This is a genomic window from Methanosarcina sp. (genome assembly GCF_035390745.1).
Classification (GTDB): Archaea; Halobacteriota; Methanosarcinia; order Methanosarcinales; family Methanosarcinaceae; genus Methanosarcina.
Window position 1 is genome coordinate 1 of record NZ_DAOOUJ010000014.1, and the last position, 52,790, is coordinate 52,790.

Sequence of the window (52,790 nt, forward strand, 5' to 3'; positions counted from 1 at the left end):
ACTGGTTTAGTTTCTCCACATACTGGTTTAGTTTCTCCACATACTGGTTTAGTTTCTCCACATGTTTCTTTATCGTCTTCGCTTACTTCATTATCTTCATCATCTACTTCATTATCGTTATCATTTACTCCATTATCTTCTTCGCTTACTTCTTTCACATATATATAGTCGTATTTTGTTAGTGTACTATTTTCCATCTCATTCGTTACCGTCAAAGTAACATTATATTTTCCTGCTGTAGAGTAAGTATGAATCGGGTTCTCCTCTGTAGAATTATCTCCGTCTCCAAAGTCCCAGCTCCATGAGATTGCATTTTCTGACAGATCTGTAAATTGAACTGATAGTGGAGCAAAACCTTCTGTGGGATCAGCAGTGAAATTTGCCACTGGAAGTATTGAAACGGTTTTTTCTGAAACATTTATTGTGGCAAGCTTTGAATTCATGCCGTTTTCATTGCTTACTGTCAGGTTAACTGTATAGATGCCTGCAGCGGAGTAAGTATGAATCGGGTTCTTCTCTGTTGATTTAGCTCCATCTCCGAAGTCCCAGCTCCAAGAGGCTGCATTTTCAGACAAATCTGTGAATTGAACTGAGAGAGGAACAAATCCTTCTGTGGGGTCGGCAGTGAAATTTGCCACCGGGAGTTTTATCTCAGGAACGGACTCCTTCTCTGTTATCGCAGTCTGATTAACCCATGTTTTATTCATATTTCCATTGGTGTCCACAGTGCGTGTGCCGATGGTGTAGCTTGTTTCAGGCTGGAGGCCTGTGGCGTTGAAGTATTCGGCAGAGGTACTGGTCTGGTAGGCTCCATTCAAATAGATTTCAGTGTGGTCAAAATCAGTATCTTTGGGGTTCTGCCATGTCCATTTGATCCAGGTAGTACCTTTGGTAGACTGGAGGTTGTTTATTGAAGAAGGAGGTAAATTATCGGACGTTAGAGCGGTATATGAAGCAGAATTATCCAGGGCAACATTGCCGGCTTTATCCGCAGCAGATACACTTACAGAATGAGTGCCTTCAAGTGCAACAATATTTCCTTCCCAGATATTCCCACCTTTGTTAGCAAGAGAAACACCAGAAGCAGTAACTGAACTAACTCCAACGTTATCAGTTACATCAACAGTTACCGTTATCGAGTCGCCGGTTTCAGGTGTAGTGTCGCTTAAAGTTACTGAATTAATGACAGGAGCTGTCTTGTCCAGAGTTGTTGCAGTGTAACTTGCAGACTCATCAACTATACTGTTCCCCGAAGCGTCCGAAGCAGTAACAGACACTTTGTGAGTTCCTTCCACTGCAACAATACTTCCTTCCCATATGTTTCCGCCCTTATTTGCAAGAGAAACACCAGAAGCTGTAACTGAACTAACTCCAACGTTATCAGTTACATCAACAGTTACGACAATAGAATCTCCAGTTTCAGGTGTAACATCGCTTAAGCTTACCGAGTTAATGACAGGATCTTCGCTATCTGCAGGATCTTCGTTATCTAATACACGTACAGTACCTGTGTTCACAACAGGAGTTATTAAGCTGCCACCGTCAGCACTTATCTTTGTTGTTGGTATGCCCAGGGTTGTACTACCCGCCTTTTTTCCGGTAATAGTAATGGTTCCCAGTAAAACGTTAGTGTCACCAGGTCCAACTTGACTGCCAAGATCAGAAACTTTTATCCAGACCGAACTTGAAGGAAGTGTAGAACTTCTTGGTAACTGTCCCCAATCCGGGAATGAAACCGCAGCGATTTCCGCAATTTCAGGGTCTAAAATAGAAAGTGTAATATTGAAACCTGAAAGCCCATCAGGAACCTGATCCATTATAATCTGAACATCTTGTGAAGAAGCCGGATTCACCTCGATTGTTTGAGGGTCAAATGAAATGACATTTGCTGCCGATGCACATGACATCCCGAGTCCGAAAAAGGCTACGAGAAGGATTAAAATTCTATACAAATTGGTCATGTTTTCCATGTCTCCTTAAAATACACCATAAAATTTTTACAACATCATCATTTACCATTCCGCTATGATATTCTATGAAACCAAATTTCCTTTCCGACAAATCTTTGTATCTCACTTTTGCGAATCATAAAAACAGTATACATATAAAAAACATGTATATATTTAATAAAATATTTATCACAGTTTAGTGAAAACTACAATACATAAATCTTCCGATTTTTTATCATAATATTATAAAAAATCGGAATTTAATTATAAAAGATGAAATAGAGTAGTTATGATTTTCAAAGGAAAGATATGGTAATAGACTACCTTGAGAATTATCATCAAACAATGAAAATAATTAAACTGCATCTAATATTTGAAAACAAATCCGGACCAAAAGACATAAAATCAATCGGCAGGCACCTCCAGAAGAATATGCCCTTCCTAAAAAAGATATTGTGATGTTGAAACCTAAAACTTCGTCAGGAATTTCATCATCACAATCTGGATATACCTAAACTGTTTGCAGACCTGAATTTTCTACATCCTTTTTTAAAGCATGTCATAAAGCTTTACAACGTCATCAAAATCAATTAATCCATTTTTATTGTAATCAAAGAACTCCGCCTGCACGTTTTCTTCTATCCACTCCATATTATCATAGTATGCGACCACATCATCGAAGTCCAGCATTCCGTTTCCATTGATATCTTCATAGAGGCCGTCCTGGTTGAGATCTGAAGGTGGATTGGTATAACCAGGGAAAGCAGAAATTACTGGCTGCGCTGAAGGGGTCACAAGAGGCAGGTAGTCAGAGTGCATACTGTTTGTTATGTTGGTGTATGGGGAATCGGAAATCCCATCGCCATCCTTATCTACTGCTGTATCTGAAAATCCCGTACCATCAGGTTTTCCCCAGTAGTTCCCGCCGATATAAGGACCGCCAACAATATTTGTTCCTGCGGTTTTTGTAATATTATAAGAATTTCCGGGCCCGCTTTTTATGGTTAAATTGGTATTATTGAAGTAGTTGTTATACACTGTATTATGGTCACACAGGCTGCATTCGAAGAATCCTATAATACTGTTAAGAGTAACGCTATTACCTGAAATTGTATTATAATCAGAAGAACCCAGATAGATACCACGACTACTGTTATAAGCTGTATTCCCGGAAATGGTGTTTTTGCTGGAACTCCCAAAACAAATCCCGTATACTTCGTTATCTGTAACTGTGTTTTTCGAGACTTTGCACTTACTGGAACTTGTGAGACGAATTCCATATCCGTTATTCATTACTTTGTTGTTTTCAATTACACAGTTACTGCACTGGTACAGATAGATTCCCGAGTAACTGGATCCGCTTCCTGTGGCTTTGATCCCGCGAATTGTAACATTGTATGCCTGTATTTTGAGTACATCTTTTGTTGATTTAGCTTTAATTATTGTATCATCAGGGTTTCCTGATTGTGATCTTATAGTAAGGTTACCTTTGGTTATGTTGAGATTTTCGGTATATGTACCGGCTTTTAAGGTTATCGTGTCGCCTGAACTTGCATTGTTTACGGCAGTCTGTATTGAATTTCCTGGCTGGACAATTATCTCAGCCGCCGATCCGTTACCTGAAATTAATATTAAAATAAGAAAAATTCCCAGCAGGATGACCAGTTTATTTTTAATTTCTAATCCCTCCATCTATTCAAGAAATTTAGGAGTGAAAACCATGTCAGGGGTTAAAATTGTATTATTAGTAATTCCAGAAAATAACACTCGCATCTGATAGATGTATAGATGTAAAGCTGTGTATTACTCTGAATTTGCCTTATACTCAGAGTAAAATACCTGAATCAATCGCTTCACTTGAACTGAAATGTATATAACTAAATATAAATATAGTGATTTAATCTATTTCTTCAATAATAATAAAAAACAGCATATAGATCAGTGAAGCAATAATTAAGGAGTAGGGCAATAATAAGTTTTTAAATTTATAAGACACTCATCCTTATTACATCAATATCTTTTTTACATGCCGTCATTTTTCAAAAAAATGAAATGTTTTTTAAAGGGCTTCCTGGATAAGTCACTGGACCCTGTTTTCTTATCTCTGGTGTCTGAGGTAAGCCTCAGCAACTACCTTCAGACACCTTTTGTAGAGGAATGTATCTTTTCCCTATCTTTTTTGTATTTTTTTGTATACTCCTTCTTAAAGCATATCATATAGCTTTACAACATCATCAAAATCAATTAATCCGTTGTTGTTATAATCAAAGAGATCTATTGACACATTTTCTTCTATCCAGTCCACGTTATCATAGTATGCCACCACATCATCGAAATCCAGCATTCCATTTCCATTGATATCTTCATATAAGCCGTCGTGGTCAAGATCTGTCGGTGGATTAGTGTAACCCGGGAATACAGGTATACTTTCTGAATCGGTAAAGGCCTTAATACATACATTCGTGTTTTGGAAATACACATTTATGTCTTCCCAGGTGCTTCCGTCTTCACTGACAAAACTCTCTCCTGGATTTGCCGTTGCTTTGCTGCTAAAGCCTTCTAAAGGCATTTCTATAGCAAGCGGGTAACTGCAGTTAGGTGTCGTAAGCTTCAGGACTACGGAGAATTTTTGGCCGGCTTCAAGCTGAACTTCGGAACCTAAGGGGATGGTATGGTAACTCGCAGTTCCAATAGTCCCATTCTTTGAAAAAACCGGACCTTCTTCCCTTACAGGACTGGATTCAGGATCAATATAAATATATATTTCATAATTACAGTTTGAGTCTGCTGCATAGAAACTGACAGCTTTGAGAGTTTCATCAGTTTTTGCAGTAAAGATGTTTGCACACCAGGCAGTGGGGTTATCGTATCCAGCGCTCAGGGTCCATCCCAGGGGGTCGTATTGATAGATATTTTTATAGTTCTCAGTGGTTTCAGCCGTAAAGACTGCGTTATTCGTTCCTATGTTTGAGTCATAATAGGAAACATAGAAATATCCATTGTCTCCCCAGCCAGTACCCCAGCTATTTTTTACTATAAATGCCCCGTCCCCTGGAGGGATGCTGGAAAAGTTGTATCTGGAGAATTTGTCATCCCAGCCCACAATAGACACAGCATGATCGGATATAGAAGAACCGTTATAATAATGGCTGTATCTGGCAGGAGAGTAACAGGTGTCATCAAAGTATATTGAAGTGAATAAAGCCCCATACTGCAGGATCGCAGATTTTATCTCGTTATTATCGAGAGAACTTTTTCTATCCGGTATAAAAAGTACATCCTGAACATGCTTCTGTACTGGTAAGTCCTGAGGAGACTCCAAACTATATATGGAGTAAGGATCATCCGCTTCGTCCACAGGTCCGCTCCAGCGGGCGAGGTACGCAGTTGACATTAGCGGATTTCCTCCCTCATCGGGCTCGTAGTCAAACCCTTCAGGATATGCGGAAGAAAGAAGGTTTTTCATATTGTTTTCAGAAAAGTCACTTTTTTCTTCAGGCATCAAATACGATTCTAAAGACGCAAAGGTTGCAAATACCCAGCAAACCCCTTCTTCACCCTGGTCTTTCACGGAACTTACTTTGTTCAGGGTCCGCAGGTCATAGTAAGCTGGAGCAGATATCTCGGTTGTGGAAATCTCACTGAGATAATCAAGGTCCACAGGTGCAGGTATAAAGCCACTTTTGTGTTTCTTCACGGAAGCTGCAGATTGAGCGTAAATTTTATCCTCATGGTATTCGACAAAATCAGGATTTTCTGGCGAAAGTACAGGTCCTGTTGCTTTTTTTGTTTCTGAAGATCCTGCAGCTACCATTATTATTGATGAGCCCAAAATAAGAAATAGAACCAGGAGCTCAATAAAGATAACAGCATTCCTCTCCATGTATACATTATTGTTTGTGTTGATTTTTTTCTTCATGCCGGTCTCCTTTTCTGTTTTCTTTTACAGTTCCATTGCCCCCCTCCTCTTTATTTACCAACCCTGTACACTTATAAAAATGCACGAATAAATATCTAAAATGTTGACTATCGTTAAAAGTATAATTTGCAAATAAACGTTTTTATTTGAATATGAGAGAATTTCAGATTAAATTAAATGGATGTGCTCCTTATATGGACAACAGGAAAAAATTCAAAAATAAATTAATAGATATAATTAGTAAACTGAATTCGATTAAAAATAGAAAATAAAGCCGCAAAATGCAGCTTTACTCAGTATTTGACATATATGTGCCTTGATCCTTCTAATATACTCTCTTTTGTGTCTTATTCCAATCTCATTAAAGCATATCATAAAGCTTTACAACATCATCAAAATCAATTAACCCGTTTTTGTTATAATCAAAGAGCTCTATTGGCACATTTTCTTCTATCCAGTCCATGTTATCATAATATGCCACCACATCATCGAAGTCCAGGATTCCGTTTCCATTGATATCTTCATAGAGACCATTCTGGTTCAGGTCTGTAGGTGGATTGGTGTAACCGGGGAAAACAGCAACAAGAGGATTTGACGAACTGAGAGTAGCCATGTAAATATCGGAATTCCCATTGACACTATCCTGCCAAACTATTCTATCTTTGTAAATAGCAGGATTGGATGCTGATCCACTTGTGGTAATTTGAGTTTCTGTGTTAGTGGAGAGATCGTACATGTAGATATTGTATTTGTCTGCGTAGGGATCGAAGTCCCGTGAATCCTTCCACACTATCGTATCCTCATAGATAGCAGGATAAGAGGCTGATCCACTGGTGGTGATCCGTGTTTCTTTCTGAGTGGATAGATCGTACATGTAGATATCGGAATAATAATCTCCATCCTGACCGTAACGCCCATCGCTCCAGACTATCTTATCTCCATAGATACGAGGATTATTTGCTGATCCGCTGGTGGTAATTTGGGTTTCCTTTTTAGTGGAGAGATCGTACATGTAGATATCATAGTTTCTGTAGCTACGCGTATCGTCATACACTACCCTATCGCCGTAGATATGAGGATAAGATACTGATTGGCTGGTGGTAATTTGAGTTTCTGTGTTAGTAGAGAGATCATACATAAAGATACCAGTATCCTTCCAAACTATTCTATTCCCATATATATCAGGACACATGTAATCATTCGTCCATCCCCAAGACCAGGTTACATTCTTAGTGGACAGATCATACATCTCGATGAAATAATCTGGTTCAGTATCGGATCCCCATATATATACTATCTTGTTACCATAAATAACGGGTTTATAAGTATATTCATCACCAGCGGTGATCTGAGTTTCCTTTTTAGTGGATAGATCATACAGGTAGATCACACTATTTCCGTTACGCGCATCCTCCCACACTATCTTATCCCCATAGATAGAAGGATTAAATGCTGACCCGCTAGTAGTGATCTGGGTTATATTAACTTCAGCAGGGTCTGTAGCGGTATCGATTGTAGATACCGTGTTGCTGTCCTGGTTCGTAATATGTGCATATGGCGCCGCGCCTGCGATACTCACGAGCATTAAAAGCGCCAGCGTCGCAATCCCTGAAACTTTCATGAAGGCGTTATTTCTGTGAGTTTTAGCATATAGCATTTCTTTCATTAAAACCCTCCAGTTTTATTCTTAATTCCTCTTTCTGCAGAGTTTCACAAAAATGCCAGTTCTTTTCCTAATGCGGCGATCACTTAAAAAACATTTATTGCCTTTGACGTATAATAGTGGACAAATCAATAGTTGATACATTGGAAAAAATTCTACATTTATGTGCATCTGCGAAATTTGGGATTGATATATAAAAAAGACCACAGTAGCTGTCCATACTATCTAAACTACTACTTACAAAATCCCCGTTTTAACAAAGATAGTTTTTAGTTTTAATGTATATAATAATGTTCAGATGTTAAAATGTTTGTATGTTAAAATATTTGCATATTTCGTGTTAGTAAAAAAGAGGGTTTATTTTCTTCAAATGATAATATTCCAAAAATTAAAAATAGAGAAGCAGTTGAAACGTCCGGAGAATAAAATACGGATAAATTATTCCCCTACTTTTTTCATTTTGGTAAGAGCCGCCAGACTATCTGGCTGGAAAAATTTTATCATTTTTAATTGAATCTCCCATTCTGGATTTAAGATCTCCATATATTCACAGTTCACCTTTTTGAAAGCCCAAAGTAAAGGTTTGCAGTATAAAAAACGCAAAGGTTATAGGGCTAAAAGTTTTTTCTACCTCTTCATCTTTATTCCTGTACTTTTATAATCTCTCGATGACCTTCGATCTCTTAAAATTAAATGGATAAAAAACATGACCGAACTTGAAAAAACAGTTACTCTTGGGCGCGGCGTGGTTCTGGCAATTCTTATGGTTATAGGCTCGGGACTTCTTGGTCTGCCCGGATTGGTAGCAGATTCAGGGACCGTGCAGGAAGTGGTTTTTGGCTGGCTCCTGATTATCCTGGCTGTAATGCCTTTAATTCAGATCTGTGCAGGGCTTGGAAAAAAATTCCCCTGCTCAGGAGGACTTTTCCATTACGCCCGCGAAGCTGTGGGAGAGTGGGGAGGGTATGCAGTAACTGCCCTTGTCTGCGGTTCCTTTATCCTTGGGGAACCAGCTGTTGCCCTAATCGGAGGAGAGTACCTTCAGCATCTTTTTAACCTGCCTGATTTCGGGGTTTATTTGCTGGCTTTTCTTATCATAACAGCCATGACTCTCATCACGGTTGCAGGTGTCAGGCTTGTCTCTTTTTTCAACTACGCAGCCGTAGCCATACTTCTTTTCCTGATTGCTGCTCTCACATTTTATAATTTCAATTTCTTTTCTTCAGGGCTCGTTTTTTCATTACAGGCTCTCTTTGAAGGAATATCCGGGATTTCAAGCTCGAATCCGGGACTTTTTGATCATGGAAGTTCCAATCTTTATCCTGACCCATATAATGTCTGGAAAATTTCTGCCCTTCTCTTCTGGGCTTTTTTGGGATGGGAAAATATGTCCTTTGGTCTGGGAGAACTCCAGAATCCTGAAAAAAACGTCAAAAGGGTTTTCTGGCTAAGTTTCGGGCTTACAATCTTCATTTACCTTATGCTGGCGGTCACAAGCATCGGAGCGGATGCTGATGGAATTCCCCTCAGCGGAGCATCTGGACTGGTGGAACTGGTCAAGTTTACGCCTACTGGAAATTTGCTCATCTGGCTGATGGGAGTAGTTATTGTTGCCAATGTAACCTGCTGGAATTTTGCCTCAAGCCGCCTTGTCTATGCATCTGGAAAGGAAGAAGTACTTCCGGCTTATCTGGGTAAAATTTCAAAACGAGGGCAGCCCATGGCAAGTATCTTGAGCATGTATGTTGCTTTTATGCTGGTGCTTCTGGGTACTTATGTTTTTAAAGTGCCTGTTTCTTCCCTGCTCCTGCTCGTGAACCAGAATTTTCTTTTCCTTTACGGCTTTATCCTGCTTTCTTACTGGAAAACTGAAACAGGCTGGAGGCGCTGGGCATATTCAGGGCTTTCTTTCCTTTCCCTTTCCTTTCTGGTTTCGGGCTTCACATGGAAAATTCTCTATTCTGTTGCCCTTGCTGGAACAGGGTATTATGTATTTGTCAGGAAGGCTGCAAAGCAGAAAAAAAGTGAGGAAAAAGCTGCTTATACGATTTATTCAGACCTGTAAACCCTAATCATTAAATAATTCCGATATGCACCCTTCCTGGCCTGAAATTTCTACAGGGATTCTGGAGGGGCTATAATATTTTGGAACATTTATATTATTGGAACACTGGAAAAAATTTACAAAAACCTTTCTATAGAAATCCTCTGACAGAAAATTATAAATGAGTTGCCTTCTGAAAATAATGCAATAGTTTCCAGGCAATTTTCAATACTTGAGGGGTCTGATCAAATGTCATTGATAAGTGTTAAAGACGCACCAGGAAAAGGCAGAGGCGTATTTGCACAGAGAAATTTTAAAAAAGGTGAATTAATAGAAACCTGCCCGGTTATCGTCCTTCCCCCGGAAGAAGTGGATAACCTTGAACTTACCCAGCTCTACAATTACTATTTCGCATGGGGGGCAGATTCAAGGGCAGCAGCGATTGCTTTGGGGTATGGATCTCTTTATAATCACTCATATGAACCAAATGCAAAATACCTGAAAGACTTCAATAACAAACTATTAAAATATGTCTGTATTAAAGATATCGAGAAAGGTGAGGAAATTACAATAAACTATAATTGTGACCCGGAAGACAAGACCCCGGTCTGGTTTGATGTTGCAAGCCGGAACTGATTTTGTAGTTCCGTGTAACGATATGGTTACAGTTTTTTCAATTACATTTTTAATTTATTTCATACCTGCAGCTATTTTAAGAATCTTTTCCTGGTTTTTCTCAAAATGAATATGGAAATGATTTATAGCCTTAACTCTGCTTATTTAGGGAATAACTTCAAGTTTAACTTTTTTCTATTTCGCCAATCTTCTTAGGAACTTCTGTAAGAGTCATTTGGCCATCTAAATCCATCATGTAAACTTTACGAAATTGCTCTATAAGGTCTCTCGGAGAATACTTACTTGTCAGATCAGCTTTTCTTATACAGTTTTGAATTTTTACGTAGCCATAAAGGGACAAAAATGAGATGAAAATATGACCAAAAAGTGACACATTATCCTGCAGGTAAAGTTTGTCTGCTTCGAGTATACTCTTTTAAGTGGGCAGTGTGCCTAATTTTCTGTAAATTTGAAGTCAAGTTTTTGTGTAGTATGGGAAAAATTGATCTCTCGATATGGAATTTTCTACCAAATAACTTCTTGAGGCTACACAACTTGCCAGGAAAATAAATCAGGATAATGAGATGAGAGTTAGGGCAAGACTAAGCAGGTTAAAAGGATCATAAGATTTGGGATTTTGATTAAAAATGGATTATTAAAAGACGAATAGCTGTACTATAAAAAAGATACTGACGTACTAAAAATTGTAATACGCTTTACATAGAGTGACACAGAGGATCTTATTCGAAAATAGTAACCCTGAAACCAAGGAAAAAATCAAATTCCCTTTTATCCTTCCTCATCTTTCAGGGCCTCTTCACGATTACTCTTTTGCAGGTTCACACTCCCTGCATACTTCCTGTCTTTGCACCATTTTCAGGCCTCTTTTCAAACCCTTTTTTACAACGCCATCTTCTTCGGGGCTTCTTTTCAGGCATGAAATAAAGTGTATGATAAGTTGTTCCGCTGTTTTGAGCCAGGGCCATTTTTTCTACAACGTCCTCTGCCGGGCCGGCCAAAATGCTGGATTGTCACTCCATGACCTTTCTGGAAAACCATAAAATAAGGGCTTCGCGAGGTTCATGGGAACTTCATATCACTGATGGAATCAAAGAAAAGCCCGATTCCATATCAAACAAATCCCTTCTATTGCTGCGCTTCACGAAAAGTCAGGAACCTGTCTCATGAGATAGCCTGCAATTTCCTTATCAAATTGCTGCACTCTCCTGAATTCCTTACACCTGAAAGGTAAAGTTCAGACCTGTAAGCCGATCAGCGCTAACAAAATAATGAGCACAACAAATGTACTGATCATTATTTTGTTCATCATTTTGTTTTGCTCTACCAAGTCATTGTGGTTCATACAAAACCTTCCCGGCTGAATTATCCGATAATTATTTCCTTCGGTGGTCTACAGACCGGAATCCACTATCCTATTTATGTGATTTTAAAATAAAGACTTTTCTATTCGTATCCAGCGGAGGGTTCTTTAATCTCGCATTTGAAGCTTTTATTTATTGCACAGGAAAATTTATAACTTATTCAAGTTATTAATTAACTCGTGGCTCAAGTGATTTATTTCAATGCCACATTATATAAACTGAAGGAGCCTATTTTTCATAAAAGGGAATCCAGAGTGGGAACGCGATGGCTAAAAGGTTAAAAGTTGCAAACCCGGCCCGCTGTATAGGCTGCTATTCCTGCATGATGGCCTGCGCAAGAACATGGTACGATACTATCTCTCTAAAAAACAGCAGAATTGATATCCAGACAAAGGGTGGAATAGAAACTCCTTATGCTCAAATTGTCTGCCACGCCTGTATCGACCCACCGTGCATGAGAGCATGCCCTCTTGGAGCACTGACCAAACGTAAAGGGGGAGGGGTCAACCTTAACAAAGAAATTTGCGATGGCTGCGGGAATTGTATGGAAGCCTGCCTGGTAGGGGCTATTCATCTGGATGCGGAAAAAAAAGCAGTAATCTGCAAACACTGCGGCGTCTGCACGAAATTCTGCCCTCATGATGTTCTGGAAATGATTGAGGTTGAAGACAGTGGAGAAATAAAGCTTACTGACACAGGCCCGGTCGAAGAGACAGGTCCGGTTAGCCCTGCAGCATCTCATAAGGAACTTTACGGAAAAGAGGAGTCCGGGGAGAAAATATGACAACAGAACATTATGCAATTCCGGGCCTTACGAATGTGCTTTACATTGACCTGACCAGCCAGAGTTATCATATTGAAAACCGCAGGGATCTTTACGAAAAGTACCTGGGAGGCATTGGAGTTGCAACAAAGCTCATGCTTGAAGAGTATAGAGAGGGGACTGGCCCTCTGGATCCTGAAATGCCAGTCATCCTCAGCACAGGCCCACTCTCAGGTGTATATCCGACCTGCACCAAAACTGTTGCATTATTCCGCTCTCCTCATAATGGAGAACTGGGGGAATCATATGCTGGCGGTCATCTTGCTATGTCCATGCGTTATTCGGGATACGAAACAATTGTTATCAAAGGTGCTTCGCAGTACCCCGTTTATGTGGCTGTCCATGATGACAGGGTTACTTTCAGGGATGCATCTTCAATATGGCACCTGTCTTCGGCAATTGATGTGGGGAAAATACTCCGTGGAGTAGAGTCCGGTGCTGGCAGGCGCAGTATTGTCCGGATAGGGTCTGCAGGAGAAAGAGGAATCACGTATGCAAGTGTCAATGTTGATACCTACCGCCATTTTGGCCGCCTGGGGCTCGGAACTGTTTTTGGAGCAAAAAAACTTAAATCTCTGCTTATTTCCGGAAATCGGGAAATAAAAAGCCCTGATCACAATGCCTACAGAAAGGTCTTCAGCATGCTTTACGACACAATTGTGAAAACAGGACTCACAGAGAAGTACCATAACCTGGGTACAAGCGAAAACATCCTGGTCCTGAACGAGCTTAAAGGTCTTCCAACGCGAAATCTGCAGGCAACATCTATTGAAGGTGTGGAAAACATCTCTGGAGAAAACTTTGCCGAAAAATACCTTATCCGCAGGGTCTCATGCGCAGGCTGTCCAATAGGCTGCGTCCATGTGGCAATGCTCAAACGTCCTTTCTCAAAAGCACATGAGTATGAAACCCTCAACATATCATACGACTTTGAACTGATATATGCACTTGGCTCAAACCTTGGAGTTACGGACCCTGAAGCCGTGCTTGAACTGATTGATGCCTGCGAAAAAGCTGGGGTCGATATAATCAGCATGGGAGTTGTACTTGCCTGGGCCACCGAGATGCTACAAAGGGGAAAAATCTCCATCATAGAGACTATGGGACTTAAACTATCATGGGGAGATAAAGCCTCTTATTTGCGGGCAATAGAGCTTGTTATCCAGGCTCCCAACGAATTTTATGCAGCTCTTGGAAAAGGTGTGGAATATGCCTCAAAAATTTACGGAGGCGAAGAATTCGCAATCCGGACAGGCGGACTGGAGATTCCGGGCTATCATACGGGTCTTGGGAATACACTCGGGCTTACTGTAGGTTCCCGCCATTCTCACCTTGACAGTGCAGGCTACTCAGCTGACCAGAAAGCATTCAACCAGCCAATTTCGGACGAGAAGATTGTTGATTACATTATTGATGAAGAGAACCGCCGCAATGCTCTGAACTGCATGGTTGCCTGCCTCTTTGCACGTAATGTGTATACATACGAAAACATGGTTCTGGCTCTCAAAGGCATTGGAATAAACAGGACAGAAGAAGAACTGGAGAATCTGGGGGAGGATATCTTCAGGAAGAAGTATGAACTGAAGAAAAAATTCGGGTTCAGGTATGAAGACATTACCCTTCCAAAAAGGTTCTTTGAAACCGTCACAACTACAGGAAAGCTTGAAGAAGAAAGGGTCAGAAAAGCGATTGAAATGTACAGGGAGAAGAGGGGTGTTTAAGATCTTACTGAGGATTAAACATTTGAGCTTTTAGAAGCTGTAATATCCGTATTTGCTTTAACTTTATCATCATTTTTCTCTTCAGGGACTTTAGTTTCAATTTTTACTGTCTCATTGACCTCTTCTTTGCTCCCTCCTCCAACCCAGCGGTCCATAACCTTGCAGGTTACCAGGTCCCCTGCAACGTTTACTGTTGTCCTGCTCATATCAAGAATTCTGTCCACTCCCATTATGAGAGCTATCCCGCTTGTAGGGATTCCTACACTATTAAGGATCATGGCAAGGACAACAATTCCCACTCCAGGTATTGAAGGCGTTCCTATTGAGGCTGCAACAGCCATGACCATTACGGCAAGGAGCTGGGAAGGCCCGAGATCTATCCCGAAAACATCAGCCAGGAATATTGTTGCCACACCCTGATAAAGTGCAGTCCCGTTCATGTTTGCCGTGGCTCCCAGAGGGATTACAAACTCAGAAATCGAAGGTTTTACCCCCAATTTTTCTTCTGCTGTTTTGATAGATACAGGCATAACTGCAGCCGAACTGGAAGTAGAAAAAGCAAGGAGCATAACATCGCGGATAGCCTTCAGGAATTTAAATGGGTTATACCTTGCAATAAATGAAACAATAACAAGGTTCAGGCACATAAGGAGCAGCAGGCTTGCAAGGACTGTGCCCACATATACAGTCATTCCCAGAAGGGCTTCAATGCCCAATTTCATAGTAAACTTTGTAAGAAGTCCGAAAACTGCAATTGGAGCAAGAGCCATGCTCCATTTGACCACTGTCATGCAGACAGCCTGCACTGAGGTCAGAAAGCTGACCATTGGAGTTGATTGTTCCTTATTCATGGATATAAGGGCAACACCTATAATTACTGCAATAATCACAACCTGTAGCATTTCTCCACTAACGAGAGCTCCAAATGGATTAGAAGGCAGCAGACCTCCTATCAGCAGCGAGGGGATAGTCAGAGCCGAGGGGTTGAAACTCAGGTCGGGTCCTGCCTGAACCTGAGTACCTAAAGAGCTTTCAACAAGTTCGCCGCTTATATACTGTCCTGGATGGATATAGAGAGCCACTCCAATACCAATAGCAGTTGCAATTGCAGTGGTTGTTACAAAATAAGCAGCTGTTAAAAGTCCTGTTTTTTTAAGGGTATTCATGCTCTGACTGGCTACCCCAAGAATTATGGAGGCAAAAACGAGCGGGACTACGATCATCTTCAAAAGCCCCAGAAAAATATAACCTGGGAGGGCAATCCATTCCCCTATTATTTCCGCAGAAATAGGATCAAGGTAGTCTCCAGAAGCCCCAAGAAGAAGACCCATAATGACTCCAAGTCCCATGCTTAGCAGAATCTTTAGCCAGAGCTTCTTTTCAAGTAAATCATGAAGCTGATTACTCAGGTTTTTAAGGGACTGGTTGCGCCTGAAATCAAATGGGTAATAAATATGCGTAATTCCATTGGTGATTTCCCGTCGAAGAAGCCTGGTCTCCTCCGCGATTTCCTGAGCGAATTCCCTCGGGTTCGGGATATAATGGTTTTCCTTATCTTTCATGGGGTATCACAACAAAAATCTTTGGGGGGTTCAAAAGTTTCCTTCCTGGCATGAAAGTGCTCTCAAGTACTTTCATTTCTTTCTGCCTGTTATTCGAAGAATTTCATATGCGTTTTCTGGGTATGTTACTCGGAGAATGTCATGTGTGCTTGTCAGGAATTTGGTTCAATTAATTTTCAGGTTCAATTGCACATTTAATTTATTGTATGTTACATTCACATGAAATTATATAAAAGCTTAGAAAAATACGTAGTAACTTATCAAGTAGCGATAATTCTCCAATATGTATTTTCTTCTAAAATCAGTTAGTGGTGATTATAAACTGGTCTAAGGATAGGGAAACAAAACCGGCACGAAACGTCTGTTTTAAAAGATATTTCGATAATGTTAATGATGACGTTAATATTTCACTTTGAAACTATTTTCTTACACACTCCCTTTAATTCTGTCTATTTTTTTCTTTTTCGTGGGTTTCAGGATTTGCTTACCCTGTGCTTCTGAGTTCTGATCCGGATAATTATGTTCTCCAGGCTTTACTTCCCAGGTTTCGATTAGTTCATGCGAGACTTCAGACAAAGCCAGGGAAAATTTGCCCATAATCTGTAGGAATGGAACATTTATGAGAAGTAACAGAATTGGAGTGTGTGCCTTTGAAATATGGGACCTTAAGACAATTTTGAAGAAAAGAGGAAGAGAAGTAAAGATGAAAAGGTTAGTTGCTCACGAGCAAACGGTTAGAAACGGACAGGAAGAAGGGATGAAACCTATCCTTCTAGAGTAATCGTTTCGATTCTCGTGTGTGTGTGTGAAATGAGGCTTTGATTTACTCGTAAGCAACCGGTATCTTACTACCGTATATTTCTATTTATAGATTTTGGTACAGGAAAATTTTCACATTCTGGCATGAATTTGATAAAACCAGCGGGATGAAGCAATATATTCATTCATCAAAGAGAAAAAGTAGAATTCGTCAGTACATTTTTTATCTTTTTTATGAAAAAGCTAATAACCTCACATCTCTATACTTAATTAATAGAGAATCTGGGGGCATGAAGGATTCTACCGCTTGATGAAGACGAGGCCTTAGAGATAGGGCTGGCTTCGGTAGACGAGAAAGATGAAGCCGGTATAATCGAGATCCTTTACTACCTGTCAGGACTTGCAGTGAGATATGCAAATGAAGGATTGGAAAGTGATACCAGAAGGATAATCGAATACATAAAAAAGATTGGAATAGCATCGGTTCTCACCGGGCAAGAAATGCTTGTTACAAATGCGATTCTACTTTTTTCCCCTGTTGCAAAAGAGGCTTGCAGGCAAGGAATGGAAAACGCTCTTGTCAGCATCGCACTTGCTCTGGGGGAAATCGGAAAAGCGGCAGCAGGGCAGAAAATGGAAGTTCCAGCAAAAACTGCAGCTTCATGTCTGGGAGAAATGGGAAACACTATAACCTTTACAAAAACCAGAAAACAAATAATTGCGGTCATTTTTGCCCTTGGGGAGATTGGAAAAAGCGTAACAAAGCAGAGTTTGGGAGATGTCGCAAACAGTACAGTAGCTTTACTTGGGGAAACCGGGAAAGTTGCAGCAAGCCAGAAATTTGAAGATGCAGCATTAAATGTCGAACTTCTGTTACAGGAAATAGGAACTGGAGCAATCGAAAAAAATCTGCAAGAAACTGCTAATATCAGTGCCCGTTTACTTGGGGATATTGGGAGAGCTGCTGACAGGCAGGGGCTTGAAAGGGCATTACTTCAGGCAGTTCATTCCCTTGAGACAATAAAGTTTGATGCAGATGATCGCTATCTTATGAGTGCGTCCATCATAGCTGAAGTAGCTCTCATGCGTTTTGAGAGTATGGATCTCGATAAACTGGAAGAAAAATTGAATCAAAGTTTAAAAGGGAAGAGAAAGTTCACTTATATGGGTTGATAAGTTTTTCGAGTCCTGGTGAAGCAGTCCAGGCAAAAACTCATATGCGTGCCTGAACTACACAAACCATAAAAGAAGAGGATTGAGTCGATAAGGCGATCTCACATCGAGATTACCTTTCTGGGAATCTAAAATCCAAATGGGGTGTTCTGAATGTCTATTTTAAATGAAGCCGGGGCAATCGACCTGGGCTTGAGCTCTGTAAAGGATAACAATGAAATGGGTGTATTGAGGTCTATAGATTATTTAACAGAGCAGGGGACGAAGTATATAAATAAGGGGCTTGAGCCTGATGCAAAAAGAACCATTATCAGCATAAGAGACATTGGACATGCTGCTGTCCTTCAAAAAATGGAGCTTGGGGTTCTGATCTCTCTGGTTTCTCTGGGAAGGATGGCTGAGGTTGCCAGAGTACAAAAAATGTTTGACACCGGTTTAAGCATCATTTACTCTCTATGTGCCGTTGGAAAGTCTGCAGTCGGACAGGAGATGGAAGCAGCAGTAAGAATTGCAGTTGCATACCTGGGAGAGATCGCAAATTCTGCATCCCTTCATAATCTGGAAAGGGAATCTCTCGTGTCTTCTCTTGCCATAGGAGTTATAGGAAAGGAGACATCCAGGCAGCAGACTATCAGGGTTCCTGAGAACGGTGGGCTCTTTTCTCATGGATCAGGTGTTCTCCTGTCTATGGGACCGTCTTTTTTTTCAGAAGAACTGAAGGATACTCTGATTCACCTTATGGAGCACAGGGGAGAGATTCATACTTTCCGGCATATGAATGTTTTTTCCGAACAACATTTCTCGGATACTGGATTTGGAAACTTTGAAAATATAATTATGAAAGCTTCCAATGCTCTTGGAACCATAATGCTTGAACCTAAAGAAAAGTTTCTTGTAAGTTATATGCTTGTGACAAAACTCTCCATTGAAACTTTTAATGGTTCTGAGTATATTCATGAAGCCGAGTCCTTCGAATAAGTAAAATGCTTGAAAAGGAAGGCACTTAACCCTTAATTTCGATTTTCCCTTAACTTCAATTGTCACGCTTTTTTTACCGGAATTCTTCTTCAGGAGCTATAAAAACAGCTATTTGTCTTTATGAGAGATTTTTTTCAGGCTCATCACAGCCTGAACTCTCAAAATTTCATAAATGGAGAATCTTCATTACAAAATAGCAACAATAATAATCTCCTGATTTCATACAGTAAGCCAGGCAAAATCCCTGCAACAGGTTTATGCAGTTCAATAGTTTTATGCTGTAATAAAAGCTTAAAGCTGATATTAACGGCATAAAAAATATACATAATGATTTTGAAAATATGCAGGAAAACAGGCTTTTATCTTTAAATGATATATACTGACAAAAGGGGCAAAAAGAATGATCACATTAAACGAAGCAGAGGCTGTAGATGCAGGTTTATCCTCAGTTAAAGAGAGAAATGAGAACAGAGTTTTCCAGGCCCTTGATTCCCTTACAGGAATTGCAGAAGATTTCCTTTCTGAAAACGAAGAGGCAGATGCTGAGAGGGTTATTCTCTCGATTTCGGATATTGCGCAGGCAGCTACACAGGAAAGTATGGAATTTGTTACAATCAACTCAGTCATTGCCCTTGGAAAACTGGCAAAAATAGCCGCAAAAAAAGGATACGGGTCAGCTCTGAACAGAGCAACAATAGCAGCAGGAAAACTGGGAATAACAGCAGCTTCCAATTCGCTTGAAGCAGGCTCAAAAGTAGCTTCTACAACCCTTATGGAAATCTGGAACCTTTCCTCACCTGAAAAGAAAGACCGTGAAGAAATGGTTGCTTTTTCCCTGCTCTTAAAAGATATCGGGTCTGCTGCGGCTTCACAGGGTATGGAAGAAGCTTTGCTTAACTCAGCTACATGTCTTGGAGAAATCGGAAAAAAGGAGGCATCAGAAAGCCTTGAAATCGAAACTATCAATACCCTTATACTGCTTGAAGAAATAGGTGGAATTGCAGCAGAAAAATACTTTGATGAAGCGCTGAGTTCAATAGCTCTTTCCATTGAAGACACAGGAAAGCTTTCTCTAAAGAAAGGGCTTTTTGAGGCTGCACTCCAGAGTCAGTGGGCTCTTGAAACCTTAAAAGTAAAGGCTGAAGAAAATTCCCTGACCAATTCTCCTATTGTCATGGAAATGGCTCTTGACAGCTTTAAACTCACAGGTGTTACAGAAACGGATGAAATCATACAGAGACTTCAGGAAATAAAGGAGCTTCAGAAAAAAGTTTATTCAAGCCTTTAAGGAAGAACCAATTAAAGGCTATTTTTCTATTCTTCTCTCTTTTTAGTTTCTGTCCAGCTGTCATTCTCTAAATAAAATCAAAAAAATTTATGTTGGAGGGGAAAGGTAAGGAGTAGAACCCTTTCCCCTTCCACGGAGGTTGTGTTGCTGGTACTCATACGGGTAAATATGCCAGAAACCCGAATAAGTTGCTATTCATATAATATATATTATATATGTAATGTATTTAACTTTTTCGTTATAATAATAATGTTAGTCTGTTTTGATTAATAACTTCTATAGTTTTCAGCCAGCAGAGAACGTAAAAGATGTATAGAAACCTGTGTGTGTATAAACTCCTTATTATAAATAATTAGACAAGGTTTCATATTGAAAAAAAGTTAATTTTATAATGAATACCCTGGTGTTGTTCAAGGCATCCATAATTGTTTTTATTTGTTTCTTTTTTCTTGAGTAAATCTATCCCACTTCCCGACTGCGTAAATCTTAAGCACTTTAAAAGTTACATGCTTTAGCTAAAAAAATATATAGTGCTAGCAGTGTTGAGCCAGAAATTATCTGGCATTTCTTCAGCAAATCGATTTATTGCCTTCCAGCCGGTGCAGCACTATATCAAACAATTCAATATTTGCAATTCTTCGATTGTCTGTCCAGCAGTTCATTAGATATGTGACTATAGTCTTATACTTTCCTTGCTGCTATTGCTACCCAGTCTCCTCCTTCCCTGTAGGGCTCTCCAGTCAGGTTATTCCATGCCTGTTTTGTGGATACATCAAAGATGAAAATTCCACTGTCTTTAAGTGATCTGTGGATAAGGCTCAGGAGATAATCCCTCCTTTCATCAGAAAAAGTACAGATTTCTCCATAGACCTGAAGTACAGCATCAAAAATTCCTTCATACTCTATATCGAAAAAGTCTGCACAAATATATTCAATATCCAGCCCTTCTTTTTCAGCCTGAATCCCGGCATAATCTATAGACTTTTGGGATAAATCGATACCAGTTACCTTAATACCTTCAACGCATAATCTACTACTGTACAGGCCCGGCCCGCAGCCAAGGTCAAGAATTCGGTCTCCTGTTTTCAGTAAGCCTGAAGCTATAAGATGATGAACTGTTTTTTCGACCTCGGTGCTTCTCCGGCTTGCACCGTCATGGGTCTGCTCAGGGTGGGCTTCAAGCATGCTTTTTGATATATGAGGATCGTCCCAGAAGCGGGGTTCACCAGGCTCAAAAAGTGGAGGTTTTGATATTTGAGAAAAAATATACGGAAAATTGCTGGACATTAAGATATTTATTTAAGGTTTTTACATATAAAAATAATAAAGTTTCAGAATTCTCATTCTTATAAATATTAGCAGGATCAGGTTAAAATAAGAGAACGGAGTTTGAAATAAGATTTCCCGAAAAAATATAATTAAATTTTACCGCTCATCAGGGGAGGTTGAGTGTGTATTAATCCTCACTTACTAAAGTTACTCTAAACCAATTACATGGGACCGATACTATGGCAAATAATTTTAAAGAAAATAGAGGCGGACAGAAAGATAAAACCGGCAAAACGGATAAAGCAGGCAAGACCGACAGAACAGAAAAAACGGGTAAAACAGCCTATGAACGTTTGAGTGCAGCTCTCAAACCATATGAAAAAGCCCTCGAAAATAACCCTGATGATGCTGCTGCCTGGGCAGGAAAAGCCTCAGTGTATCTAAAGCACAGGATGTATAAGGATTCCCTCAAAGCCTTTGAAAAAGCACTTGAGCTAGAACCTGAAAACCCTGCATACCTTTATGAAAAAGGCTTCGTACTTTTGCAGCTAAAGAGGGATGAAGCTGCCCTGAAAGTTTTTGACAGGCTTCTTGAAATAAAACCCAGCAGCGACAAAGCCTGGAATCTTAAAACATCAGTTCTCTGCAGGCTCGGTCAGCAGGAAAAAGCTCTTGCAAGCGCGGAAAAAGCCCTTGCTTCCAATTCCAGACTTGCAGGCGCCTGGCATGCAAAAGGTTATGTCCTTGCTGACCTCGGCAGATATGAAGAAGCAATACAGGCTTATGACGCTGCCCTTAAAATAAACCCTAAAATGGCAAGAGCCTGGGAAGGTAAAGCCTTTGCTCTCTACAGCCTGGACAGGCCGGTTGAAGCCACAATAGCCTACGATTCTGCTCTCAAAATAAACCCTGACAATGCAAAGACATGGGTCGGAAAAGCAATGGTCCATCTCAAGCTCGGCAAATACAAAAAAGCACTTGAGCCCTGCAATAAAGCTATTTCAATAAAGCCGGATTCTGCCGATGCCTGGTACTGTAAAGGTCTTGCTCTTTCTGGGCTGGATAAGGATGAAGAAGCACTTGGAGCCCTTGAAAGAGCTCTCCGGATCAATCCGGAACACGCTGATGCCCGTAAAGCAAAAAATTCAGTAAGTTCCAAGCTCGGAATCGACATCGATGAAGAAGAAGAAAAGGAAGAGGAAAAGCCAGCAAGAAGGAGCGTCTGGACAAGGAAAGAGCCAACAGGGGATATAATAAAGAGGACCAGAGAACAGGGAAGAGAGCAGAGAAGAGAGGAGAGGCAAGAAGACGTAAGTAGAGGCGAAAGGACAAAGAAACAGCCTGAAGGAAAGGGTTCTGAGAAAGGGAGGGAGCAGAGAGGCAAAAGGAAAAATATAAGGAAAGAAAGAGAAAAAAGGAAATAAAGAGAAACAAAGTAATAAATGCCTGTATTATGCGGTTAGGCACTTAAAAGGCTGTTTATAATTGATGGTTACACAACTAACCTCATCTTTATAAACTTCTTTGTAACTGACTAATCTGCTTTTCAGTGCTGAAAAGCAAATTTTCTTTTGAAGAAAAGTTCCTCATGTTACAATTTTTTAATTTAAGGGGAGGAACCAGTAGCAAATTTGCATATACACTATGACCTGCTTTTTTGAGTTCACATATCTTCATTCGCACCGTTCTTTTAGATGGTTTTTTATATAATGAAGTATCTTCATCCAAAAAATTAGTACAATATTACGGGTTTTCAACAGTTACCCTGTGTGATCTAGAAGGCGATTTTATGCTTCAAAACGTAACTCAAGTGTTTGAAATGAACCACTCGGCGGGAAATCCTTTAAGACATGGTCTGAGAAGTATGTTAAATACAGTTTACGAGATGGAATTTAATAATCCTCTTTATTGCTTCACTCTGCCAGGCTTCATTCTTATGGCAGGCGGGCTTCATATGAGCCTTAATCTTGCACTCGCCTCTAACCCTGGCGGAAACTTTGATTTCGAGTCTGTTGTCTGGGTATTTTTGCTTACTCTCATAGGGATCTTTATGTCTTTTGCCGGAATTCTGCTTCATTCGATATCCGGGCTGATGAGATACAAAAAAATAAATCATGTGAGCCTGCGAGGCAGGTAAGCAATATCCCCGGGTTAAAAAATAAAAATGCCGTATATGCAGAATACATGCAAGAAAGGAGGCACGGGCAGAAGTTCCGTGCTTTCTATATTTATTAAGTCTTATTGAGTTTCCCATGTGCGCTTTAAAAGCAGGGGAGCTAAAAATCTGGAGAAACTCAAACTTAAGTATTGTTACTCTGTTGTTACTCTGTTTTTACTCTGTTGTTACTCTGTTGTTACTCTGTTTTTATTTTACTTCTGCAACGATTACGACGTAATTTTTTCCATATTTTTCGGCACACTCAGGGCATGTAGTGTACCACATATACCATTTTTTAATTTCAAGCCCTTTGCCTTTTGCATAGCCTTCAAAATCCGCACACCATTCCCCTGTTTTTTCGAAACTTCCTTCGTAGGCTCTGGTCAGGAACTTGCCGCTCAGTGTTACGTTTTCGGCACCTTCAACTTCCCTGTCAACGGCAAGGTAAATGTCCATGTTGCTTTCCGAAGTGTGGTCCGACAGGCAGAGCCAGTCAGGCATTTCCGCGCCGGCCCTGACGACTTTTTCGTTCATCCTTGTTATTACCTCTCCAAAATTAAGAGGCGCGTAAAACTGCGTCGTTACCGAATCTTTGATAAACCTTTTATTGTTCCATTCAAAGATTTTTCCATCCCAGGGGGAGGGGTCAAAACGGGGGCAGCATTCCTGAGTTTCGGTTATTGTGGTCATAAAATCTCACCCTGTTAATAAATTACTTCAGGAGTTATTTCAGGGTTTGGATTTTATTTTGATAATTTCAATGAAAGTTACTTTCTGGTTATATGGAAGAGACGAATTAAAATTAGCTAAAAGCAGTAATAACCGGTTTTATTGAAATCTGCTTCTCAAATCAATGTTTTTTTAATAATAAGCAGTTTTCACCGCTCTTTTGTCACAAAAGGAGGATGCTGGTCTTTAGATAACGTTCTTGCAGGCTTATCAGGCTCGAAATCATAATATGCAGGAATGTATTCAAACCTCAATTTTCCATTTTCCAGATAAAACCTTACTTTTGCATCAAAAGCAACCGGGCGATGATTATCATTGTCTGCTGGCATGTCCCTGTACAGCATCTGCTGTTCTTTCCAGCTTAACTGGCTGTTTTCCAGCTGCAAATCATATACTCCATAAGCAATCCCTTCCATTGTGTGGTCGCTGACAGTTGACGAGACCAGCTTCATTATTCCTGTTCCCCAGAAGGTACTTTTACGCTCCGCCAGCTCGTATCGAAATACGCTTACTCCGCTAAAGTCTTTTTTAACTTCACCCCTTTTATCAAGCACGTAGTCCATTAGAAAACCGATTACCATTTCTCTATCAGTATCGCAGTTCTGACAAAATGGTTCTGCTGGTTGTGCTACGTTGATAAATTTCTCACCTGGTTTCTTTGATAAAAAGAAATAAGCTGCCTCATTATTCTAACAGCTCTTCAAACTAAGTATTAAGAAAGGAAAAAAGAGAAATTCCCTAACCTGTGGCATATATCCAGGTTCGAAAATATTTGCAGCTCAGAAAGAAACATCTTTCGGGTCAAAGTATTCAGGGTCAAAATCTTCTCCCAGCCATGACACCGTGTCTTCATATTCTTCATGCCCAGGATCTTTCAGAATCTCCAGCATCTCTTCATAGCCCCAGATCCCTCCGCTGTCTTCCGGAACGGCTGCTCTTTTTCCTGCAGTACAGATGGGATACTCTACCCCTTCTTTTCGAGGAAGGATTTTTTCAAGCCGGACTTTTACTTTCCAGTTGTCTCCGAAATCGTAGGTGTACAGAGCTTCCCTATTTTCCAGCGTAAAATAGTCAGAGAGTTTAGCTTTCTTTTCCGGCACGAGAGGTTCTCCAAAAGCCTCAAAATCATCTCCTTCAGTCCCGATCTTATCAAGCATACCGGTCTTCGGGTTTACCATCTCAAATTCGTGCAGGTGATAATCGTCCCAGTCCATTACAGCCTGGATAGCATCATGAAGTTTCAGGAAAGTATAATTTTCCGGCACCTGGATTCGCCTCCAGATCTGAGGAGTAATGCCTTTTATTGAAATCTTTAACTGGTACACCTTCTCAAAAGTCTTTTTCATGAAATTTTCACCCGGATAAATTATCTTAATCTCACTATTTCAGGTTTTGGGGTTTTTTGTGGACGAAAAGTCCACACTTTTTGTCTTTTTGTCATGGGATCCTATATCTAGAATCTTATATGTATAAGATCCGGAAATTACGGATTCACATGGACATGGCATATGTATGAGATTATTTTGCTCTTCTTTTCTGTACTTTCTCCTGGTCATGTTTTATCTCTGCTTCTATCAGGTAGAAAGTTTGTACCTTTTCATCCTTCTTCGGTCTTCCTTTCTTGTTTTCAAGCTTGCGAGACTTATTTTTTATTTCAAGTTTTGTGAACTCATAAGATTCATTCTCTTTCAACCACTGTTCAGCAGCCATTCTTGCGTCAGCTTCACAGGCAAATTCACGATTAGAAAGCTTTTTAAGGGATTTTTCTGCTGCTTCAAGCTCCTTAAGAATCTTTTCATCAAACGTTTTCTCTTCCTTCTTTTTCATTTCTTCTGAGCAGAATACACCCCATAACTGTTCTACTCCACCATAACAGGACTTTACAGCATAACAAGAATAACGTTCATCAGAGCATGTTTCAAGAATTAAATTTGCCATCAAGAGTTCCTTTGCTTCATTGATGGTTGCAGGAACTCTCGATATGAAAAAAGCGTTGGTTCCTATCTCTTTTACATTATCTTCAGTATAAAATGCGCTGTCTGCAACATGGTAGACTCTTTCGTCAAGATTCAGGTTCTGTGTTAGTTCCTTGATAGTTTTGATGAGAACTTTCTTGTCGGAACTGTTGCCGTCTAATGCTCTTACGAAAAGGGGAATTCCTTTCTGGTCAGTAACCATGGAAATGGTAAAGCGAAGTAAGTCGACTTTCTTGTCTTCAGGATGACCATAAGTAATGTTGATAGTTTTGCCATCATTATCGTGGTCATAGTCACCATAAACACTGAAATTTGTAGTATCTGTATGGCAAAAACGGGGGTTAATAGGGACGTGTTTCATAGCTTGCAGAATTATATGGTTGAAGAGTCCGGTTGCTCCGTATTCTCAGATTTTATCCAAAGTTCTGCCAGTGCGTATATAATTTACTCTTGAAAAAAGAAAGAAAATAGACCCGAGTATAAATAATATTTGGTTAATATATTAACAAGAAGAGAATAAATCCAGTAAATGAAAAATTTTAATGAATTATTGAAAAGCTGTAAGCAGGCAGCGCAAAGCCTGGAATGGGTTTTAAGATAAGCAGGCTTGCCCGAAATAGACAAGAAACATGACAAACGATGCAATATTCAGCAAAAACCCAAATACACTTGCTGTAAGGCCCGCCTTTGTTTAAAATTTCATTCTCTCCTTCTCATTCTGTTGCTATTCATTCCCTTAATTTTCGGTAATTATTCGATCTTCACCCCAATTCTTCCACTCTCGGATTTTGATTCGTACCGCCTCAGTTTCAGGGAATCGTTGAGGCATTCTCCTGTCCTGACATCAAATCTTCTGCCATGGCATGGGCATATTAGCGCAAATTCCTCAAGCCTGCCTTTATCCATGGGGCATCCTGCATGAGGGCAGAGATTTGAGAATGCCTGAACCTGTCCTTCCACCTTAAGGAGCAAAATATTTCGCCCTCCAGGCTCAACACGCAGGAGATTTCCATCTGTCAGACTGCTTTCCTCAGCTGCATAAAACCAGGGAGGCTCAAAGCCGGAATTTGATCCTGCTTCGGGAACTTTTTCAAAAGGCATTTCACAACCACCACAGATTTAGATTAAGAAATTAAGTCTTTCCTGTTTTTTCCTTGAACACAGCGGTTCAATGGAGATTTCCATCCTCATTCAGAATTTTCAGAAGCTCGATTATCGAGTATGCTGCCCTTGTAATTCCCATGCTGCGCTTGTCAGTATCAGTGCCTGCAATATAGAGGTTTTTGACCGGAGTCCGGATATCAGCAAATTTTCCGTTAATTGTGACTGCGGCTTTTTCGGGAATCATAATCTGCTCGTGCTGCATATCAATATATTTTTCGATATTCGGAAGTGCACGGAAAATGGTATCGTAGGCTTTTTTGAGCTCATGCTCTTCAGTCTGGTCCGAGTCAATCACGAAAGAAAAACCTACAAGCTGCTTATCTTTTGGAGCAAGAGACGGATCATAATTGCTGATCGGCATTGCCCAGTAAGCAAAGTCTTTGAACCAGATCTCAGAGCCTGTGTAGTTGAATTCAGGAAGCTCCTCTTTCAGCCCGAGCCAGATTGTCAGGCTTTTGGTGTGCACAATCCCTTTTAGCTCGTCTTTGTATGCTTGCGGCAGGTCCTTAATAAGCTTCGGGAGATCGGTTGCAAAGCCTGTATAGATAACGAGCTCAGCGAGATAAATCTCGTCTGCCTCCACGCCGGAAACCTTTTCGTCATGCACCAGAATGCTTTCCACCTCGCACTCTGTTTTTATTTCCACAGTATCAGGGAAGGAATAAAGAATAGCATTCAACAGGGCTTTTAACCCTTTTCTCGGGTATCCCTGGGAATAATTTACCTTGTTCGTAGCAAGCCTCTCAAGAGATGTGAACGGCTGGGCAACTTTGTCCATCCGGGACTTCAGGGAAGCATGAAGATGATAAGGGAGGATCGATGAAAGGATAGATTCAGTGGACTGGCGCTTTTTGGGCTCAAACTTTCCGATCATGGCATCAAACTGCTCCTGCGTAATACTGTCCCTGACAAAACTGCTGCCAGCAAGAATACGTTGAGCAGATGTCTCTTTCATTGATTTTCCCGAAAGAAAACCTGAAATTGTGTCTACAAAATCATAGGTATCTTTGCAAAGGTTTTTTGGGAGAAAATCATAAACTGACTGGTCTGAGAGATCTATTCCAAAAGATGAAAGAGTAAGGGCTTTTGTCAGGGTCTGTGAAAGTATGAGCCTGTCCTTTCTCGGAAGCACATCGAAAGTTACGAAGTCCTTCAGGTTCGAAGGGACTTTGGTTAAGGCATTTTCAGTCCTGACATAGTAATGCCCGTAGTCTTCAAACACAGGCAGGAAATCAAAATAATTATCCATCAGCCTTGGGAGAGGCCCTTCCACCAGATGGGTTATTGCATGTGCTCCCGTGTCCACCTGATAACCGTCTACCATGTAGCTGTTACAGTTCCCACCGAGATACCGGTTTTTTTCAAGAATAAGGACCTTCTTTCCATGTTTGGAAAGCGTCAGCGCAGCCAGAAGCCCGCTTATGCCAGCCCCGACAACAATTACATCATATTTTTTCATTCCCTAAACTACCTCTACTTTTTCCAGCGAATCAATTCCTTGGTCAATGCATTTAACGCAATATAATTATCTTAACTCACAGCAGTATTTCGTACGTTTCGAGCATATTTTAACAAAAATTGTGTTTGAGTCTTGACGATGTACTTTAAACAAGGGATATCTTTGGAATTATTTTATATGTAATTTATGATCTAAAGAAGTTGATTTGATTTTTTTCTTTCTATCTGCAGAATGTTATAGAGAGAAAAATAGTATTTATAATTAAAGTCTGGATGCTGGAATTTTCTCAGGTCAAACACTACAGAAGAATCCAAATATATTTGAAGCCTTTTTCGATCAAGAATAATCAGATCTCTTGAGCACATTTTGATATTGAACATACCTTAAGAAACGGAGCCCAATGATAACTGCGCTTATACTCTAAGAGCCGATTTAATAAAGGTGGGAACTTGAACTACAATACTGTTATTTTCGATTTTGACTACACTCTGGCAGATGCGACATATGGCATTGTATCAAGTTTTAACCATGCATTTAGCAGGCTGGAGATTCCCATATGTGACAGTGAAAGTATAAAAAGAACTGTTGGCTTATCGCTGGACGAAGCTTTCGTGCAGCTGACCGGATATAATGATAAAACGCTTATAAATTCTTTTAGAAACTTTTTTCGGGAAAAAGCTGATGAGGTCATGTCAAAAAACACAGTGCTTTTTGAAGATACGGTAAGCACTCTGCAGCGGCTAAAATACGAGGGAATTAATACCGGAATCGTGACTACAAAATATCATTTCAGGATAGATGAAACATTAAATTTTCACGGTATTTCTGATCTGGTGGATGTTATTGTGGGCGGAGAAGACGTTAAAATGCCAAAGCCTTCTCCGGAAGGGCTGTTGCTTGCAATTGACAGTCTTAACGCAGAGCTGAATGAGGTACTGTATGTTGGAGATAGTCTGATAGACGCTAAAACGGCTTTAGCAGCAAGTGTTGACTTTGCGGCCGTGACCACAGGAACAACAAATGAAAACGAGTTTTTACAATATCCGTGTGTAAAAATATTAAAGAGTTTATCAGAGCTTTTCAACCAGTAAAATAGAGGCAAATAAAAAGAATCTATGAATCTCACTTTCTTTATATCCCCAGAACTAAAAACTGTATCCAGAAACATGTATAAGGAAAAATTATAGTCAGATTTTAAAGAAATAACTTGACTTTGTCATATTCCTTTCTATTTTTGAGCGAAAGTTATAACATTAGAATTATAGAATAATTGTCATTAATGAGATAAGTTCTGATATTATTCTGTCAAATCGGATAGCCGTAGACATACAAACCTTCTCAAATCGGTTCGAACAAAAGCCATTGAAACGCAACAAAAAGTTAAATAGTTATTTTTAGTTATGTCGATTTTAAAAACAAGGGTTGTGCATTATCTTCACACTTGCGTTGCGTTTTTTTGACTTACCTATACCCTAAAAAAACTTTTGATGCGGGAGAAGGGATTCGAACCCCTGAACGTCTGCACGAACAGATCTTGAGTCTGCCACCGTTGACCGCTTGGTTACTCCCGCGCTTTTTGGAAATCCAATTAGGTAAAGTTATAACTAGCATATAAAGCTAATCCTGTAAATAAGCTAATTCTGCTAATTTTTGAGCCAGCTGGCAGTTCAGGATACTTTTTCTCCCTCTCCGGCTCCAATCTCCGTTTCAGGCTAAAGTTTATACAGGTTTAAAGAGCCTCAGTTTTTTCCCTGCGAGCTGTTTGCGCGCACCCAGTCAAGGTACTCCTGCTCCCCTTTAACCTCCCAGAATTCGATTGCAGGAAGGTCGTAGGTATGGAGTGACCTCACGGTTTCTATAATCTCGTCAAGGCGGGAAGAGTCTGTCTTAACAATCAGGGCAATCTCGTTCTGCTCTTCCACCTGCTCATTCCACCTGTAGACAGAAAATACCGGAAACATATTTACGCAGGCTGCAAGCCTTCTTGCGACAAGCTCCCTGGCAATTTCCGATGCATTTTCCATGTTTCCAGCTGTGATATATACGACTCCTATCATAAAACAGGCACCTCAGACAAAGTTATCATAATCACAGGTATCTTGATTTTTACTGGACGTTATTCATGCAATTATTATATCTTGCATCTGAAGTAAAATCTGGCTTCTTAGACATAAAACCTGGCCTCTCATTATGTGGCCTGTAAAATGATCCTGGCATGTAACTGGCTGTCAAAAACCCAATTGCATGTATCTTTTTATATAATTATGATGTATTACTATATACAGGGTTTCGTTGTATGTATGGAGAAACTAAAACGTATTTATAATAAGATAGACTACGGGGTTTAACAGCATTAATTATTTGAATGAATGGCGGCTTCAGATATCTGCCGATTAAAGCTAGCTTGAAGCTTGCAAACTGCACTGGATGGTTGTTTGCTGCGTTAACCTCTTCATTAACGATGTATTCTATATACAGTCACTGTAATACAGTCATATCTGATTAACAGGCAATCTATTGACAGCTGACCTGTTAAATTCAATCCAATCGTCCATAATTAATACCATCAACCACCAATCGTTCACCTTATTAATATCCACAACCGAGCCTTTAATGGTTCATTTTAATCATTTCGGAGAATTTCCTTGAGCGGCACAAGCATTGCACTGAGTATTTTTTTAATGTACTGGTTCCTTATCTCCATTCTCGATAGAAGGGGCATTCTGGAAAAACATAACATCAGCACTTTCGGGCCTCTTCCAATCCTCATGATAAGGACAACAAAGGGTCTTAAGCTGCTGGACATTCTTGCCCGCCCTAAACGTTACTGGAGGGTTTTTGCAAACATTGGAATCCTGATGATGTTTGCAGGCATGGCTGCCATGTTCCTGGTTGTTGCCATATCGGATCTTGCCCTCTATACTTCGTTTCTGAACAACAGCGTGCCAGAACCGGGAAAGTACAATTCCCCCAGAAATATCCTGCTGATACCGGGCATAAATGAATTCATCCCCTTTACGTGGGGTGTGATTGCACTTGTAGTCACTCTTGTAGTGCATGAGTTTTCCCATGCGATCCTGTGCAGGGTTGAAAACATCAGGGTCAAATCCATGGGTATCCTGTATGCCCTTGTTCCTGTGGGCGGTTTTGCGGAACCTGACGATGAACAGCTCTTCGGCAAAAAAGAAGAAGTGAAAAAAGAGCTACCTCTAACAGCCACAATCGAAGAAATCGAAGCCTGGGAACAGAAGGAAAGAGAAGAAACAAAGCTAAAAGAAATGCAAAATGGAGATACAGCTTCCAAAGCACCCGAAAAAACAAATACTGCGCCGGAAGTAACCGCAACAAGAACCCAGAGAGCCCGTATCCTTGCAGCCGGAGTGATGGCTAATTTCTGCGTCGCTTTTGTAGCCCTGCTGCTCTTCTTCGGGCCTGTGCTTGGAGCAATTGCTCCTCTCAGCGATGCCATGATATGGAACGTAAACGAAAGTTCTCCGGCTCAGCTTGCAGGACTTCAGAAAGACATGGTGATAACTCAGGTTGATGATACAAATATCACCACAGGGATGGACCTTCTTTCCTACCTCGAAACCGTTGAACCCGGGGACTCTTTACGCATTCATGCCTCCAAAGACGATATCGTTTCCATCTATGAGTTAAAGGTTCCTTCTTCCCCTGAAGAATGTTTCAGCGGAGTTCCAGTAGGAGGAATTGTGGAAGGAAGTCCTGCAGAAGCTGCAGGGATCGAAACCGGAATGACAATGATCCGGATTAACGATACACGGATGCGGAGTATTGCAAGTTTTGTGAACTTCATGGAAGGGACAAAACCGGATCAGACCGTAGAAGTGGAGATGCTTCCATCCGCAAATTATACGGGTGAACTTACTGAAAACGGCACTGCGGTCTTTAATGTCCAGCTGGCTTCCCATCCAACAGAAGGTGAAAACGGCGGTTTTCTTGGCATAATGTATGGAGGCAATGGAACTCTGGACTGTCCCATTCTTGGAATCTCCATCTTGATGCCCCAGTCGCAATTCTATCTTGAAGCACTCAAGCAGATCCCTTCACTGCTTGCCGAACCGGTAGGCTGGATTCTCCTTTTCGGGCTTCCCATATACGGATTTGCAGGTGAGGGGTTCCGCGGCTTTTCAGGCACTATCGCCCAGTTCTACCAGCCTGTTGGATGGGCAGAGCCTCTTGGAGTTGGGATTTTCTGGATTGCAAACTCACTGCTCTGGATTGGGTGGCTGAACTTTTACGTCGGCTTATTCAACTGTCTGCCTGCAGTGCCCCTTGATGGAGGACATGTATTCAGGGACTATACATATTCCATTATGTACAGGTTTACAAAGAACGACTCTATTTCGGAAAGGTTCTCTAATTCCATTACAGCAAGCTTCTCCATGCTGATCCTGTTCTCGTTCCTCTTCATGATATTCGGGCCTTATATAGGACTGTGGGTCTGAACAGCGTGAAAATAAAGCCCAAAAAGGAAAAGTATCGGATCTCCAAATCAATTACATAATCGAAGGTCTGCCGGAAAACTGAGTTTTAACTTATTTTCCGGCTTTTCGGTTTTTTATAGCTGCTGATTGCTTATTCTGTTCTTTCTGATTCGTTTTCAACTGCGGTATTTTGTTGCTTAATGATCCTCTACAGACTGTTTTTTCTTCAGCTTCTTATTCCTCTTACATTATTTTTGGCTTTTTCTGTCCTCCTGGTCTTTTTCTATCCTTTTGGCAATTTTCTATCCATCTGGCTTTGCTGTCCCGAACAAAGTTTAAGACTTCAGGATAAGCTCTCAAGACCTTTGAGCGAAATTCTATGAATAAGCAGAGATATTAATAAAGATTGCAAGGTATTTTTACCTAGTTCAGCAGCAAATTGAGGCAGGGCAATGAACATATTTTCTTCAGATAGAAAGAAGAAGCGCAGATCAAGGTTTAAAAAACTCATGCGCAAAAGGCCCAATCTGGCATATCAGATTGTGGCTTTGCTTCTGCTTACCGTCTATATTCTGCTTTTCAAGAGCATTATGACCTTTGAAGGCCAGCCCGAAAACGCAAATGCTATCACTGCGATCTACTGGGCTACGACAACCATTGCAACGGTAGGGTATGGAGATGTGGTTTTCAGGTCACTTATGGGAAGGCTCTTTTCCATAGTGGTTCAGATTATGGGAATTATTCTGATTTCGGGTTTTCTTGCAACGTATGTTATCACTCCCTGGATGGACAGGGTGATTAAGTTCAGGATGCCGAGAAAAGTTCCTTCCAGCACTAAAGATCATATTATTATCTGCGGCTACAATCAGCTGGTGGAAACCCTTATTGATGAACTTGCAGAGCAGGAAATAACTTTTATAATAATCGAAGACGAGGAAGAGCTGGTCAAGGAACTTGTTTACAGGGACATTCCCTGTATTTTCGGGGCTCCGAGCGATAAACAGACACTTATAAATGCAGGCATTGAAAAAGCGATAATTCTTATAGCCAACAAGTCCGATGAAAGAAACGCAAATATCGTACTGACTGCAAGAGAGTACCAGCACCTCAATATTATTGCTATTGTTGAGGACCGTTCTAACTCAAAATACCTTAAATATGCAGGTGCAGATACGGTTGTCTCTCCCAAATCTATGTTCGGGCAGTTTATCGGAAGAAAAGCTATGGACAGGCTTGTAAGCAGAGTAACGGGGACAACCGAAATCTTCAAAGGGGTACACGTCACGGAATTTCCCGTATACCTCAGGAGCCCGCTCATAGGTAAAACCATTAAAGAGGTTTCCAGCCAGAGGCTGACAGGAGCAAGAATAGTTGGAATCTGGAAAAGCGGAAATCTCTCGTTTAATCCCGAAGAAGATGATGTCATACGCGGAAACTCTGTCCTTCTGGCTGTGGGAACATCTGAGGAGCTCGCAAAACTGAAGAAACTTACGCATTGATACCAGCAAGATACAGCCTGAAGCATGGACCTGATTATCACTTTCCTGAATTTATTAAAAATCCGAGGATTCAAAATGGAATCAAAAGGGCATCTTGTCGTACTGGGGTATGGAGACGTTGGAAAAAGCATTGTCAGCGAACTTTCTGAAAGTCCGTTTCGTTTTGTAGTTATAGACTCTAATGAAAAAGTTTTTGAAAATGTGGAATTTGAACACATTGTTGGAAACGGGTCTGATGAAGAGGTTCTTGTTGCGGCCGGGGTAAAAACTGCATCTTTTGTGTTTGTTGCCCTGAATGACGATACAAATGTTATTTTTGCAACCCTTATCTCCCGGGGGCTGAACCCTGGAGCCACTATTGTGGCAAGGGCAAACTCTGTAAAATCTATTGATAAAATATATAAGGCAGGAGCGGACTATGTCGGGTCCCTTTCTATAGTTGCAGGGCAGATGCTTGCGAAAATGAGTGCAGACTGTATTGGGAAAGTCTGCCGGATCGATGAAGACATTATGCTTTATGAGGGAATAGAAATAGAAAAACACCTTATTGAGAAAGGCTCTCCCCTCGACAAAAAATCAATAGAAGAGCTGGACCTCGAAAAAAAAATCGGCTGCACGGTAATAGGCATAGAGCGCGAAGGATTTGTTACAATTTCCATAAATAAGCAGACAGTACTTCATGCAGGAGACACAATTGCAGTCGGGGGGAGCAGCAAGCAGATTTCCGAATTTAAGGAGAAATATATCGACTAATACTCATCTCCAAAGCGGTGGAGAATTGAATCTATGGATTCGATTTCAAACTTCTCCGCACCAGCAAGACAGGATCCTTCAAAATCGTCCTTTGTCATTTTGCCATAGTTCATGTGTATCGCCGTTGTTTGCTGCGCAAAAATTCTGAAGGAAAGGAGGATGTTGATTTCTTATGAAGCTTCTTTTTTTGAATGGTCATGGGCGTAAAAATGACACAAGATTGGATTGAATAATAAGTTCCTGGTAAAAGATGACTTTTATTTCACATAGATGACTTTATGTGGATAAACATTTTGATAGCATTGGTGTCTTTCTAACTCATTGTCTGTCTAACTCATGTGATAGCTTGGAAAGTTATTATATAAACGATAACACTATAAAGTAGTTAAGACAATTATAACAAAGAAGAACTTGTAATCTCTATTAATTGAGAAATTTTCGATTAATTCAGACTATAATCATTTAAAATATATTTATCGCGCCTGAAGATGTGATAATATGGAAAATTTGCCTACCGGAGTGGAAGGATTGGATTTGCTGATGGATGGAGGGTATCCTGAAGGGAAGAGTATTCTTGTTACCGGTCCCCCTGGTTCAGGAAAGACTATTCTCGGGCTTCACTTCCTTCACAGAAGCTGCCAGGACGGGAGAAAATGCATACTTGTCCTTACCAGAGAGCTCACTGACGATGTACTCGCTCAGGCACGCAGCCTTAAACTTGACCTTGAGCCTTTCATTGAAAAAGGGCAGCTCAGTATAAGGAATATATTCGAAGACAAAATAAACAAGATAAAAAGCGTCTCAAAGTTCGGAAAAGGGCTCTGTGCCGTGGATACGGATATAATCGAGTACTTAAGTTCCATGTCTTCTGAAGTTGATGTTGTGGTCATTGACAACATCGGAGTAATGGCTATAACTCATGATATAAGGGAGTTTGCGGACGAGTTCAGTTCGATAAGCATTATCCTGCTGAAAAACGGATGTACAAGCCTTTTCATTATGGACGAGGACTCCTATAACCTGACCCAGAGGCTTACGGGTTATATGGTCTTCGGGCTGATGAGGCTCATAACACAGGAGAATTTCAATTCTGGAAAAACAAAACAGTATCTCTACATTGAAAAAATGAGAAACACGCCAGTTCCTATCAAATACTCACTGTTTGACATCACATCTCATGGAATCCGGGTTATTTCGAGCATGAAGTCGCCGTAAAGTGGCCTCGCCTTAATATGGCCTGGCATATTTTCATATATTTTTTACCCTAACATGAGACTTTCGTAAAAATACATAATAACGGAAATCAGAGGGGATTTTTGCAAAAAAAGATTTACGAAAAATAGAATAGATATAATTCAGTGCCAGTTCAGTGTCGGAATGAAAAGGAAGTGAAAAAATATTATGCTGCTCTGATGAGAAATTCGCAGCAGTCGTTTTTGTTTCCTATGGTTTTCAGGGCTTCAAGCCTGCATCCTGAATCTACTTTCAAAGTTATATTTGAAAAAATTTTTCTGGTAAGTGTGCAGAGAATAGGGTTTTTACGGGCTTCTTCCCCTTTCCAGGGGCATTTTGTTCCTTTAACTTTCCAGAGCTTTCCGTTTTCTTCCATAGTCGAGGAAAAGTCTCCACCCAGCTGGTTCATTATTTCAGCGCAGACACTTCCTGCATAATCCAGATCCATTTCCCTGTTCTCGAAGTGGTACATATCAAGAAGTGTTTTCTCTACCATTCCTGTCATCTGGTTTATTATGACTTTCTTTTCTTCATTGGAAACCGACTGAAGAAGGGTAGGAATTACGGCTGTAAGGATGCTCTGTACCCTGTTTTTTACTTCGAGGCTGTCGCGGTCTGCAACCAGCCTGTCGTGGAGGCACTTGACTCTGAGCAGAGATTTCACCCTGGTCTTAAGCTCAAGCCTGTTTATGGGTTTTGTGAGAAAGTCATCAGCTCCGGCTTCAATCCCTTTTATGCGGTCTTCAAGTTCCGAGAGAGCTGTAAGCATAAGGACAGGAATAAACTGGGTTTCGGGATTTTCCTTGAGAATTTTACAGACTTCATAGCCGTTGATTTCAGGCATCATAACATCCAGAAGGACGATATCGGGCTTTTCGTCTTTAACCTTCTGGAGAGCCTCTTTTCCGCCATAGGCACAGATGACCTCATAGGGTTCAACTGCAAGGTAGGCTTCCATCAGTTCTACGTTCTCCTTCATATCATCAACAATCAGGACTTTTGGTTTGTTTTTCTCATTCAACAAGGCTCCCTCCCTTGGTTTCATGAATCTTGATCCCTTCTGATGTGATTTCAAAAATCGACATATCTGGAGTTATCGGAGTACTGCGCATCTTGGATATGTACAGGTAGCGTTCCATTTTTCCCAGATACGCATTCTCTTTTACCAGAAGGCGAATAGAACCGTAGGACGAGTATTCAGCAAGCTGATTGGTTAAATTGTGCGCGGACTCATCCATGATCAGTAGTGTGGTACAGCCTTTTTTTCTCACGAGATAGTTCAGCCCGTCAAACTGATCCCTGAGCTTTTTGCTGGAAACCCTCAGAGCAAAGGTTCCCAGGTTATCTATGACAAGGCATTCTGTTCCTTCGCTTATGAATTCTATAACATTGGGAAGTTCAATATCAAGGCTTTCAGGTTTAAAGCCGTATCTTGTCTGCCCTATGCTTTCTGAACGGCTCTCAAATATATTTTCTATGACAAGCTGCCCTCTTTCATAATACGGTCTAATATCATGCCCCAGTAATTCTGCCTGGTAAAGAATATCTTCAGGAGTTTCTTCGGTTGCGATCATCAGGCATTTTCGTCCTTCAACGCAGTTCCTGTGAAGAAAATGGATTCCATAGATGGTTTTTCCACTTCCTGCTACCCCTGTTATAAGGGTTGCTTTGTTCACAGGATAACCCCCATTTAATTTCTTATCCAGTTCCTCTATGCCTGTTGAAACTCTCTCCATTTTGGTAAGCCCTCATTCTTCTGTGTACTTAGTCCCGTCTCCTTTCCATGTTCCCAGACAGTTATTTTTGTAATTATGTGAACTATAGAAGGCTTGATAATTTTAACAGCTTTCTAACTTCCAAAATACTGCTATTTTGGGGCAAAAATAAAATGGCCTTCTAGTTTATTTATTTTAGCTAGATATGGACATGTCAGGCTCTTATCTTGACGGGTATGCGTTTAAATGATATCGGAAATCATCTATATATATTAAAAGAACTTTTGTAATATAAAAGTTATGTATGTAATACTCATTTTTCTTTTTTTCGGCAAGTTTGTTATTTATTTCGACCTGTCGGAGTTATTAACTTCCTGGCTTCTCAGCTCTCTATGTATTTTTATTTATCATCTTCGACTTCATAAATATTTTTCGATGATGAGCAGTTTTTGATTTTTCTTTTCTCTCCTTTCTTTTTCCTTCATTCCTTTTTTCTTAATTTTGAGAGAAACCTTTAATATGGATAGTTACTATCAATACTGCGGCACAGCGGGCTCGTGGGGTAGCCAGGATATCCTAATGGGCTTCGAAGTAAGATCTTTTACGAAGATACCCATTGACTCGTGTTCGAATCGCGGCGGGCCCGCTAATCTATTTTCTACTTAACCTTTATTTTTTCACGGGCTATGCCCTGTCAGTATTATTTTTTCCAGACGTTTTCATCTTTATTCCACAAATTCACGCAATAGATTTTTATAGAAAATCCGGTTTTGTTGTTTATGGAGCTGTCTTTCTGGAAGCATGTATAGAACACCTATCCATGATGAGAAAATTTTGACTTATTAACAGGTTTAGTGTTTGATCATTCAGATAGCCTGAAATTAATCTGTAAGTATACTCTATAAATTTAGAGTTATATAGACAGCTACTTATTTACTGAACAAAATTCTATTCTATGAGCTGGTATGAATGAGCTGGTATGCAATAGATGCGGTGGATAGAGCTTTTTCAAGGACAAAAAAAGCTCTTTTCGAGCCTTTTGATTTCTGGAAGTGGGTAAAATTTGCAATAATTGTCTTTTTTGTTGGCGGACTAGGGTCAAATTACGGAGGATCGGGTACCAATTATCAAGCGGGTCCCAGTGATTTTGGAAGTGATTTCCCCAATATCGAACCCGGCGAGATTACTGATCTTCCTTCCGATACGTCCTGGCCTGGACTTAACTATATCGAGTCCGTATCACCTCTGGCAATTATAGCTGCAGCGGTAATTTTCTTTATTCTTTTCATTCTGGTTTTTTCTTATATTGCCAGTGTCATGGAGTTTGTTTTTGTAGAAGCCCTTGTAAGGAACGAAGTGCATCTCCGTTCTTACTTTAGAAAATTCATGGGAAGAGGATTCAATCTCCTGCTTATACGCCTTGTCATATCGCTTATTATTATCGTACTTTTCGTACTGGCTTTGCTGCCTTTTATCCCTATATTTAGTACAGAATCTCCTGACCTCGCCGTGCCTGCTCTCGTGGGAGGACTTTTCTGGATTTTTGGCGTGATTATTTTACTTGCCCTGATAGGGGCAGTTGCAGGATCTTTCTTAAGCCTTGCAATCCCCCTTTCCATTTACAGGGAAACAGGAATTATTTCGGCTTTCCGTATGGTCTACAGGAATTTCAGGAAAAGCTGGCAGGAATTGCTGGTTTACTGGTTTATAAGGGTCGCTCTCGGAATAGGGATTGGTATCCTTGCATTTGTCCTGTTTGTACTGCTGGCACTGGTGCTGGTTATTGTTTTTCTTATTATTGACGGGATTCTTTATTTCCTCTTCTCGACGTTTGCATCAGAATCCATTCTCTTGATAATCCTGATTCCTGTTGTCCTGGCAGAACTGCTGCTTATCTTTGCCACTCTGCTGATACTGAGCGTACCGCTTGCAGTTTTTCTGAAGTACCATTTGCTGAGCTTCCTTGAAACATGGTTTGCCGATGCCAGCATTCCGTTTTTCGATGAACTTCCTGCGGAGCCGGAAACCGTATTGGGAAGCGGGCCTGAGACTGGGTTAAGCGAATCGGAACAATATTCATCTGAGCAAACTATACCGGAACAGAGTGAATCTGAATCACAAAGTGGATCTGAATCGCCCAGATCCGGGTCAGAGGATTCAGAGACTACTGCCGCGCCTCAATTCTGATCTATGGGGACAAACCTGAATTTTTGCTTGTGGTTACTCCTGGCAGCTTTAACAAGAGCCGCCGGGTAAACCCTACCATTAAGGACGTACTTGAAGCATAAAAACTGTGGAATTGCTCCAGCAGGTTTAGAAATGCAGAAATGCTGGTGATAAATAAATCGTAATTGGAGCGGATCATCAGGATCTCGCCTAACGAGAAGACGGCTTTATTGTGCATCACATTCTTCATGTCTTCAAACTGATGCATCAGGAACCGAATCCCCATTGTTTTCGTTTTCTCAGTGGACGGGCAGGGTTCGAAATTGTATACCCCTTTTTCGCCCACCTGCGACAGTTCAGCCACCAGACGCTGCAGATAGCCAAGCAGTTCTTCCCGATTCTGAGACTCATTCGTAGCCGTGTTTACCTCCTGGATCAGCTTTACTGCCCGGGTTTTCATGACGTTTATGAGCCCGGAATCCGCAAAAGGCTGCTGCAGTAGTTCACCAAGCTCGGAAACAAACTCTTCAAAATGGTTGCCCAGTTTGCTACCGGGCTCAAAAAACCCTGCATACTTCTTGATGTGCCCGAGGAGGGATTCCAGAGTTGCATAATTTAAAGCATTCCTGGCCGACAATGTCTCTCAATAGGTCTTTGCCTCCTGAACTCCGTATTTGCCACAGTAGGCTGCAGCCAGCTGTTGATGCAGTTCCTGCAATTTCGCCTTACGGCGCGCCTGCTCGGCCAGCATTTTGACCTGAAAATTGAAGTTGATCCCTTTGTCTACCTGCAAAAGGTCCTGTGTGCTTAATTTGAGCTGCGCTGTTCCTGAAAACACCTTCAGGTAGTACAGGCGAGGCTGGAAAAGCAGTTGGAGCGCTTTTAATCCGCAGCTCACGATCCATTTCAGATGCCGTTTTTTCTTCATCCACGGTATAAGGGATAACAGACAGGATTCTGAATGAATTATTTAGCCGACCGAAAATAGTGAAGAGCTCGTCGGAGATTGTCTGCAGTTCGTCTTTTATGTACTTACTTTCCTTTGCCGTAATAGTGAGTCCTTTTATCTCCGGTTCCGTAGTCCGAACGGTATGGTAAAAGCTGAATTCTTCCAGGATACGGTTCGGAATCGTAAAATCGACACACTTCCCGCCTAAATCCTGGGAAAACGATGAGCTGCGAACCAGATCGTCCGCATCAGGTAGCATCGGAGTTCCCCCGCCTGACAATGCCTCACCGGGCAAGTCCGATAAATCCGCTACCAGGATGAGGTCTCTGGGAATCTTCTTGTCATCCAGGGTTATCGGGATGGGTGTACCCTCAAGTCCTGCAATAAGTCCATAAGCCCGTTCGTGAGTCCTGTTATCCACCCGCCCAAAGAAATAGCCCCCACGATCTGTCTGTGCAGAGAAGATCGGGTGATAGCTTTGACTGCCTGCTGAAGCATCAGGATCATCACTTGCCATGATGACGATCTGAATGCCGGCAGCTTTCTTTTCTCCAGAAATATCAATTACCCTGCCAGCAACCTTTTGGCAGGCATCAAGGACCGGGCTTGATTCATTGAATTGAATCACCCTGGGGTCCACGTTGCAGGACCAGGGGCTGTGTGTTATCTTCATTGTTTTCAGGTAAAATAGCTGCATTCAGACTGCCAAAACTGTAAATTTGAGTGCCCAGTTGCTCACCATCCGGTGCGAACACTTGCGATCGTGACTGACTTTCCGCCCAGAAGCTCCTGGTTGGGCAGGAAAAAACGGAAAGCTCCGTTTCTTTCGACATCAACGCGATCCTTGCTGTAGATCGAGTTTCCGCTGATCTCCTGAATGTAGCTTACTTTCAAAAAATGACCCAGATAATCGTCCGTAATAAGCCTGTTATCTGTTGGTTTCAAAAAACCGTTGACGCTGACTCTATTCATACTCTATTCATCCCCACTATTTCGAGCCCCTTAAAAGGGATTTTCTATTCTTACCCCAGAGCTACTCTTTTTACTGAACAGGTAAAAAGCAACCCCTGTAATTACCTCCCTAAATTTTCAAGTACCTCCAATGGCAACTAAATTATATAACTAATGTTCATGTGTCTTCGGTTAAGTGAGGAATCATGACAAATTGCGTCAATTCCCTCAACATTTGTCAAATATTTGATTTTATGTAGGTAGGAGCAAGGCATCGATTTCATGTAAATTTACCAAAATTTAAGATAGGCTTATTATGCAAAATCGATAGCTTTCGGGCAAGAAAATTCCTTAACCGATGACCAATGAACTAATGTTAGGATATAAAATACTTATGAAAAGTATTCAAGGACTTTTTACTATTTTCTGGTCTTCCGAGTTTACTCAAAGTTATGCAAAATAGTGAAATTTTAATTAAGTGAAATAAGTATTTTTTAACAGCAAGAGGCACAAATCAAGAGAAAAATCAGTGACGATGACTATATTTAATACAATTCCCTGTCAATCTAAAGATTTATATATTTTGAACACTCTATTTGATAATGCAGACTGCCAAGGTGGCGGAGCGGTCACGCAATCGCCAGCAGAGCGATTCAGTCCTGGTTCAAATCCGGACCTTGGCTTCTTATAATTTATAAACAACATTTTCTTTTCTTTCGAATAAATCTTTTATTCTCTGCCTTTTTGAGGTTATTTCACTTTTATCTCTGGTTCTCTAAAAATACAGGTAATGCTCCTCCAGTTTCTATCTTATTATGCCAGAAACAACTCTACAAATTTAGTTTATAAAAAAAGAGTTATCTTCTCATGGGGTATATCTTAATATAATCTTAAAAAGGCTAGATAACTGAAACTGGTCATTGATACTTTGAGCAAAGATATCAAATACATAGAATTTCCTGCAGGCACAGACAGGACGTATCTGGACAATGTTTGTTACGAGATGGACAGGGGAACAGATACACTGACAATAAGCCTGGAAGGAAATTTTTACAAATCTCTTAAAAAAAGAACTCCTGACCCTGTCAACAGACTGGGTTCAGGAACGGTCAATGTTCTAAAAATATCTGCAATGTCTTTGTCCATTTTCCTGTTTTTTCTGCTGGTCCTCAAAATAATACAGAAAGAGGCCGACTCTCTTTTATCGCTGTTCTTGCTCTCTGCAAGCATGATATGTTTCGTTGTTGCCTCAAATTTGTATGAAATAGAGAGTTACCGCAATATTTTCCGATGCAATAAATGCGGCAGAGATTTTGCCTGCGATGAAACTAAAAAGCCTCTTATCAAAATGGTAAGCAGTTACGATAGATATGAAAAAACAATAACAAGCTACTTGAAGTGCAGGTACTGCAACGACGAGCGTATAAAGATTGAAATAGCCCACAGAAATTCGAAATCCAGATCAAAGAACACAAATAAAAACAGAAAAACCTGTAAAGGATGTGGAAAGGAGTTCAGCTTGATAGAATACAGAAATCCTGACGCACACCTGGTGCATTACAATATTTTCAGGACAATAAAGCACTATAAATGCACACATTGCGAGTATATGGAAATCAGCATAAGGGATTATTATGTCACCATAAATAGAATTTAAATGAAAATCTACTGCGCATCTGATTTTCACATTGGTTACCAGGATGCAAATTATCCGAAAATAAAAGAGTTTTTTGAGCTGGTGAAAGCAAATGCAGGCGAGCTGATCCTCTGTGGGGATGTCCTGGATTTATGGCGCTGTCCCATTGAAACTATCGAAAGCCAGGAACCTATGAAAAGTACTTACGAAGCATTACTAAAATTGGCAGAGGAAGTTCCCACCAGGATCGTCTGGGGAAACCATGACTATAAGCTGTGGAAAAAAGTAAAAGTCCCCATGCATTAATTAAAACTCCTTTTGAATTGAAAATTGAAGACAGTAATTATCGCCTGAGAATAGAGAAAATCCATGAGAAAGCAAAAGAGTTCATCAACAAAGAAGGGTTGGATTACCTTATTATGGGCCATACCCATGAGCCGGTAGGAGATGACGGTAAGCTCTTTGACTGTGGGGATATGATTGACAGCCTTACCTACGTAATAATTGAAAATGGGAAGCCCAGGCTTGAAAAGATGCCTGGTGGTGATTAAAAAAGAACTGAAACGCAGATGTCAGGTGGGTAGGTTTTAACCTGTTCGTTGTTGCATCTTTTTCTTTGTTAAATACATTTTAGCTGCTGCCTTCAACCCTCCCGCCAAATTCTACATCTCCATACCATGCAGGATCCTGCAACAGTATGGTCACCTGATCATCCTGAAAAGTATGAGTTACCTTATAGTGATTTACATTTGCGACCTCATCAACATCAGCAACAAAAACGTTGTCTGATTCCCAAGATCCTTTCCCTGCCGCAGGGAGACCGTATTCTCCGGGAGAGAATCTGGAGACATTATCCAGCCCCAGAAGAAACTCTAACGTCTGATTTTCCGGCAGCCCCAATCTGAATAAAGCTTCTCCTTTTTCCTCATCAAAAGTTAAAGAGAGAGACTGAAGGTCCAGAGGATTGGAATCGAGAACGTATGTTTTGCCATCTATTTTTTTCGCCATCTCAGGCAGAGACTTCACAGGTTCAGGCTCAGGAGGCTCTGCAGCGGCATTTATATTTTCTTGAAGCCTTTCATAGGCTGCTGGATTTTCCGGAAGGGGCTGATCTGACTGCAGAGCAGCAACAAGGAAAGGAGCAACCTCATCCGATTCAAAGCCACCACCAGTGATTACTACTATGAGATCTTTTTCAGGTACTACAGTTATTAGTTGAGTCCCACGCCCTCTTGCCTCATAACGTGCAGGAAGATCATCGATTGGAACCCACCACTGGTAACCATATCCATCACCCTCGCCATCCTCAGTAATAACCTGTGTTTGTGTAGACTTTGCCACCCATTCTGCCGGAACTATCTGTTTCCCATCCCAGGTCCCATTATTAAGATAGAGGTATCCGAGTTTGGCCATATCGTGAGGAGTCAAATGCAGATCACCCCAGCCGTGGTTATTCCCCTGTGGATCATAAGGCCAGATGACATTGGAGATGCCGAGAGGCTTAAAGAGAGTTTTGTTGGCGTAAGCCTGTTCGCTCATTCCAGTAGTTTCAGTGATGATCCCTGAGAGGAGGTGGGAATTGGGGCTGCAGTAGACGAAGCGGGTGCCAGGTTCTTCTGCCATGGGAAGGTCAAGCGTAAACTGGATCCAGTCAGGGCTATCTTCCATTTGCTCCAGAGTAACTTCGTAAGGCTCGTTAACGCATTCAAAACCCGATCTCATGGTAAGAAGATCTTCCAGAGTCATTGCCTTTTTATTTGCATCAACATTCGCAACAGTTCGATCAGGGAAAAACTCAAGGACTGGTTGATCGACACCTGCAATGTATCCTTCGGAAATTGCGATACCTATCAGGGTCCCTGTAAAACTTTTGGTAACGGAAGCGACATCGTGTACTGAATTATTGGAAAAAGGATAGAAGTAGGCATCAGTCACGATGTATCCATTACGTATAATCAACAGGCTGTGGATGTTAATGTCATTTTCCTTGACGTAATCCAGTAATTCAGCCAATTTTTCCGAATCCATCCCCTGCTGCTCAGGCGTTGATGTCCTCCAGCTTTCGGCAGGCCAGTATGTAGCGGACTCATTGACTGAAGCCGATTCGTTGCCTGAATCAGGAGTCTCAACACAACCAGAGGCTGTGAGCAGAACAACTAAAAACACAAGTAATCCGATAAATTTTGAATTTTCTGTACCCCTCATTACTTTTACCCCAGATTACCCGATATTTGACCTTTTCCCAAAAAATAGAGACAATTTACCCTGATTTTTAGATAATATGTTTTCTGTAATATATAATACATTTTACATAAAAACCCAAACCTTTCCCCGGGGAAAAGTAAGGCAGTTTATCTAACTTCAGAACTATTAACGGGTTGAGCAAGATGTCAGTAGATCAGATCCCAATCGGAAAATTCTCCCTTATGACCCGCCTCTCCCAGAAAGCTCTCAGGCTCTATGACAGTAAAGGGCTGCTCGTTCCGGAAGTAAAAGATTCTTTTACAGGTTACCGTTACTACACGGTTCCTCAGATCGAGCAGGGAATGAAGATCAAGACCTTTACTTTTCTGGGATTTTCCCTTGAGGAGATTTCCATGCTTCTGGATGCAGAAAGCGAAGGAAATTATGAGTTTATTGAGACCTGTTTCAGGAAGAGGCTTGAGGAAGTCCGGCTGGAGGTAGGGCAGCTGCAAAGGATCGAGGGCATTTTGCAGGGCGCCTGCAAACATAGTGGAAAAGTTACGGAGATATTCAATATGTCAGTTACAGAACCCGTTATCAAAGAAATTCCCGAGCTGCGGGTATTGAGCAAGCGTGAAAAAGGGAACTTTGTAGCAACTATAGGAAAGCTAATAGGTGAAATCTGTGCATGCGTCAGCAGCCCTGAAAACCAGAGGAACCGAATAAGAATTACAGGTCCGATTATGTTCCTCTGCCACGATGAGGAATATAAAGAAACAGGTGCGGATATAGAGATCGCACTTCCGGTTTCAGGAAGGGTCTCAGTGGAAGATTCTAAGATGGAAATAAAGACACTGCCATCTATAAGAGCTGTTTCCGTTATCTATCGGGGTCCCTATTCTGGAGTTGAAGCAGCCTATAAGAAGATTTTCTCATACACGGAAGAAAATAAGCTGGGGACTTTTATGCCGAGCAGGGAAATGTACTTTAATGACCCTGCTGAAGTACCTGAAGAAGAACTCATGACCGAAGTTCAGGTTCAGATAAAGGAAAGGTAATTTATTCGTTGCTCCAGATTTTTGGAGCAGTTCTTTTTTTGCCCGGTGTGCAGGAAATTTAGTTCTGAGTCCTCAAAATTAAGAAAGGGACTACGGAAGAGTACTGTCCAAATATTAATCTCCTGTAATCTGTTGCTACGATACTTGTTTAAAAAGTGCATTATAAGTATCAAAGTTAAGAGATAAATAATATTTATGGCGAGAAAAAGCCCGATTTTCATGAAATGTATGTAGTTATGGAACTCAGTTGTTGATTTGTCGAATTTATTTTTATTAAAGTCGATGTGAAATTGTTAAAGTCGATATGAACATTAAACCTCCCTTTTGATTGAATGGACATGTAAAATTTATTTTTGGTTAATGTCAAGAATGAAAGTTTGTGAAGATAATCTTTATTTCAGATATATCTGCGGAAACCTGGCGATATGATTTAAGACTTTTATTATTACAAAATTAGTACTTATATTTCTATAAATATTATATCTTGTAGAATAATAAGGTTTTACTGATTCAATTTGACACTACTTTCACTGAATATACAAAAAGAGTACGAAATTTTGATAAGTACAGAATTTTGCCAACAATATCTTTTTTTAGAAATTAATTCAGATGATTGATTGGTAAAATAATATTATGCGGTGAATCTGTCGAAGGAAAGGATCAAGAACCGGACCTGAATCGAATCAAATTGAGAAAGAGTCTGGGGGGTATCAATGGGAAAACAAACATCTGGCATAACACAAAAGATACTTTGTGTTTTCACATTAATTTTTGTAATATCAGCAATAACCGTAGCAGTAAGCGCAGTAAAAGGAGAAACACAGGGTGAAAACGCAACAAAACAAGAAGATAATGTAACAGAACCAGAAAATAATGTAACGGAACCAGAAAATAATGTAACGGAACCAGAAAATAATGTAACAGAACCAGAAAATAATGTAACAGAACCAGAAAATAATGTAACAGAACCAGAAAACAATGTAACAGAACCAGAAAATAACCTGACAGAACTCGAAAAGAACTTAACACTACCAGAGATTAACATAACAGACCCAGAAACCAATGAGATTATACCAGTTTCCCTGGTACCACCAACAATAGGGACCAATAATGAGATTTCTGTATTTAACGAGCCCACAAACACTACTTCCACAGTGAATGTAGGTCCTGATGCTGGAGGAGTTGCAGTCAGCCCTGATGGGACAAACGTGTATGTAACAAATGTTAACGACAATACTGTTTCTGTAATTGACTCAGTTACAAACAACATTGTAGCCACAGTCGATGTCGGCGAGTATCCTGCAGGAATTGCAGTCAACCCGGATGGAACATACGTGTATGTGACGAATATTATCAGCAATACTGTCACCATAATAAACACGATTACAAACAACGTTGTAGCCACAGTCGATGTCGGCGAGTCCCCTGCAGGAATTGCGGTGAGCCCGGATGGAACACATGTGTACGTGACGAATGTTGTCAGCAACACTGTCACCATAATAAACACGATTACAAACAACGTTGTAGCCACAGTCGATGTCGGCGAATGTCCTTCCGGAATTGCAGTCAACCCGGATGGAACATACGTGTACGTGACGAATATTATCAGCAATACTGTCACCATAATAAACACGATTACAAACAACGTTGTAGCCACAGTCGATGTCGGCGAGTCTCCTGCAGGAATTGCGGTGAGCCCGGATGGAACATATGTTTATGTGACGAATGTTGTCAGCAACACTGTCACTATAATAAACACGGTTACAAACACTGTTATAGCCACGGTTGATGTTGGCAAATATCCCGCCAGAATTGAAGCCGTGGGAACATACGTATATGTGACGAATATAATCAGCAATACTGTAACTATAATTAACACAATTACAAACACTGTAATAGCCACGGTGCCTGCGGGAAGTGCTCCTGCTCCTGCTGGAAAATGCATATGTCCTCTTCCAATAATAAAACCCCGCCCTGTTGCAAACTTCAGCAGCAATGTCATTCTATCGGTGCAGTTTAAAGACCTCTCGAAAAATGCAACCAAATGGTACTGGGACTTTGGAGATGGAACATATTCAACAGAACGGAATCCTCTACACATATACAAAAAAGCAGGGAACTACACAGTTAAACTAAAAGCAATCAATAAATACGGTACAAGTTCAAAAACCGCCATAGTCAGGGTCTGTACTGGCAGGTAATGGAAAAACATCATTTAATGGATCAAATAAAAGGTATAAGTAAAGTTACCGGGGCGTTAAACATATTTTTTGTTATTGCCCCGGGAGTGAAGAGGGTCAAAGTAACCTGACTTTTATATAAGGGATAAAGTACCCTCTCATTTTTTTCAAAGTCGTTTATCTTTTTTCAAAGATTTTGTTAAGATCAGCCATCCCCAGGGAAACCTCAAACTCTTTAAGCCTGAAAAATTTCTTTGCCCGCATGTCGTCATCTTCGAGCCGCAGGTCACTTTCAACAAATCCGGCTTTTTCAAGGCGCTTCAAATGCAGGTTCACGACCTGCCTTGAGAGGTCCAGATCCTTGGCGAGTTCGTACACATATCTCTCCCTTTCGGCAAGCAGGTAGAGAAGCTTTAATCGGATCGGATGGGAGAGGGCCTCGCCTATGTCCACAATCTGTTGAAGTGATTTTGTCATCCGGTATACCTTCGCATTTTAGGAGTAAAGACCTGAAATATTCCTTAAACTTCTCTTCCCGTATTAAAGTTTAGATTTCTTCCAGTTTGGACTTTATTTCTTCCACTGTTTTTTTAATATCTTCAATATCCTTTTCGATTTTCACAAGCCTTTCATTGTCTGTGGATGCCGTATGTCCCGACCTGTTCAGAAGCACCACAACTGCCCCCACAATGACAAGGATGATGATGATGTTCAGTAAAAACCCCCACACAGAACCATACATGCCAAAACCCATACCGTTCAAAATATACACCTCGTAGAAAGTCAGATTTTTCCCGATTAATCCTCTTTTCCTGATTTATCTTTTTTCTTATTCCGTATTTTTGTCATTATTTTATCCTTTATTTTTTCCTTAGCTAATGATTTCAACCATAAATATAAAAAATACCCGGTAAAATGGGTCTTTGGAAAATATGCCGAAACTCCAGGACTTCGTTTTATAAAAGATCTTACTGTTTAATTCCCGTTAACTCACTGTTTAACTCACTGTTTATATGAGCCCGCGGAATGAAATCAGAGAGCAGAGAAAAAAGTTATGGCTCAGTTGCCATAAGCTCTGCAGAAACCTGATCCACGGGCAAACCTGCCGCCTGTCTGACATCCTGCAGGAACGTCATACCCGGTATATACTTCACCGGTGACTGCGTCGATTCTTGCCTGCGTATAGGCTCCGTTCTCATCCTTATAGGAAACAATCCACCAGCGGTTCATCTGATAGATATCGTCTTTGGAGACATTTTCATCAATTTCAGCCTTTGCGATTTCAAAAGCTTCATCTATGGTTTCAACTTCAAGTTCTACGCTTCCGTCTGCGTTGTAGTAAGGACAGAAAGCATAATTGCCTGTACCAGAATCTGTATATCTGGCAGCCCACCTGTGCATGGATCCAGAGCCGTATCTTATTCCTGTATCATCCGACGCAACTGCACTGGCAACTGCTGCTCCAAAAGCCCCTATCATCAGTGTGACCAGGAGAATTGCAATTATATTTTTCTTCATTTTTTCACCTTCGATTCTGCTTTTTTTTTCGGTTTATACTATTAGACACTACATTCACCATATGTAGTGTTTACACTACATATGTAGTTCTCAAGGAGATATATAACTTATGGTCACTACTGCTGTTTTTGCCCAAAATTCAGCTGTACTTCTCATTTAACCATCCGATAAGAGGCGGGATCCAGCAGAGATTTGCGGCAATGGTCTCAAGTGCCGTGAAGGTCTGCGTTGTAGGGCTGAAACCCAGAATTCTTGCTCCAAGCAGTCCGAGCGGGACAAGTATGATTACAAAAAGGCTTGCCAGCATGACCGGATGGTGGACATATCTGAAAAATCCGGCTTTCCACGAACCTTCAGCTCGTTTGAGGAAGAGCATACCTGAAATATTGGCTCCTATCTGGTCGCTGAGTGCATAGAAATATGGTATGTAAAATCCCTCAACTCCATAAACATCGACTCCTGCAAGCCGGCTCCCGAGGTCAATTGCCCAGGGAAAGGCAAGCCCTAAGAACTTTCCCCAGCCGTAGGCTTCTGCCATGCTTCCCTCAGCCTTTCGAAGGCGCTGGCGTATGGAAAAAATCCCTTCAAAAATGCTCTCCCCTTCTCCTGCAAGAGTCCTGACAAGCCACTGTCCCACCGGGCTTCGCTGATATCCCTGAAAGTCCAGAAAAACCCCTGCAAGAAGCCCTAAAATGTATCCCGGGATTGTATACTTTATAAGTTCTGAAAACTCCTCCCCTTCTTCAGGAACTTCTTCCTCAGAAGATTCCTCTTCAGAAAACTTCTCATTTTCCACACTCATCCTATTCGACCCTCTAACTCATAATCCAGTTAAGAATACTTTTTGACTGCCTTATGCTTAAAAAGCAGTAAAAAATGAATTAAAAATGGAAAAAGTATATCTGGCAGTACTTGTTTAGGCTTTTGGCTTTTAATATTTTTTTGACTTCATTTTTGTACTGTGATTTCATTTTTGGCTTTTTTCATGATTCTTCAGCCCGGGAAACTAATATAAACAGTCGTGCCAGATAATATAAAGGAGAATCATGAAAGCCCTGGAATGCAGTACCATTGACATTGCACCTACAATTTCGAGATTATTGAAAGTTCCTATGGTTCCACCTTCGGGAAAGCCAATTCCTGAGGTCGAAAATTATGCAGGGGAAAAAGGCTGTAAAAGGGCGGTAATCATAGTTATTGACAGCCTTGGCTACTCTCTTTACTGGCACCTTTCTACGGTAATGAAAAACCTGCAAGGAATTGCTGAAAAAGGCTTGCTTTTCAAATGCCGGTCTCCGGCGACTATAACGTCGCCTGCAATTGCTTCGATATTTACTGGTTATCTTCCAGAAGAGCATAATATCTACTCGACCGCTGACATTTATGCTGAGAGAGCAAAGGACTCTGAAAATCCAAAGCTAAGAAGTATTATGGAATGGGCTTACAGGGCAGGAATGAAGGCATCGGCTGTAATAGAAAAGGAAGGAGCAGAGAGTTTCAGAGGAAGAATAAAAGACTTTTACGGAGTTCCTGATTCCGAAGACATACTTGATTATGACTGCAAGATAACAGACTATGCTTTACATGCTCTGAAAGAAAAGCCTGATATCCTTGCCGTACACCTGAGGGCCCTTGACCGTTATTCCCACAGGGCAGAGACCTGGAAAGAAATGAAGAAAGCTGCAAAGGCTATCGATAAAAACCTCGAAGAGATTTTTCAGAATGCAGAAAAGGGTACTATATTCTTTATCTGCGGAGATCATGCAGTCCACGGCGGCAAAAAATGGCTGAAAAACGCTACACATGAAGAAATCAAAAATCATGAGAATAATTATGTTGCCCTTATTGTGGGCTGCTGTTGATAATCCT

48 protein-coding genes, 3 tRNA genes and 1 pseudogene are annotated in these 52,790 nt (G+C 40.8%); 26 read left to right on the forward strand and 26 right to left on the reverse strand.

What is annotated here, in order from left to right; genetic code table 11:
- On the reverse strand, positions 1-1,961 hold a 1,961-nt coding region (locus tag PLL47_RS05445; RefSeq protein ID WP_324445192.1), incomplete at its 3' end, for a PKD domain-containing protein.
- Positions 1,962-2,258: 297 nt separating this feature from the next.
- Between PLL47_RS05445 and PLL47_RS05450 the strand changes: the two genes are divergently transcribed.
- A complete protein-coding gene (locus tag PLL47_RS05450) occupies positions 2,259-2,408 on the forward strand; it encodes a hypothetical protein (RefSeq protein WP_324445193.1) in 150 nt (49 codons plus the stop codon).
- Between the two features lie 90 nt (positions 2,409-2,498).
- Here PLL47_RS05450 and PLL47_RS05455 read toward each other — a convergent pair whose 3' ends face one another.
- The 3 genes from PLL47_RS05455 to PLL47_RS05465 form a co-directional block, all read right to left on the reverse strand.
- On the reverse strand, positions 2,499-3,641 hold the full coding sequence (locus PLL47_RS05455; RefSeq protein ID WP_324445194.1) for a NosD domain-containing protein: 1,143 nt from the start codon (positions 3,639-3,641) through the stop codon (positions 2,499-2,501).
- Between the two features lie 511 nt (positions 3,642-4,152).
- Positions 4,153-5,868, reverse strand: a complete 1,716-nt coding sequence (locus PLL47_RS05460; protein WP_324445195.1) for a lectin like domain-containing protein — start codon at positions 5,866-5,868, stop codon at positions 4,153-4,155.
- A gap of 361 nt (positions 5,869-6,229) precedes the next feature.
- Positions 6,230-7,534 carry a hypothetical protein gene (locus PLL47_RS05465; RefSeq protein WP_324445196.1) on the reverse strand — a complete coding sequence of 435 codons (1,305 nt, stop codon included), beginning with the start codon at positions 7,532-7,534 and terminating at the stop codon, positions 6,230-6,232.
- 703 nt (positions 7,535-8,237) lie between these two features.
- Here PLL47_RS05465 and PLL47_RS05470 point away from each other — a divergent pair.
- A complete protein-coding gene (locus PLL47_RS05470) occupies positions 8,238-9,596 on the forward strand; it encodes an APC family permease (protein ID WP_324445197.1) in 1,359 nt (452 codons plus the stop codon).
- A gap of 228 nt (positions 9,597-9,824) precedes the next feature.
- Positions 9,825-10,211: an SET domain-containing protein gene (locus PLL47_RS05475; RefSeq protein WP_324445198.1), complete on the forward strand. Its 387-nt coding sequence runs from the start codon at positions 9,825-9,827 to the stop codon at positions 10,209-10,211.
- 818 nt (positions 10,212-11,029) lie between these two features.
- Here PLL47_RS05475 and PLL47_RS05480 read toward each other — a convergent pair.
- Positions 11,030-11,209 (reverse strand): hypothetical protein, encoded by a 180-nt coding sequence (locus PLL47_RS05480; protein WP_324445199.1) that lies wholly within the window; start codon positions 11,207-11,209, stop codon positions 11,030-11,032.
- Position 11,210: 1 nt separating this feature from the next.
- Here PLL47_RS05480 and PLL47_RS05485 point away from each other — a divergent pair, with 1 nt between their 5' ends.
- The 3 genes from PLL47_RS05485 to PLL47_RS05495 all read left to right on the forward strand — a co-directional run bounded on the left by PLL47_RS05485 (position 11,211) and on the right by PLL47_RS05495 (position 14,116).
- Complete coding sequence (locus PLL47_RS05485; protein WP_324445200.1) at positions 11,211-11,378, forward strand: hypothetical protein; 168 nt, start codon at positions 11,211-11,213, stop codon at positions 11,376-11,378.
- Between the two features lie 459 nt (positions 11,379-11,837).
- A complete protein-coding gene (locus PLL47_RS05490) occupies positions 11,838-12,356 on the forward strand; it encodes a 4Fe-4S binding protein (RefSeq protein ID WP_324445201.1) in 519 nt (172 codons plus the stop codon).
- The gene (locus PLL47_RS05495) at positions 12,353-14,116 is read left to right on the forward strand and encodes an aldehyde ferredoxin oxidoreductase family protein (protein WP_324445202.1); all 1,764 of its coding nucleotides are present in this window, start codon (positions 12,353-12,355) and stop codon (positions 14,114-14,116) included. The genes PLL47_RS05490 and PLL47_RS05495 overlap by 4 nt, the downstream gene beginning before the upstream one ends.
- A 14-nt stretch (positions 14,117-14,130) precedes the next feature.
- Here the strand turns inward: PLL47_RS05495 and PLL47_RS05500 are convergent, their stop codons facing one another.
- On the reverse strand, positions 14,131-15,678 hold the full coding sequence (locus tag PLL47_RS05500; RefSeq protein ID WP_324445203.1) for a dicarboxylate/amino acid:cation symporter: 1,548 nt from the start codon (positions 15,676-15,678) through the stop codon (positions 14,131-14,133).
- A gap of 619 nt (positions 15,679-16,297) precedes the next feature.
- Here PLL47_RS05500 and PLL47_RS05505 point away from each other — a divergent pair.
- From PLL47_RS05505 to PLL47_RS05520, 4 genes are all read left to right on the forward strand, one after another.
- Positions 16,298-16,459: a hypothetical protein gene (locus PLL47_RS05505; protein WP_324445204.1), complete on the forward strand. Its 162-nt coding sequence runs from the start codon at positions 16,298-16,300 to the stop codon at positions 16,457-16,459.
- 383 nt (positions 16,460-16,842) lie between these two features.
- Entirely contained in the window at positions 16,843-17,610 is a 768-nt protein-coding gene (locus tag PLL47_RS05510; protein WP_324445205.1) for a hypothetical protein, read from the forward strand.
- A 153-nt stretch (positions 17,611-17,763) separates the two neighbouring features.
- Entirely contained in the window at positions 17,764-18,588 is an 825-nt protein-coding gene (locus tag PLL47_RS05515) for a hypothetical protein (RefSeq protein ID WP_324445206.1), read from the forward strand.
- Between the two features lie 400 nt (positions 18,589-18,988).
- Positions 18,989-19,876, forward strand: coding sequence for a hypothetical protein (locus tag PLL47_RS05520; protein WP_324445207.1), 888 nt, complete (start codon positions 18,989-18,991; stop codon positions 19,874-19,876).
- Positions 19,877-20,557: 681 nt separating this feature from the next.
- On the opposite strand, the gene PLL47_RS05525 is transcribed toward PLL47_RS05520, so the two are convergent.
- Entirely contained in the window at positions 20,558-21,163 is a 606-nt protein-coding gene (locus PLL47_RS05525) for an SAM-dependent methyltransferase (RefSeq protein WP_324445208.1), read from the reverse strand.
- A gap of 221 nt (positions 21,164-21,384) precedes the next feature.
- Between PLL47_RS05525 and PLL47_RS05530 the strand changes: the two genes are divergently transcribed.
- Positions 21,385-22,569 carry a tetratricopeptide repeat protein gene (locus tag PLL47_RS05530; protein ID WP_324445209.1) on the forward strand — a complete coding sequence of 395 codons (1,185 nt, stop codon included), beginning with the start codon at positions 21,385-21,387 and terminating at the stop codon, positions 22,567-22,569.
- 88 nt (positions 22,570-22,657) lie between these two features.
- On the opposite strand, the gene PLL47_RS05535 is transcribed toward PLL47_RS05530, so the two are convergent.
- A complete protein-coding gene (locus tag PLL47_RS05535) occupies positions 22,658-22,873 on the reverse strand; it encodes a hypothetical protein (protein ID WP_324445210.1) in 216 nt (71 codons plus the stop codon).
- A gap of 61 nt (positions 22,874-22,934) precedes the next feature.
- Between PLL47_RS05535 and PLL47_RS05540 the strand changes: the two genes are divergently transcribed.
- Positions 22,935-23,282: a hypothetical protein gene (locus PLL47_RS05540; protein WP_324445211.1), complete on the forward strand. Its 348-nt coding sequence runs from the start codon at positions 22,935-22,937 to the stop codon at positions 23,280-23,282.
- Between the two features lie 228 nt (positions 23,283-23,510).
- On the opposite strand, the gene PLL47_RS05545 is transcribed toward PLL47_RS05540, so the two are convergent.
- The 6 genes and pseudogenes from PLL47_RS05545 to PLL47_RS05570 all read right to left on the reverse strand — a co-directional run bounded on the left by PLL47_RS05545 (position 23,511) and on the right by PLL47_RS05570 (position 28,631).
- Positions 23,511-23,993, reverse strand: coding sequence for a hydrolase (locus tag PLL47_RS05545; RefSeq protein WP_324445212.1), 483 nt, complete (start codon positions 23,991-23,993; stop codon positions 23,511-23,513).
- 188 nt (positions 23,994-24,181) lie between these two features.
- Positions 24,182-24,613 carry a hypothetical protein gene (locus PLL47_RS05550; RefSeq protein WP_324445213.1) on the reverse strand — a complete coding sequence of 144 codons (432 nt, stop codon included), beginning with the start codon at positions 24,611-24,613 and terminating at the stop codon, positions 24,182-24,184.
- A 198-nt stretch (positions 24,614-24,811) separates the two neighbouring features.
- Complete coding sequence (locus tag PLL47_RS05555) at positions 24,812-25,378, reverse strand: plasmid pRiA4b ORF-3 family protein (RefSeq protein WP_324445214.1); 567 nt, start codon at positions 25,376-25,378, stop codon at positions 24,812-24,814.
- A gap of 175 nt (positions 25,379-25,553) precedes the next feature.
- Positions 25,554-26,438 (reverse strand): annotated as a pseudogene (locus PLL47_RS05560) (IS1634 family transposase); the annotation flags it as partial.
- A 320-nt stretch (positions 26,439-26,758) separates the two neighbouring features.
- Positions 26,759-27,109 (reverse strand): Rieske (2Fe-2S) protein, encoded by a 351-nt coding sequence (locus tag PLL47_RS05565; protein ID WP_324445215.1) that lies wholly within the window; start codon positions 27,107-27,109, stop codon positions 26,759-26,761.
- 67 nt (positions 27,110-27,176) lie between these two features.
- A complete protein-coding gene (locus PLL47_RS05570) occupies positions 27,177-28,631 on the reverse strand; it encodes a phytoene desaturase family protein (protein ID WP_324445216.1) in 1,455 nt (484 codons plus the stop codon).
- A gap of 449 nt (positions 28,632-29,080) precedes the next feature.
- Here PLL47_RS05570 and PLL47_RS05575 point away from each other — a divergent pair, with 449 nt between their 5' ends.
- Complete coding sequence (locus PLL47_RS05575) at positions 29,081-29,722, forward strand: HAD family hydrolase (RefSeq protein WP_324445217.1); 642 nt, start codon at positions 29,081-29,083, stop codon at positions 29,720-29,722.
- A 397-nt stretch (positions 29,723-30,119) separates the two neighbouring features.
- Here PLL47_RS05575 and PLL47_RS05580 read toward each other — a convergent pair.
- Positions 30,120-30,202, reverse strand: a tRNA-Leu gene (locus tag PLL47_RS05580).
- Between the two features lie 168 nt (positions 30,203-30,370).
- On the reverse strand, positions 30,371-30,688 hold the full coding sequence (cutA, locus tag PLL47_RS05585; RefSeq protein ID WP_324445218.1) for a divalent-cation tolerance protein CutA: 318 nt from the start codon (positions 30,686-30,688) through the stop codon (positions 30,371-30,373).
- A 588-nt stretch (positions 30,689-31,276) separates the two neighbouring features.
- Between cutA and PLL47_RS05590 the strand changes: the two genes are divergently transcribed.
- From PLL47_RS05590 to PLL47_RS05605, 4 genes are all read left to right on the forward strand, one after another.
- The gene (locus tag PLL47_RS05590; protein WP_324445219.1) at positions 31,277-33,100 is read left to right on the forward strand and encodes a site-2 protease family protein; all 1,824 of its coding nucleotides are present in this window, start codon (positions 31,277-31,279) and stop codon (positions 33,098-33,100) included.
- Between the two features lie 431 nt (positions 33,101-33,531).
- A complete protein-coding gene (locus tag PLL47_RS05595) occupies positions 33,532-34,578 on the forward strand; it encodes a potassium channel family protein (protein ID WP_324445220.1) in 1,047 nt (348 codons plus the stop codon).
- 75 nt (positions 34,579-34,653) lie between these two features.
- On the forward strand, positions 34,654-35,331 hold the full coding sequence (locus PLL47_RS05600) for a potassium channel family protein (RefSeq protein ID WP_324445221.1): 678 nt from the start codon (positions 34,654-34,656) through the stop codon (positions 35,329-35,331).
- A gap of 498 nt (positions 35,332-35,829) precedes the next feature.
- Positions 35,830-36,546 (forward strand): RAD55 family ATPase, encoded by a 717-nt coding sequence (locus PLL47_RS05605; protein WP_324445222.1) that lies wholly within the window; start codon positions 35,830-35,832, stop codon positions 36,544-36,546.
- 184 nt (positions 36,547-36,730) lie between these two features.
- Here PLL47_RS05605 and PLL47_RS05610 read toward each other — a convergent pair whose 3' ends face one another.
- On the reverse strand, positions 36,731-37,609 hold the full coding sequence (locus tag PLL47_RS05610; protein WP_324445223.1) for a response regulator: 879 nt from the start codon (positions 37,607-37,609) through the stop codon (positions 36,731-36,733).
- Positions 37,578-38,300 carry an ATPase domain-containing protein gene (locus PLL47_RS05615; protein WP_324445224.1) on the reverse strand — a complete coding sequence of 241 codons (723 nt, stop codon included), beginning with the start codon at positions 38,298-38,300 and terminating at the stop codon, positions 37,578-37,580. Before PLL47_RS05615 ends, PLL47_RS05610 begins: the two co-directional genes overlap by 32 nt.
- A gap of 530 nt (positions 38,301-38,830) precedes the next feature.
- On the opposite strand from PLL47_RS05615, the gene PLL47_RS05620 reads away from it, so the two are divergent.
- Together PLL47_RS05620 and PLL47_RS05625 are read left to right on the forward strand one after the other, a co-directional pair.
- Positions 38,831-38,925 (forward strand) — tRNA-Arg (locus tag PLL47_RS05620).
- A 323-nt stretch (positions 38,926-39,248) separates the two neighbouring features.
- Positions 39,249-40,466, forward strand: coding sequence for a DUF7544 domain-containing protein (locus PLL47_RS05625; RefSeq protein ID WP_324445225.1), 1,218 nt, complete (start codon positions 39,249-39,251; stop codon positions 40,464-40,466).
- 1 nt (position 40,467) lies between these two features.
- Here PLL47_RS05625 and PLL47_RS05630 read toward each other — a convergent pair whose 3' ends face one another.
- The 3 genes from PLL47_RS05630 to PLL47_RS05640 all read right to left on the reverse strand — a co-directional run bounded on the left by PLL47_RS05630 (position 40,468) and on the right by PLL47_RS05640 (position 42,366).
- On the reverse strand, positions 40,468-41,082 hold the full coding sequence (locus tag PLL47_RS05630; RefSeq protein WP_324445226.1) for a hypothetical protein: 615 nt from the start codon (positions 41,080-41,082) through the stop codon (positions 40,468-40,470).
- 88 nt (positions 41,083-41,170) lie between these two features.
- Entirely contained in the window at positions 41,171-42,067 is an 897-nt protein-coding gene (locus PLL47_RS05635; RefSeq protein WP_324445227.1) for a hypothetical protein, read from the reverse strand.
- Between the two features lie 62 nt (positions 42,068-42,129).
- The gene (locus tag PLL47_RS05640; RefSeq protein ID WP_324445228.1) at positions 42,130-42,366 is read right to left on the reverse strand and encodes a hypothetical protein; all 237 of its coding nucleotides are present in this window, start codon (positions 42,364-42,366) and stop codon (positions 42,130-42,132) included.
- A gap of 590 nt (positions 42,367-42,956) precedes the next feature.
- On the opposite strand from PLL47_RS05640, the gene PLL47_RS05645 reads away from it, so the two are divergent.
- The 4 genes from PLL47_RS05645 to PLL47_RS05660 all read left to right on the forward strand — a co-directional run bounded on the left by PLL47_RS05645 (position 42,957) and on the right by PLL47_RS05660 (position 44,532).
- A tRNA-Cys gene (locus tag PLL47_RS05645) sits at positions 42,957-43,028 on the forward strand.
- A gap of 245 nt (positions 43,029-43,273) precedes the next feature.
- The gene (locus PLL47_RS05650; protein WP_324445229.1) at positions 43,274-44,002 is read left to right on the forward strand and encodes a hypothetical protein; all 729 of its coding nucleotides are present in this window, start codon (positions 43,274-43,276) and stop codon (positions 44,000-44,002) included.
- Positions 44,003-44,287, forward strand: a complete 285-nt coding sequence (locus tag PLL47_RS05655) for a metallophosphoesterase (protein ID WP_324445230.1) — start codon at positions 44,003-44,005, stop codon at positions 44,285-44,287.
- A 17-nt stretch (positions 44,288-44,304) separates the two neighbouring features.
- On the forward strand, positions 44,305-44,532 hold the full coding sequence (locus PLL47_RS05660; RefSeq protein WP_324445231.1) for a hypothetical protein: 228 nt from the start codon (positions 44,305-44,307) through the stop codon (positions 44,530-44,532).
- Positions 44,533-44,611: 79 nt separating this feature from the next.
- Here the strand turns inward: PLL47_RS05660 and PLL47_RS05665 are convergent, their stop codons facing one another.
- Complete coding sequence (locus tag PLL47_RS05665; RefSeq protein WP_324445232.1) at positions 44,612-46,186, reverse strand: serine hydrolase domain-containing protein; 1,575 nt, start codon at positions 46,184-46,186, stop codon at positions 44,612-44,614.
- Between the two features lie 182 nt (positions 46,187-46,368).
- Between PLL47_RS05665 and PLL47_RS05670 the strand changes: the two genes are divergently transcribed.
- A complete protein-coding gene (locus tag PLL47_RS05670; protein WP_324445233.1) occupies positions 46,369-47,223 on the forward strand; it encodes a MerR family transcriptional regulator in 855 nt (284 codons plus the stop codon).
- A 713-nt stretch (positions 47,224-47,936) separates the two neighbouring features.
- The gene (locus tag PLL47_RS05675; protein WP_324445234.1) at positions 47,937-49,424 is read left to right on the forward strand and encodes a beta-propeller fold lactonase family protein; all 1,488 of its coding nucleotides are present in this window, start codon (positions 47,937-47,939) and stop codon (positions 49,422-49,424) included.
- A gap of 156 nt (positions 49,425-49,580) precedes the next feature.
- Here PLL47_RS05675 and PLL47_RS05680 read toward each other — a convergent pair whose 3' ends face one another.
- The 4 genes from PLL47_RS05680 to PLL47_RS05695 form a co-directional block, all read right to left on the reverse strand.
- Positions 49,581-49,880: an ArsR/SmtB family transcription factor gene (locus PLL47_RS05680; protein ID WP_324445235.1), complete on the reverse strand. Its 300-nt coding sequence runs from the start codon at positions 49,878-49,880 to the stop codon at positions 49,581-49,583.
- Between the two features lie 70 nt (positions 49,881-49,950).
- Complete coding sequence (locus tag PLL47_RS05685; RefSeq protein WP_324445236.1) at positions 49,951-50,166, reverse strand: hypothetical protein; 216 nt, start codon at positions 50,164-50,166, stop codon at positions 49,951-49,953.
- Positions 50,167-50,462: 296 nt separating this feature from the next.
- Positions 50,463-50,921: a hypothetical protein gene (locus PLL47_RS05690; RefSeq protein ID WP_324445237.1), complete on the reverse strand. Its 459-nt coding sequence runs from the start codon at positions 50,919-50,921 to the stop codon at positions 50,463-50,465.
- 139 nt (positions 50,922-51,060) lie between these two features.
- Positions 51,061-51,723 carry a hypothetical protein gene (locus tag PLL47_RS05695; RefSeq protein WP_324445238.1) on the reverse strand — a complete coding sequence of 221 codons (663 nt, stop codon included), beginning with the start codon at positions 51,721-51,723 and terminating at the stop codon, positions 51,061-51,063.
- A 244-nt stretch (positions 51,724-51,967) separates the two neighbouring features.
- On the opposite strand from PLL47_RS05695, the gene PLL47_RS05700 reads away from it, so the two are divergent.
- Positions 51,968-52,783 (forward strand): alkaline phosphatase family protein, encoded by an 816-nt coding sequence (locus tag PLL47_RS05700; RefSeq protein ID WP_324445239.1) that lies wholly within the window; start codon positions 51,968-51,970, stop codon positions 52,781-52,783.
- Positions 52,784-52,790 lie beyond the last annotated feature (7 nt).

What these genes read in the sequence shown, in the direction of transcription:
- PLL47_RS05465 (WP_324445196.1), bottom strand. Translation starts at nt 7,534, where the DNA reads ATGAAAGAAATGCTATATGCTAAAACTCACAGAAATAACGCCTTCATG.
- PLL47_RS05475 (WP_324445198.1), top strand. Translation starts at nt 9,825, where the DNA reads ATGTCATTGATAAGTGTTAAAGACGCACCAGGAAAAGGCAGAGGCGTA.
- PLL47_RS05635 (WP_324445227.1), bottom strand. Translation starts at nt 42,067, where the DNA reads ATGAAGATAACACACAGCCCCTGGTCCTGCAACGTGGACCCCAGGGTG.
- PLL47_RS05515 (WP_324445206.1), top strand. Translation starts at nt 17,764, where the DNA reads ATGTCTATTTTAAATGAAGCCGGGGCAATCGACCTGGGCTTGAGCTCT.
- PLL47_RS05505 (WP_324445204.1), top strand. Translation starts at nt 16,298, where the DNA reads ATGAGAAGTAACAGAATTGGAGTGTGTGCCTTTGAAATATGGGACCTT.
- PLL47_RS05640 (WP_324445228.1), bottom strand. Translation starts at nt 42,366, where the DNA reads ATGAATAGAGTCAGCGTCAACGGTTTTTTGAAACCAACAGATAACAGG.
- PLL47_RS05665 (WP_324445232.1), bottom strand. Translation starts at nt 46,186, where the DNA reads ATGAGGGGTACAGAAAATTCAAAATTTATCGGATTACTTGTGTTTTTA.
- PLL47_RS05690 (WP_324445237.1), bottom strand. Translation starts at nt 50,921, where the DNA reads ATGAAGAAAAATATAATTGCAATTCTCCTGGTCACACTGATGATAGGG.
- PLL47_RS05460 (WP_324445195.1), bottom strand. Translation starts at nt 5,868, where the DNA reads ATGAAGAAAAAAATCAACACAAACAATAATGTATACATGGAGAGGAAT.
- PLL47_RS05680 (WP_324445235.1), bottom strand. Translation starts at nt 49,880, where the DNA reads ATGACAAAATCACTTCAACAGATTGTGGACATAGGCGAGGCCCTCTCC.
- PLL47_RS05670 (WP_324445233.1), top strand. Translation starts at nt 46,369, where the DNA reads ATGTCAGTAGATCAGATCCCAATCGGAAAATTCTCCCTTATGACCCGC.
- PLL47_RS05595 (WP_324445220.1), top strand. Translation starts at nt 33,532, where the DNA reads ATGAACATATTTTCTTCAGATAGAAAGAAGAAGCGCAGATCAAGGTTT.
- PLL47_RS05545 (WP_324445212.1), bottom strand. Translation starts at nt 23,993, where the DNA reads ATGACCACAATAACCGAAACTCAGGAATGCTGCCCCCGTTTTGACCCC.
- PLL47_RS05530 (WP_324445209.1), top strand. Translation starts at nt 21,385, where the DNA reads ATGGCAAATAATTTTAAAGAAAATAGAGGCGGACAGAAAGATAAAACC.
- PLL47_RS05525 (WP_324445208.1), bottom strand. Translation starts at nt 21,163, where the DNA reads ATGTCCAGCAATTTTCCGTATATTTTTTCTCAAATATCAAAACCTCCA.
- PLL47_RS05490 (WP_324445201.1), top strand. Translation starts at nt 11,838, where the DNA reads ATGGCTAAAAGGTTAAAAGTTGCAAACCCGGCCCGCTGTATAGGCTGC.
- PLL47_RS05450 (WP_324445193.1), top strand. Translation starts at nt 2,259, where the DNA reads ATGGTAATAGACTACCTTGAGAATTATCATCAAACAATGAAAATAATT.
- PLL47_RS05675 (WP_324445234.1), top strand. Translation starts at nt 47,937, where the DNA reads ATGGGAAAACAAACATCTGGCATAACACAAAAGATACTTTGTGTTTTC.
- PLL47_RS05555 (WP_324445214.1), bottom strand. Translation starts at nt 25,378, where the DNA reads ATGAAAAAGACTTTTGAGAAGGTGTACCAGTTAAAGATTTCAATAAAA.
- PLL47_RS05565 (WP_324445215.1), bottom strand. Translation starts at nt 27,109, where the DNA reads ATGCCTTTTGAAAAAGTTCCCGAAGCAGGATCAAATTCCGGCTTTGAG.
- PLL47_RS05500 (WP_324445203.1), bottom strand. Translation starts at nt 15,678, where the DNA reads ATGAAAGATAAGGAAAACCATTATATCCCGAACCCGAGGGAATTCGCT.
- PLL47_RS05495 (WP_324445202.1), top strand. Translation starts at nt 12,353, where the DNA reads ATGACAACAGAACATTATGCAATTCCGGGCCTTACGAATGTGCTTTAC.
- PLL47_RS05625 (WP_324445225.1), top strand. Translation starts at nt 39,249, where the DNA reads ATGAGCTGGTATGCAATAGATGCGGTGGATAGAGCTTTTTCAAGGACA.
- PLL47_RS05550 (WP_324445213.1), bottom strand. Translation starts at nt 24,613, where the DNA reads ATGGTAATCGGTTTTCTAATGGACTACGTGCTTGATAAAAGGGGTGAA.
- PLL47_RS05605 (WP_324445222.1), top strand. Translation starts at nt 35,830, where the DNA reads ATGGAAAATTTGCCTACCGGAGTGGAAGGATTGGATTTGCTGATGGAT.
- PLL47_RS05540 (WP_324445211.1), top strand. Translation starts at nt 22,935, where the DNA reads ATGCTTCAAAACGTAACTCAAGTGTTTGAAATGAACCACTCGGCGGGA.
- PLL47_RS05695 (WP_324445238.1), bottom strand. Translation starts at nt 51,723, where the DNA reads ATGAGTGTGGAAAATGAGAAGTTTTCTGAAGAGGAATCTTCTGAGGAA.
- PLL47_RS05610 (WP_324445223.1), bottom strand. Translation starts at nt 37,609, where the DNA reads ATGAAACCAAGGGAGGGAGCCTTGTTGAATGAGAAAAACAAACCAAAA.
- PLL47_RS05615 (WP_324445224.1), bottom strand. Translation starts at nt 38,300, where the DNA reads ATGGAGAGAGTTTCAACAGGCATAGAGGAACTGGATAAGAAATTAAAT.
- PLL47_RS05455 (WP_324445194.1), bottom strand. Translation starts at nt 3,641, where the DNA reads ATGGAGGGATTAGAAATTAAAAATAAACTGGTCATCCTGCTGGGAATT.
- PLL47_RS05520 (WP_324445207.1), top strand. Translation starts at nt 18,989, where the DNA reads ATGATCACATTAAACGAAGCAGAGGCTGTAGATGCAGGTTTATCCTCA.
- PLL47_RS05655 (WP_324445230.1), top strand. Translation starts at nt 44,003, where the DNA reads ATGAAAATCTACTGCGCATCTGATTTTCACATTGGTTACCAGGATGCA.
- PLL47_RS05700 (WP_324445239.1), top strand. Translation starts at nt 51,968, where the DNA reads ATGAAAGCCCTGGAATGCAGTACCATTGACATTGCACCTACAATTTCG.
- PLL47_RS05470 (WP_324445197.1), top strand. Translation starts at nt 8,238, where the DNA reads ATGACCGAACTTGAAAAAACAGTTACTCTTGGGCGCGGCGTGGTTCTG.
- PLL47_RS05600 (WP_324445221.1), top strand. Translation starts at nt 34,654, where the DNA reads ATGGAATCAAAAGGGCATCTTGTCGTACTGGGGTATGGAGACGTTGGA.
- PLL47_RS05570 (WP_324445216.1), bottom strand. Translation starts at nt 28,631, where the DNA reads ATGAAAAAATATGATGTAATTGTTGTCGGGGCTGGCATAAGCGGGCTT.
- PLL47_RS05485 (WP_324445200.1), top strand. Translation starts at nt 11,211, where the DNA reads ATGCTGGATTGTCACTCCATGACCTTTCTGGAAAACCATAAAATAAGG.
- cutA (WP_324445218.1), bottom strand. Translation starts at nt 30,688, where the DNA reads ATGATAGGAGTCGTATATATCACAGCTGGAAACATGGAAAATGCATCG.